The organism is Streptomyces pimonensis, assembly GCF_041380215.1.
Taxonomy (GTDB): Bacteria; Actinomycetota; Actinomycetes; order Streptomycetales; family Streptomycetaceae; genus Streptomyces; species Streptomyces pimonensis.
On record NZ_JAHWZY010000008.1, the window covers coordinates 54,520 to 110,921 of the forward strand.

General features: G+C 72.9%; 45 protein-coding genes and 8 pseudogenes (2 of these 53 only partly in view). 30 read left to right on the forward strand and 23 right to left on the reverse strand.

The window, feature by feature from the left end; translation table 11 throughout:
• On the reverse strand, nt 1-1,426 hold the 5' portion of the coding sequence (locus KYY02_RS10505; protein ID WP_371237499.1) for a protein phosphatase 2C domain-containing protein. 41 nt of this gene lie to the left of the window's left edge; only the first 1,426 of its 1,467 coding nucleotides appear in the window; the start codon lies at nt 1,424-1,426; its stop codon lies beyond the left edge, outside the window.
• 172 nt (nt 1,427-1,598) lie between these two features.
• On the opposite strand from KYY02_RS10505, the pseudogene KYY02_RS10510 reads away from it, so the two are divergent.
• Nucleotides 1,599-2,071: pseudogene (locus KYY02_RS10510) on the forward strand (DUF456 domain-containing protein); the annotation flags it as partial.
• A gap of 12 nt (nt 2,072-2,083) precedes the next feature.
• On the opposite strand, the gene KYY02_RS10515 reads toward KYY02_RS10510, so the two are convergent.
• Genes KYY02_RS10515 through rsgA form a run of 3 tightly spaced genes read right to left on the reverse strand, consistent with a single transcriptional unit; the run spans nt 2,084 to nt 5,181 of the window.
• Complete coding sequence (locus KYY02_RS10515; protein ID WP_371237500.1) at nt 2,084-2,575, reverse strand: methylated-DNA--[protein]-cysteine S-methyltransferase; 492 nt, start codon at nt 2,573-2,575, stop codon at nt 2,084-2,086.
• Nucleotides 2,575-3,966 (reverse strand): bifunctional transcriptional activator/DNA repair enzyme AdaA, encoded by a 1,392-nt coding sequence (locus KYY02_RS10520; RefSeq protein ID WP_371237504.1) that lies wholly within the window; start codon nt 3,964-3,966, stop codon nt 2,575-2,577. The genes KYY02_RS10515 and KYY02_RS10520 overlap by 1 nt, the downstream gene beginning before the upstream one ends.
• A gap of 60 nt (nt 3,967-4,026) precedes the next feature.
• Nucleotides 4,027-5,181: a ribosome small subunit-dependent GTPase A gene (rsgA, locus tag KYY02_RS10525; protein ID WP_371237505.1), complete on the reverse strand. Its 1,155-nt coding sequence runs from the start codon at nt 5,179-5,181 to the stop codon at nt 4,027-4,029.
• Nucleotides 5,182-5,527: 346 nt separating this feature from the next.
• On the opposite strand from rsgA, the pseudogene KYY02_RS33910 reads away from it, so the two are divergent.
• The 5 genes and pseudogenes from KYY02_RS33910 to KYY02_RS10545 all read left to right on the forward strand — a co-directional run.
• A pseudogene (locus tag KYY02_RS33910) lies at nt 5,528-5,763 on the forward strand (transposase); the annotation flags it as partial.
• Between the two features lie 145 nt (nt 5,764-5,908).
• A complete protein-coding gene (locus KYY02_RS10530) occupies nt 5,909-6,562 on the forward strand; it encodes a hydrolase (protein ID WP_371237506.1) in 654 nt (217 codons plus the stop codon).
• A gap of 312 nt (nt 6,563-6,874) precedes the next feature.
• The gene (locus tag KYY02_RS10535; protein WP_371237507.1) at nt 6,875-7,864 is read left to right on the forward strand and encodes an alpha/beta hydrolase; all 990 of its coding nucleotides are present in this window, start codon (nt 6,875-6,877) and stop codon (nt 7,862-7,864) included.
• Between the two features lie 103 nt (nt 7,865-7,967).
• On the forward strand, nt 7,968-8,900 hold the full coding sequence (locus KYY02_RS10540; RefSeq protein WP_371237509.1) for a zinc-binding dehydrogenase: 933 nt from the start codon (nt 7,968-7,970) through the stop codon (nt 8,898-8,900).
• A 259-nt stretch (nt 8,901-9,159) separates the two neighbouring features.
• Entirely contained in the window at nt 9,160-11,922 is a 2,763-nt protein-coding gene (locus KYY02_RS10545) for an ATP-binding protein (RefSeq protein WP_371237511.1), read from the forward strand.
• Here KYY02_RS10545 and KYY02_RS10550 read toward each other — a convergent pair.
• A pseudogene (locus KYY02_RS10550) lies at nt 11,912-12,307 on the reverse strand (cellulose-binding protein); the annotation flags it as partial. The gene KYY02_RS10545 and the pseudogene KYY02_RS10550 overlap by 11 nt on opposite strands.
• A 225-nt stretch (nt 12,308-12,532) precedes the next feature.
• The gene (locus KYY02_RS10555) at nt 12,533-13,855 is read right to left on the reverse strand and encodes a radical SAM protein (RefSeq protein ID WP_371237513.1); all 1,323 of its coding nucleotides are present in this window, start codon (nt 13,853-13,855) and stop codon (nt 12,533-12,535) included.
• Nucleotides 13,856-14,009: 154 nt separating this feature from the next.
• Between KYY02_RS10555 and KYY02_RS10560 the strand changes: the two genes are divergently transcribed.
• From KYY02_RS10560 to KYY02_RS33920, 4 genes and pseudogenes are all read left to right on the forward strand, one after another.
• A complete protein-coding gene (locus KYY02_RS10560; protein ID WP_371237514.1) occupies nt 14,010-15,263 on the forward strand; it encodes a D-arabinono-1,4-lactone oxidase in 1,254 nt (417 codons plus the stop codon).
• A gap of 491 nt (nt 15,264-15,754) precedes the next feature.
• A pseudogene (locus KYY02_RS10565) lies at nt 15,755-16,220 on the forward strand (ABC transporter permease subunit); the annotation flags it as partial.
• 25 nt (nt 16,221-16,245) lie between these two features.
• Nucleotides 16,246-16,965 (forward strand): annotated as a pseudogene (locus tag KYY02_RS33915) (sugar-binding domain-containing protein); the annotation flags it as partial.
• A 20-nt stretch (nt 16,966-16,985) separates the two neighbouring features.
• Nucleotides 16,986-17,723, forward strand: coding sequence for a beta-galactosidase small subunit (locus KYY02_RS33920; RefSeq protein WP_442538146.1), 738 nt, complete (start codon nt 16,986-16,988; stop codon nt 17,721-17,723).
• Nucleotides 17,724-17,729: 6 nt separating this feature from the next.
• Here the strand turns inward: KYY02_RS33920 and KYY02_RS10575 are convergent, their stop codons facing one another.
• The gene (locus KYY02_RS10575; RefSeq protein ID WP_371237516.1) at nt 17,730-18,239 is read right to left on the reverse strand and encodes a hypothetical protein; all 510 of its coding nucleotides are present in this window, start codon (nt 18,237-18,239) and stop codon (nt 17,730-17,732) included.
• On the reverse strand, nt 18,236-19,960 hold the full coding sequence (locus KYY02_RS10580) for a PHP domain-containing protein (RefSeq protein WP_371237518.1): 1,725 nt from the start codon (nt 19,958-19,960) through the stop codon (nt 18,236-18,238). The genes KYY02_RS10575 and KYY02_RS10580 overlap by 4 nt, the downstream gene beginning before the upstream one ends.
• A gap of 119 nt (nt 19,961-20,079) precedes the next feature.
• On the opposite strand from KYY02_RS10580, the pseudogene KYY02_RS10585 reads away from it, so the two are divergent.
• Nucleotides 20,080-20,707: pseudogene (locus KYY02_RS10585) on the forward strand (TetR/AcrR family transcriptional regulator).
• 157 nt (nt 20,708-20,864) lie between these two features.
• Here KYY02_RS10585 and KYY02_RS10590 read toward each other — a convergent pair.
• The 4 genes and pseudogenes from KYY02_RS10590 to KYY02_RS10605 form a co-directional block, all read right to left on the reverse strand.
• Nucleotides 20,865-21,929 (reverse strand): rhamnogalacturonan acetylesterase, encoded by a 1,065-nt coding sequence (locus KYY02_RS10590; protein WP_371237519.1) that lies wholly within the window; start codon nt 21,927-21,929, stop codon nt 20,865-20,867.
• A pseudogene (locus KYY02_RS10595) lies at nt 21,926-22,141 on the reverse strand (RICIN domain-containing protein); the annotation flags it as partial. The gene KYY02_RS10590 and the pseudogene KYY02_RS10595, both read right to left, overlap by 4 nt.
• Before the next feature lie 250 nt (nt 22,142-22,391).
• Nucleotides 22,392-23,480 (reverse strand): glycoside hydrolase family 43 protein, encoded by a 1,089-nt coding sequence (locus KYY02_RS10600; RefSeq protein ID WP_371237521.1) that lies wholly within the window; start codon nt 23,478-23,480, stop codon nt 22,392-22,394.
• Between the two features lie 133 nt (nt 23,481-23,613).
• The gene (locus KYY02_RS10605) at nt 23,614-24,444 is read right to left on the reverse strand and encodes a class II glutamine amidotransferase (protein ID WP_371237523.1); all 831 of its coding nucleotides are present in this window, start codon (nt 24,442-24,444) and stop codon (nt 23,614-23,616) included.
• Nucleotides 24,445-24,543: 99 nt separating this feature from the next.
• Here KYY02_RS10605 and mmuM point away from each other — a divergent pair, with 99 nt between their 5' ends.
• Nucleotides 24,544-25,455, forward strand: coding sequence for a homocysteine S-methyltransferase (mmuM, locus tag KYY02_RS10610; RefSeq protein ID WP_371237524.1), 912 nt, complete (start codon nt 24,544-24,546; stop codon nt 25,453-25,455).
• Here the strand turns inward: mmuM and KYY02_RS10615 are convergent.
• Nucleotides 25,454-25,882 (reverse strand): annotated as a pseudogene (locus tag KYY02_RS10615) (ATP-binding protein); the annotation flags it as partial. The gene mmuM and the pseudogene KYY02_RS10615 sit on opposite strands and share 2 nt — an antisense overlap.
• Nucleotides 25,883-25,967: 85 nt before the next feature.
• On the opposite strand from KYY02_RS10615, the gene KYY02_RS10620 reads away from it, so the two are divergent.
• Together KYY02_RS10620 and KYY02_RS10625 are read left to right on the forward strand one after the other, a co-directional pair.
• Nucleotides 25,968-26,786 carry a helix-turn-helix domain-containing protein gene (locus KYY02_RS10620; protein ID WP_371237718.1) on the forward strand — a complete coding sequence of 273 codons (819 nt, stop codon included), beginning with the start codon at nt 25,968-25,970 and terminating at the stop codon, nt 26,784-26,786.
• Nucleotides 26,783-26,986: a DUF397 domain-containing protein gene (locus tag KYY02_RS10625; protein ID WP_371237526.1), complete on the forward strand. Its 204-nt coding sequence runs from the start codon at nt 26,783-26,785 to the stop codon at nt 26,984-26,986. Before KYY02_RS10620 ends, KYY02_RS10625 begins: the two co-directional genes overlap by 4 nt.
• Nucleotides 26,987-27,228: 242 nt before the next feature.
• On the opposite strand, the gene vph is transcribed toward KYY02_RS10625, so the two are convergent.
• Both vph and KYY02_RS10635 read right to left on the reverse strand, forming a co-directional pair.
• The gene (vph, locus tag KYY02_RS10630) at nt 27,229-28,092 is read right to left on the reverse strand and encodes a viomycin phosphotransferase (RefSeq protein WP_371237527.1); all 864 of its coding nucleotides are present in this window, start codon (nt 28,090-28,092) and stop codon (nt 27,229-27,231) included.
• Between the two features lie 324 nt (nt 28,093-28,416).
• On the reverse strand, nt 28,417-28,986 hold the full coding sequence (locus tag KYY02_RS10635) for a GNAT family N-acetyltransferase (protein ID WP_371237529.1): 570 nt from the start codon (nt 28,984-28,986) through the stop codon (nt 28,417-28,419).
• 630 nt (nt 28,987-29,616) lie between these two features.
• Here KYY02_RS10635 and KYY02_RS10640 point away from each other — a divergent pair.
• A complete protein-coding gene (locus KYY02_RS10640) occupies nt 29,617-31,137 on the forward strand; it encodes an MFS transporter (RefSeq protein ID WP_371237530.1) in 1,521 nt (506 codons plus the stop codon).
• Nucleotides 31,124-31,702, forward strand: a complete 579-nt coding sequence (locus tag KYY02_RS10645) for a TetR/AcrR family transcriptional regulator (protein ID WP_371237532.1) — start codon at nt 31,124-31,126, stop codon at nt 31,700-31,702. The genes KYY02_RS10640 and KYY02_RS10645 overlap by 14 nt, the downstream gene beginning before the upstream one ends.
• A gap of 910 nt (nt 31,703-32,612) precedes the next feature.
• On the opposite strand, the gene KYY02_RS10650 is transcribed toward KYY02_RS10645, so the two are convergent.
• Nucleotides 32,613-34,057 (reverse strand): IS3 family transposase gene (locus KYY02_RS10650; protein ID WP_371237720.1). Its coding sequence is split into 2 segments (ribosomal slippage): nt 32,613-33,742 and nt 33,742-34,057, totalling 1,446 coding nucleotides; the frame shifts between segments, so codons are not numbered across the junction.
• Between the two features lie 109 nt (nt 34,058-34,166).
• Between KYY02_RS10650 and KYY02_RS10655 the strand changes: the two genes are divergently transcribed.
• Entirely contained in the window at nt 34,167-34,499 is a 333-nt protein-coding gene (locus KYY02_RS10655) for an abortive infection family protein (protein ID WP_371237533.1), read from the forward strand.
• Nucleotides 34,500-34,655: 156 nt separating this feature from the next.
• Here the strand turns inward: KYY02_RS10655 and KYY02_RS10660 are convergent, their stop codons facing one another.
• Together KYY02_RS10660 and KYY02_RS10665 are read right to left on the reverse strand one after the other, a co-directional pair.
• Nucleotides 34,656-35,540 carry a PaaX family transcriptional regulator C-terminal domain-containing protein gene (locus KYY02_RS10660; RefSeq protein WP_371237534.1) on the reverse strand — a complete coding sequence of 295 codons (885 nt, stop codon included), beginning with the start codon at nt 35,538-35,540 and terminating at the stop codon, nt 34,656-34,658.
• Nucleotides 35,537-36,172, reverse strand: a complete 636-nt coding sequence (locus tag KYY02_RS10665; RefSeq protein WP_371237536.1) for a GNAT family N-acetyltransferase — start codon at nt 36,170-36,172, stop codon at nt 35,537-35,539. The genes KYY02_RS10660 and KYY02_RS10665 overlap by 4 nt, the downstream gene beginning before the upstream one ends.
• A gap of 114 nt (nt 36,173-36,286) precedes the next feature.
• On the opposite strand from KYY02_RS10665, the gene KYY02_RS10670 reads away from it, so the two are divergent.
• The 3 genes from KYY02_RS10670 to KYY02_RS10680 all read left to right on the forward strand — a co-directional run bounded on the left by KYY02_RS10670 (nt 36,287) and on the right by KYY02_RS10680 (nt 39,506).
• On the forward strand, nt 36,287-37,351 hold the full coding sequence (locus KYY02_RS10670; RefSeq protein ID WP_371237537.1) for an alpha/beta hydrolase family protein: 1,065 nt from the start codon (nt 36,287-36,289) through the stop codon (nt 37,349-37,351).
• Between the two features lie 113 nt (nt 37,352-37,464).
• On the forward strand, nt 37,465-38,388 hold the full coding sequence (locus tag KYY02_RS10675) for a hypothetical protein (protein ID WP_371237538.1): 924 nt from the start codon (nt 37,465-37,467) through the stop codon (nt 38,386-38,388).
• Between the two features lie 290 nt (nt 38,389-38,678).
• The gene (locus KYY02_RS10680; RefSeq protein ID WP_371237539.1) at nt 38,679-39,506 is read left to right on the forward strand and encodes an MOSC domain-containing protein; all 828 of its coding nucleotides are present in this window, start codon (nt 38,679-38,681) and stop codon (nt 39,504-39,506) included.
• 23 nt (nt 39,507-39,529) lie between these two features.
• On the opposite strand, the gene KYY02_RS10685 is transcribed toward KYY02_RS10680, so the two are convergent.
• Nucleotides 39,530-40,498, reverse strand: coding sequence for a LysR family transcriptional regulator (locus KYY02_RS10685; protein ID WP_371237540.1), 969 nt, complete (start codon nt 40,496-40,498; stop codon nt 39,530-39,532).
• Between the two features lie 95 nt (nt 40,499-40,593).
• On the opposite strand from KYY02_RS10685, the gene KYY02_RS10690 reads away from it, so the two are divergent.
• The 4 genes from KYY02_RS10690 to KYY02_RS10705 all read left to right on the forward strand — a co-directional run bounded on the left by KYY02_RS10690 (nt 40,594) and on the right by KYY02_RS10705 (nt 45,654).
• Nucleotides 40,594-41,535, forward strand: a complete 942-nt coding sequence (locus KYY02_RS10690) for a serine hydrolase (protein ID WP_371237542.1) — start codon at nt 40,594-40,596, stop codon at nt 41,533-41,535.
• 83 nt (nt 41,536-41,618) lie between these two features.
• Nucleotides 41,619-42,656, forward strand: a complete 1,038-nt coding sequence (locus KYY02_RS10695) for an MBL fold metallo-hydrolase (RefSeq protein WP_371237544.1) — start codon at nt 41,619-41,621, stop codon at nt 42,654-42,656.
• 364 nt (nt 42,657-43,020) lie between these two features.
• Nucleotides 43,021-44,082 carry a LacI family DNA-binding transcriptional regulator gene (locus KYY02_RS10700; protein ID WP_371237545.1) on the forward strand — a complete coding sequence of 354 codons (1,062 nt, stop codon included), beginning with the start codon at nt 43,021-43,023 and terminating at the stop codon, nt 44,080-44,082.
• A 345-nt stretch (nt 44,083-44,427) separates the two neighbouring features.
• Nucleotides 44,428-45,654: an MFS transporter gene (locus KYY02_RS10705; protein ID WP_371237547.1), complete on the forward strand. Its 1,227-nt coding sequence runs from the start codon at nt 44,428-44,430 to the stop codon at nt 45,652-45,654.
• Here KYY02_RS10705 and KYY02_RS10710 read toward each other — a convergent pair.
• On the reverse strand, nt 45,629-46,336 hold the full coding sequence (locus KYY02_RS10710; RefSeq protein WP_371237548.1) for a ThuA domain-containing protein: 708 nt from the start codon (nt 46,334-46,336) through the stop codon (nt 45,629-45,631). The genes KYY02_RS10705 and KYY02_RS10710 overlap by 26 nt on opposite strands.
• A gap of 72 nt (nt 46,337-46,408) precedes the next feature.
• Here KYY02_RS10710 and KYY02_RS10715 point away from each other — a divergent pair, with 72 nt between their 5' ends.
• Together KYY02_RS10715 and KYY02_RS10720 are read left to right on the forward strand one after the other, a co-directional pair.
• Nucleotides 46,409-47,524, forward strand: a complete 1,116-nt coding sequence (locus KYY02_RS10715; protein WP_371237550.1) for an NADAR family protein — start codon at nt 46,409-46,411, stop codon at nt 47,522-47,524.
• Between the two features lie 24 nt (nt 47,525-47,548).
• Nucleotides 47,549-47,953 (forward strand): VOC family protein, encoded by a 405-nt coding sequence (locus KYY02_RS10720; protein WP_371237551.1) that lies wholly within the window; start codon nt 47,549-47,551, stop codon nt 47,951-47,953.
• On the opposite strand, the gene KYY02_RS10725 is transcribed toward KYY02_RS10720, so the two are convergent.
• The 3 genes from KYY02_RS10725 to KYY02_RS10735 form a co-directional block, all read right to left on the reverse strand.
• Nucleotides 47,933-48,622 (reverse strand): helix-turn-helix domain-containing protein, encoded by a 690-nt coding sequence (locus KYY02_RS10725; protein WP_371237553.1) that lies wholly within the window; start codon nt 48,620-48,622, stop codon nt 47,933-47,935. The two genes, KYY02_RS10720 and KYY02_RS10725, sit on opposite strands and share 21 nt — an antisense overlap.
• Nucleotides 48,623-49,096: 474 nt before the next feature.
• Nucleotides 49,097-50,041 carry an AraC family transcriptional regulator gene (locus KYY02_RS10730; protein ID WP_371237554.1) on the reverse strand — a complete coding sequence of 315 codons (945 nt, stop codon included), beginning with the start codon at nt 50,039-50,041 and terminating at the stop codon, nt 49,097-49,099.
• Nucleotides 50,042-50,372: 331 nt separating this feature from the next.
• A complete protein-coding gene (locus tag KYY02_RS10735) occupies nt 50,373-51,539 on the reverse strand; it encodes a YihY/virulence factor BrkB family protein (RefSeq protein WP_371237555.1) in 1,167 nt (388 codons plus the stop codon).
• Nucleotides 51,540-51,629: 90 nt separating this feature from the next.
• Here KYY02_RS10735 and KYY02_RS10740 point away from each other — a divergent pair, with 90 nt between their 5' ends.
• The 4 genes from KYY02_RS10740 to KYY02_RS10755 form a co-directional block, all read left to right on the forward strand.
• Nucleotides 51,630-53,264: an acyl-CoA dehydrogenase family protein gene (locus tag KYY02_RS10740; protein ID WP_371237557.1), complete on the forward strand. Its 1,635-nt coding sequence runs from the start codon at nt 51,630-51,632 to the stop codon at nt 53,262-53,264.
• A 260-nt stretch (nt 53,265-53,524) separates the two neighbouring features.
• Complete coding sequence (locus KYY02_RS10745; RefSeq protein WP_371237721.1) at nt 53,525-54,799, forward strand: helix-turn-helix domain-containing protein; 1,275 nt, start codon at nt 53,525-53,527, stop codon at nt 54,797-54,799.
• A 202-nt stretch (nt 54,800-55,001) separates the two neighbouring features.
• Complete coding sequence (locus tag KYY02_RS10750) at nt 55,002-56,273, forward strand: hypothetical protein (protein ID WP_371237558.1); 1,272 nt, start codon at nt 55,002-55,004, stop codon at nt 56,271-56,273.
• Nucleotides 56,274-56,335: 62 nt separating this feature from the next.
• Nucleotides 56,336-56,402: the start of a GNAT family N-acetyltransferase gene (locus KYY02_RS10755; RefSeq protein ID WP_371237560.1), read on the forward strand. 506 nt of this gene lie beyond the right edge of the window; the window shows 67 of its 573 coding nt (coding positions 1-67); its start codon is at nt 56,336-56,338; its stop codon lies beyond the right edge, outside the window.

Consider the following 56,402-nt stretch of genomic DNA (forward strand, 5'->3'; position numbering starts at 1 on the left):
ATCCCTTGACCCGTACCTGGGTGTCGGCGAGGAACGCGGCGAGGCCGGGCGGTTCGGGGCGGGACCACCGGTCGGCGAGGTGCGCGCGGAGCGCCCGCTCGCCGCGCAGGGGGTCCGCGAGGCCGGTGCCGCACATCAGCAGGGTGTCACCCCGGCGGGCCACGGAGGTGCGGAAGCGGAAGGGCTCGCGGGGTGGTTCGGGGGCGGGCCCGTACGGGCCCGGGGGTGCGGGGACGCCCAGGTCCACGGTGAGGCGGTCGCCCCCGGGCGTCTCGGGGGGCGGCGAGCCGAAACCGACCACGGGTTCGCCTCTGGCCTCGGTGCCCTCGGGTTCGATGTCCTGCCATGCGCCGTCCCGCAGCCGGAACAGTCCGCCGGGGCCGACGCCGAAGAAGACCCGGGTGCGGCACTCGGGGTCGGCGGGCAGCAGGAGGCAGCGCAGGGTGGCCGCGCAGGCGTCGGGTTCGAGGCCCCGGTCGGCCGCGCCGGCGCGGAGTCTGCCGAGGCTGCGGTCGGTGAGGCGGTGCAGGCCGGACTTGAGGTCGCCGCGCCGGGCGGCCCTGATGTCCTGGGCGAGACGGGCGTGGCTGCGGCCCACCGCCGCGCCGATCCACCGGCAGGCCTCGGCGGCGGCCCGGTGCGCCCCGGGCGCGGCCCGGGCGCCGGTCGCCAGCGCCACGAGGACGAGGGCATGCTCCCCCGCCCCGAAACGGGCGGTCAGCAGCGCGTCGCGGCGGGGCTCGCCCCGGTAGCGCGCGGAGTCCCCGCGCACGGAGGCCGCGCGCAGGGTGCAGGCACCGTAGCGGGCCCCGTCCAGCACGGTGTCCGGTACCAGGTCGTCCAGTTCGTCGGGGTCGGCCTGCGGGAGGGCGGTGGGCTCGGCGTCGTAGGTGGGCGGCCGGGGCCCCACGTGGGCGCGGGACGGGAGCGGGCCCGGGGGCGGCTCGAGGCGGGAGGCGCGGGGGGCGGGACCGTCCGCGGGCTCCGGGACCGGTGGGGCCGTGGGGGGCGGCGCGGGCTCGGTGGCGGGGGTCCAGGAGCCGAAAGCCGTGCCGGACGTGGGGTCGAGGGGCGGGGGTGACGGTTGCGGCCGGGGCGGGCGGCCGGTCCTCGGGGGTGGGGCCGCCGGGTCCTCGGCCACGGCGGGCGGGGGTTCCGAGGGAGCGCGGGGCGGTGGTCCGGCGGGCCGTGGCGGAAGGCCCGCCGGTGCGGCGGGACCGGCCTCGCGGGGGCCCGGGACCGTCGGGGCGGGGGGTGAGCCTGCCGGGGCGGCCCCGTCCGCATCCAGCGTGCCGGACGCCGAGGCGAAGCGGTCGTCCAGGGAATCCGGCGCCGGTGCGGGACCCGTGTCGCCGGTGGCGCCGTCGTACAGCCGCCCCCACCAGTCGTCCTCGGGACCGGTGGGCCTTCCCCCCTGCTGACTCATGCCACCGATTGTCCACCGCGCGGGCCGGACGGAAACGGGGCATCGGGAAAATCCCCGCCCCGCGGCGCGCTCCGGACGGCCGGCCGGGTGAACGGCGGGGCGGTTGTGCGAGGCGGGGCCGCCGGGACCGTCCCGCTCTGCGCCGTTCCCCGGCCTCCCGCGCCCTGGACCGATGGGAGCGTGGGACCTCCCGCTCGCCGGACCGGTGCTCCTGCTGGGACTGTGGGGAGTGCCGCCGCCGGGGTGTCCGGGTCGTGGCCGGTGCGGGCCGGGGGCCTGTGGTGGGCGCTGAAGGATCCGCGGCCCGCCGCGTGGTGGGTGTGCGTGGGGGCGATGCCGCTCCTGTCCCGGGCGGCGCGCTGGGCGCTGCCGCCCCGCCGGCTGCGGGCGGACGGCGACGACGCCCGGATGCCGGCGTACGCGGGCGGCGGCTCGTTCCTCGGTTTCGTGCTGCTGCCCGTGGTGGGCGCGGTCCCGGGCTTCCTCGCCGGGATCCACCTCTGCGAGCGGCTCCGGCCGGCCCGCCACCGCGAGGCGACGGCGGCGCTGTGGACGGCGATGCGCGCGGGCGGCCGGAGCGTGCCGACGGAGCTGTTCACCTGCCGGCTGGTCACGGCGGCGTGGCCGGGCGCGGTCCTCCGGGGCTGCCCCCTCGGCTCACGGCCGCAGCACGCCCTCGTGGGTGAGCAGCCGCACCTTCCGCTCCAGTCCGCCCGCGTATCCGGTCAGCGAGCCGTCGGCGCCGATCACCCGGTGGCAGGGGCGGACGATGAGCAGCGGGTTCGCGCCGATCGCGCCGCCGACGGCCCGCACGGCGGCGCGGGGCGCGCCGACCCGGGCCGCGATCTCCCCGTAGGAGACGGTCGCCCCGTAGGGGACGTCGTCGAGCGCGGCCCACACCTTCTGCCGGAACGGGGTGCCGACGGCGCTCACGGCCAGCCGGAACTCCTTGAGGCCGCCGCCGAAGTACGCGGTGAGCTGCCGCTCGGCCTCGCGGAACGGCCCGGGGTCCCGCCGCCAGTCGTCCGCCGGCGTGCGCCCGCCCTTCTGCCCGGGCACGGACAGCGAGGTCAGTTCGCCGGTCGGTGCGGCGGTGAGCAGCAGCGGTCCGACGGGGCTGTCCACACTCGTCCAGTACGTGGTCATCATCACTCCAACTCCCCTGCTGCGCGCAGGTGGTTCAGGGCGTACGAGCGCCAGGGGCGCCAGGTGTCGGGAACGCCGGGTCCGGGCGGGGCCACGTCCGGGTCGCCGAGCGCGCGGGTGCGGATCTCGGCGATCGTACGGGCGTCGAGGCCGGGGACGGCGGCCAGGGCGTCCCCGGCCTCGTCCCGGTCGGCGCCGGGTCCGAGGCGTACGGCGCCGTCGGCGAGGGCGGCGGTGAGCGCGCCCGCCGTGCCGTCGGGCTCGGACCCGGCCAGGACGGCGGCTTCGGGGAACAGGTGGGTGAGGGTGCCGCAGGGGGCGTCGAGCCGCTTGCCGTAGCGCCGGACCAGCTGTGCGGCCTCGTCCCGGCCCACCAGCGCCCGCACCGCCAGTTCGTCCGGGTCGGCGGCGCCCGGTGAGCGCAGTCCGGGCCGGGCGGCGACCAGTGGGGCGAGGCGGGCGTCGGCGCCGAGCCGTTCGTCGACGGCGTACGGGTCGGCGTCCAGGTCGAAAAGCCGCCGCAGGCGTTGGACGGCGGTGGTCAGGTCGCGGAGGTCGGTGAGGTGGACGCGGGCGTCGAGCCAGCCGCCGGGGTGGGCGCCCGGCCCGGTGTGCGGGCGTTCGTCCACGGCGGCGATGCCGCTGCCGTGGGGCAGGCGCAGGGTGCGTCGGTAGGTGCGGGCGCCCGGGGTGCCGCTCACGTCCTCGACTCCGGGGACCGCCTCGCGTTCCAGCAGGTCGAAGACGGGTCCCGCCTGGTAGGGGCCGCGGTGGGCGAGCCGCAGGGGGATTCCGGCGGACGGGGTGGCGGTGCGTGCCGCGGCCCGGTCCCGGCGGGGCGCGGCGGCGCGCAGCCCGCTGGGGGTGGTGGCGTACACGGCCCGCACGGTGTCGTTGAACTGCCGTACGCTGGCGAATCCGGCGGCGAAGGCGATCTCGGTGACCGGCAGCCCGGTGGTCTGCAGGAGCACGCGCGCGGTGTGCGCCCGCTGGGCGCGGGCGAGCGCGACGGGCCCGGCGCCGAGCTCGCCGGTGAGCTGGCGCTGCACCTGGCGGGCGCTGTAGCCGAGCCGTGCGGCGAGTCCGGGGACGCCCTCGCGGTCGACGACGCCGTCGGCGATCAGCCGCATGGCCCGGCCGACGACGTCGGCTCGCACGTTCCACTCCGCGGAGCCGGGCACGGCGTCCGGGCGACAGCGCCGGCAGGCGCGGAAGCCGGAGCCCTGCGCGGCGGCGGCGGTCTCGAAGAACCGCACGTTGTGCCGCTTCGGGGTGACGGCGGGGCAGCTGGGCCGGCAGTAGACGCCGGTCGTCTCCACGGCGAAGAAGAACGCCCCGTCGAACCGGGCGTCCCGGCTGCGCACCGCCTCGTACCTGCTGTCCTCGTCCCTCACACCGTCCAGTCTCCGCCGGCCGGGAAGCCCCGGCTGGCGGAAATCGGACAGGGAGGTGCGTTACCGCAGGCGGCCCCGCTTGGCCTCCATCGCCGCCTTGCCGATGGCGCCCTTGCGCTTCCATTCCTTGCGGATCTCCGCGCGGAGTCTGGCGTCGGTCTTGGCCAGGATGTACTGGTTCTCCCGGAGCAGCTTGCGGTAGCTGTCCAGGCGGCGCTGCGGCAGGGTGCCGGTCCCGATGGCGTCGAGTACCGCGCAGCCCGGCTCGCTCTCGTGGGCGCAGTCGTGGAACCGGCAGTCCCCGGCGAGCTCCTCGATCTCGGCGAACACCTGGCCGACGCCGGTGCCGGCGTCCCACAGGCCGACGCCCCGCAGGCCCGGTGTGTCGATGAGGACTCCCCCGCCGGGCAGCGCCAGCAGGTTGCGGGTGGTCGTGGTGTGACGGCCCTTGCCGTCGGCGTCCCGGACGGCCCGCACGTCCATCACGTCCCCGCCGAGGAGCGCGTTGGCCAGGGTGGACTTGCCCGCGCCGGACTGCCCGAGCAGCACCGACGTACCGCCGGACGTGATCGCGGCGAGGACGTCGAGTCCGTCCCCGTCCCTGGCGCTGACGGTGAGCACCGGCACACCGGGCGCGCCGGCCTCCACGTCCTGGACGAGGTGCGTCCGGGTCACCGCGTCCGGCACCAGGTCGGCCTTGGTGAGGACGACCACCGGCTGCGCCCCGGACTCCTGGGGGTCCGCCGCCTCACGCAGCAGCGCCTCACCCATCGAGCAGGACATGGCCAACGCCAGGAACCGCTCGATCCGCGCGTAGTCGAGCTCGACCGCGAGCGACACACAGATCACGACGTGGTCGATGTTGGTGGCCAGCACCTGGCCCTCGGACCGCTTCGAGGAGGTCGACCGCACGAACGCCGTCCGCCGCGGCAACAACGTCCGCACGTAACGGGGGTCGGAGCCCTCCGGGTCGACCGCGACCCAGTCCCCCGTGCACACGATCTTCATCGGGTCACGAGGAACGACGAACTCGGTGTCCGCACGGACCACACCGTCCGGAGTGGCCACATCGCACAGCCCCCGGTCGACCCGGACCACCCGGCCCGGCACCAGACCCTGCACGGCATACAGGGAGAACTCGGCCTCCCACCCCTCGTCCCAGCCGAAGCGGGCGAGGGAGGACGACGAAGGCGAAGGAGAAGAGGAGAGATTCAAGGGAGACCCTTCGAAGGGCAGCCCCCGGCACCACGCATCGCAGGCGCGGAAGGAGAGAGGTGTCAGCCGGAGGCCACGGAGGTGGACGGAACGAACGACTGGATGCGGGCACGGCCCATCACAGAGACAGCCATCGGTCACACCTCCCGGAAACCTCGACTCGGACGAACAGCACTCACTCACAGAGCGCTTCGCCGACACGGCACAGCCTAGAGCCGCCGACGATCGCGCGCCATCAAATTTTCCGGCCCTCTTCCGCTCGTGGATCGCAGCTCAGCAGAGCGGGCTGTCCCACCGGCACAGGGCCTGCGCCCGACGCGGTCCGCCTGCATCATCGACGTAAAGACGCAGGACCGTCCGCACCACCCACGCGATCGAGAGCATCAACGCACGGATCCGCAGGGCCGTCCGGGCCCCGGCCGCTCCCCCAGCAACCAGGCCGCCCTCACCTGCGTCCACCTGGCCGTCATGTGCCCGGGCCCGGCCGGCACCGGACGCAAACGCCGGACCGTGCGCGGAAAGGCCGCACTCCAGGCCTTCGGCATCACCCTCGACGGCCGGATCACCGCCGGACGCCGCTGAACGGAACCGACCGAGCAACCCGAAACCCTCAGTAGGTACCTGGCTTACGTAGAGATCACCGATGCGCGGGCCTGCGGCCCCGTGGGAACTTCGAGTCGACGGCAGCCAGCGGGCGCCGCGACCGACACGGACACCGGAGTTTCCCATGACGGACCACGGCATCACCTACACCGGCCTCGACGCTCTGCTCACCCCCGAGAACTCGGTCCTGCTGCTGATCGACCACCAGGGCGCCCAGTTCGCGGGAATGGGCAGCACGGACACCAACCTGGTGGTCAACAACGTGACGGCCCTGGCGAAGGGCGCCAGACTGTTCGACGTCCCGACCGTCCTGACCACCGTGGTGGAGGACCGGGGCGGTCGGATCATCCGCCAGCTGCAGGAGGTCTTCCCCGAGCAGACCCCGATCGACCGCACCACGATCAACACCTGGGAGGACCAGCGCGTCGTGGACGCCGTGGCCGCGACCGGGCGCAGGGACCTCGTCATAGCGGGCCTGTGGACGGACATCTGCCTGGCCTGGCCTGCCATTCACGCCCTCGCCGACGGCTACCGGGTCTTCGCGGTGACGGACGCCTCGGGTGCCACCACCACCGAGGCCCACGAGCGCGGCATCCAGCGCATGATCCAGGCCGGTGTCATCCCCACCTGTGCCGGCACCGTCGTTTCGGAGTGGCAGCGGGACTGGGCCCGGGAGGAGACGGTTCCTGGCATCACCGACATCATGCTGCAGCACGGCGGCAGCTTCGGTACGAGCCTCGCCTGGGAACTGCAGCTTCTCGGGCTCGACAAGGGATGACGTCCCTTGTGTCTTCGGTCCCCGGCCGGGCCCCGGCGCTCCTCAGCCCGGCCGGGACCCGGAGGCCCGGGCTCCGGTCCTCGCCCCACCGCTGAGCGGAACGGGCCGGAGGGCAGGACCGTCCGCGTGGGCGGGCGGTCCCGACGGCGATCGGACACTCCGTTCCGCCTGGCGGCCGCCGTTGCCGCAACGCCTTGCGCACCGCACCGGGCGGAACGGCGCGGCCACCGCGGTCCGCACGTCCTTTCCCGCCCCGGTTCGGCCCCGCCGGAAGCCGGGTCCTGTTCCCAGCGCCCACCCCCTGCAACAGGAGTGACCATCACCACCACCGGCCTCATCGGACCACCGCCCCCCTTCGATCCCGAACTGGCCGATGCGCTCGGCCCGTTGTCCGAACTCATACCGACGACCGTCCTGCCCGGCATGATCCCGGGCATACGCCGGACCATGCGCGCCACGCGCCCCTCCGACGAGGAACTGCGCCGGGGCGGGTCCCTCGTGGTCGAGGAGTTCCGGGTACCGGGCCCGGCCGGCGCGCCGGCGGTCCCTCTGCTGGTCTGCCGCCCGGCCGAAGTCCCGGGACCCCTGCCCGCGGTCTATTTCACCCACGGCGGCGGGATGGTCCTCGGAGACAACCGAAGTCTCCTCGCGGAGATGCTGGACTGGGTGCAGGAACTGCACCTCGTACTCGTCTCGGTCGGGTACCGGCTGGCCCCCGAGCATCCGTACCCCGCCGCTCTGGAAGACGTCCACGCGGGCCTGCGGTGGACCGCGGCCCACACCGGCGAACTCGGCATCGACCCCGGCCGCATCGTCGTCGCGGGGGCCAGCGCGGGTGGCGGCCTCACCGCCGCGCTCACGCTGCTCATGCGGGACCGGGGCGAACCGGCACCGGCGGGGCAGATACTCGTCTGCCCCATGCTGGACGACCGCGACACCACGGTCTCCGGCCGTCAGATGGCCGGGCTCGGAGTGTGGGACCGGACGTCGAACAACACCGGTTGGAGCGCGCTGCTGGGAGACCTGCGAGGCGGGCCCGACGTCTCCCCCTACGCCGCACCGGCGCGGGCGGCGGACCTGTCCGGACTGCCTCCGCTCCTCATCGACGTGGGCTCCGCCGAAACGTTCCGGGACGAGGTCGTCACCTATGCGACGCGCGTCTGGCAGGCCGGTGGAGAGGCCGAGATGCACGTCTGGCCCGGTGGTTTCCACGGATTCGACGCCTTCGTGCCCGACGCGGCCCTGTCCAGGGACGCGAGGGCGGCGCGGGTGCGCTGGCTTCGCCGGACTCTGCGCCGGTAACGGCCGGCCGGGCCTCCACGCCTGCTGTCGTCCCACGCCGCCGGCGCCCGCCCCCCGCACGGCCGTCTCATCCGCTGAACCCGTACCAAGAAGGAGACTCATCATGCGAGCCCTTGCCGCCACGGCCTACGGACCGCTGGAGGACCTGGAGTTCATCGACCTGCCCAGACCCGTGCCCGGGCCGGGACACGTGCTCGTCCGGACGGAGGCGGCCGCCCTCAACGCCGTCGACAAGGCCCTGATCACCGGAACGATGCGGCACGTGGTGCCGGTGCGGCACCCGTTCGTGCCCGGTGTCGACGTCAGTGGGGTGATCGAGGCCGTCGGCGCCGACGTCACCCGCTTCGCCGTCGGCGAGGCGATCGTGGCCTGGAACGACGTCCCCTCGGGAGCACTGGCCGAGTACGTACTGGTGAAGGCCACCGCCGCGGCCGCCGTACGGCCCGCCGGACTGACCGCGGCGCAGGGAGCCGCGCTCCCGACCGCTGCACTGACCGCAGCGGCGCTGCTCGACATCTCGGGAACGAGCCCGGGCGACACCGTGCTCGTGGTGGGCGCAGGTGGTGGCGTGGGCTCCTACCTCGTACAGCTCGCCAACCGGGCGGGCCTCGTCGTGCTCGCGACCGGCCGCACCGGCGACCAGGAGTTCCTGGACGGTCTCGGAGCACTGCACACCATCGACTACCAGCACGTGGACATCACCGAGGAGGCTCTCCGGCTCGTACCGGGCGGAGTCGACGTCGTATTCGACCTCGCGAACGCCGGCCCCGCCCTGGCGCTGACCGCCGGCGCGGCCCGCAGCGGCGGCCGCCTCGTCTCGCCCCTGGGCGGACCGAGGTCCTTCGAGCGCGGCGTCACCGCCGTGTACGGAGGAACCACCACCCCGGACGGGCGGCTTGCGGCCCTTGCCGCGCAGGCGGCCACGGGCGAACTGCGCATTGCGATCGGAGCCGAGTACGCGTTCGCCGAAGCGCGGCGCGCACTCGTCGACTTCGCCCACAGGCACATCCGCGGAAAGGTGACCATCACGTTCTGAGCCGTCGCGACGCGAGCAAGCTGTATCCGGCGGCGGCCGGTCTCCCCCGGAACAGCAGCCGTCACCGGCGTACCGCTCGTCACCGGATCTCCGTCCAGTGTTTCGTTGACGCGTCGAACGGCCATGCCATACGCTCCCGGCCGGGGGGTATGACCGCTGCTCAGAGACGGTGCCGCGTGGCTTCGACGGTCGTCCCGGGCAGGTCCGACGCCCCCGCTCCCGGTGCCGCCCACCGAGGTGTCACGGCGGCGGAGGCCCCATGCCGGCAAGCCACTTCGTTCCCCGACGTCCCGTGCTCCTCGGTCGCCGTCACGAGTCGGACGTGCTCGACCAGTTCCTCCACCGGACACAGGCAGGACGGGGTGGCGCCCTCGTCATCCGCGGGGAAGCGGGTATCGGCAAGACCGCCCTGCTGGAGTACATGAGGACGGCGCCCGGGGTACGCACCCTGAGAGTGTCCGGAGCCGAGTTCGAGAGCGAGCTCGCGTTCGCGGCGCTGCACCAACTCTGCGGGTCGATGCTGAGTGTTCTGCAGCGTCTGCCGGGTCCTCAACGGGGCGCACTGGAGGCGGCTTTCGGGCTGAGCAGCGGTACGCCCGACCGTTTTCACCTCGGCCTGGCAGTACTCAACCTCCTGTCGGAGGCGGCGGACGAACAGCCCTTGCTCTGCCTGGTCGACGATGCCCAGTGGCTCGACCGGGCCTCGGCACAGGCCCTCTCCTTCGTCGCACGGAGGCTTCACGACGAGCCGGTGGCGGTCGTTTTCGCGGTGCGGGCGCCCTTGGGCGGTGCGGAACTGGCGGACCTTCCCGAGCTGCGCCTCGAAGGTCTGGCCGACGCCGACGCCCGCGGACTGCTCGCCTCCCAGTTCCGGGCGCCGATGGACCGTCAGGTACGTGAACGGATCATCGCCGAGGCGCGGGGCAACCCGCTCGCCCTGCTGGAGCTGCCGCGGACGGCCGAACTGGCGGGCGGCTTCGCCGTTCCCGGGGCGGCGCCCGCACCGGGAAGTGTCGAGGCCAGCTTCCGTAGCCGCTTGGCAGGACTGCCCGCGGACACCCGGCTCCTGCTGCTGACGGCGGCGGCGGAGCCGATCGGGGAGCCCTCGCTCCTGCGGCGGGCAGCGGAACTCCTCGGCGTCGATCCGGCGGCCGTGACACCGGCCGAGGACGCCGGGCTGCTGACCGTCAGCGCCTGGGTCCGGTTCCGGCACCCGCTGGTGCGTTCCGCCGTCTACCGCGCCGCCTCCCCGGAGGACCGCCGCGCGGCGCACCGGGCGCTCGCCGAGGTGACGGACGCCGACACCCGACCCGACCGGAGGGCCTGGCACCGTTCCATGGCGGTCGCCGGCCCCGACGAGGGCGTCGCCGCAGCACTCGAACACTCCGCCGGACGCGCACGGGCTCGCGGCGGCATCGCGGCGGCCGCCGCTTTCCTCGAACGCGCGGCGACCCTCACGCCGGACCCCGGCCGCCGTGCCGTACGCGCGCTGGCCGCGGCCCGGGCCAAGCGCGACACAGGCGCTGCGGAAGCGGCTCTGACGCTGGTGGCGATGTCGGAGACGGACCTGGGACCGGACGACGAGCCCCGACGGGCGGAGGCGGCCGCCCTGCGCGCCCGGGTCTCCTTCGACAGGAAGCGCGACGACGAAGCGGTGGTCGGACTCCTGCGAGCCGCGAAGCTGACCACGCGCTGCGATGCCGCCGGTGCCCGGGAGCTGCTGCTCGACGCCTTCGCAGCGGCCGTGTTCGTCGGCCGGTTCGCCAAGGGGCCGCGCCTGCTCGAGGTGGCGGACGCGGCACATGCCATGCGACCCGGCGAAGCCCCCCCGCGCCTGCTGGACATCCTTCTCGGAGGGCTGGCCACCCAGGTGAGGGAGGGGTACGCCGCGGCCGTCCCGCAGCTGCGCCGCGCCGTCGACCTCCACCGTCGTGCCGACGACGGCGGCGAGTACGGCCTCGGCGAGGTGTGGATGGCCTGCAACGCCGCGATGGACCTGTGGGACGACGCCGCCTGGAGGGTCCTGGCCGACCGCCAGATCTCCCTGTGCCGACAGCACGGTGCCCTGGCGTCTCTTCCTGTGCTCCTGAGTTTCCGCGCCCTCGCTCACATCCACGCGGGGGAGTTCGGCGACGCGGCGGCGCTTGTCGACGAGACCCACTCGATCGCGGTCGACGCCGGCGCCCCGCCCGTGGTGTACGTCGATGTCTCCCTCGCCGCATGGCGGGGGGACGAGGCCACGACCGCCGCACTGGCCGATGTCGCGATGCGCGCCGCCCACGAGCGAGGAGAGGGCAGACTCGCCAATGTCACCGAGTACGCCCGCGCCGTGCTGCACAACGGTCTCGGCCGGTACGAGGAGGCTCTGCAGGCGGCCCGTCCCGCCTGCGATCTTGACGAACCGGGCTTCTACTCCTGGATCCCGGTGGAATTCGTGGAGGCGGCGGCGCGAGCCGGACGGCGGGATCTCGCCCTCCCGGTGATGGAGCGCCTCTCCGAACGCGCCGGGGCCAGCCGCACCCCCTGGGCGACGGGGGTCGAGCTGAGGTCCCGGGCGCTCCTGACGGACGGCCCGGCGGCCGACGAGCTCTACCAGGAGGCGATCGTTCAGCTCGGTCGCAGCGAAGGCACCGTCCATCTCGCGCGCGCCCGGCTCCTGCACGGTGAGTGGCTGCGGCGTGAGGGACGCCTCTCCGAGGCCCGCACCCAACTGCGTGCCGCGTACGAGCAGCTGTCGTCGATCGGCGCGGAAGCGTTCGCCGCACGCGCCGCCCGTGAACTGGCGGCCGGTGGCGAGCAGGTGCGGAAGCCGAAGGCCGAGGCACAGCACCGGCTCACGCCGCAGGAGTTCCAGATCGCGCGACTCGTCGCCACGGGCGCCACCTCCAAGGAGGTGGCCACCCAGCTGTTCCTGAGCCCACGCACGGTCGACACCCATCTGCGCAATATCTTCAAAAAGCTCGGCATCACCTCGCGCCGCCAGCTGCGCGGCCTTCCCCTGGTGGTGACGCGGACCGCGTGAGCTGCCGGCGCCGCCGCTGCCGGACGGGGGATCCAGGTGGCGGGCCGGTGTGGCGGGCGGCCTGCTCGGAGCGGAGCCACAGCCGCGGATCGGGGTCGAGCTTGTGTCCCTGTCCCGTGTCCTCCCAGGCGGCCGCCGTGCTGCGGACCGCCGTCAGCAGCACGGGTATCCGGGGCAGCCGGGAGGGACGGCGGCCGTGGCCGCGGACGGTGCCCGACTCCGCCTCGCGCAGCTCCCGTATGCCCTGCGCGAAGGCCTCGCGGGCCAGTTCCGCCGCGGCGGCGGGTCCGGCCGTGCACAGGTCGGCGTAGCAGAGCGCCGCGTCCCAGTACTCGGTGAACAGCGCCGCCTCGGTGGTGTCCTGGGCGCTCGGCAGGCCGGGCAGGAGACTCCCGCATCACGAACGAGGTCAACTCGCCGTAGTGGCGATGGAGTTGGGGGAACCTCGCGACAGTGGCAGAGTTTTTCACGTCCCCGGCACAACTGACGAGCGCTCCCCTCGCTTTCCGTGGTGGCGCCGTGACCGCCCGCGGGGACCGTACGCACGGAGAGCCGGAACGTCCCGGTTCCGGCCCTCCGTGTCCGACGGGGCGCCGGGCCCCGGGGTGTCTCAGACCGCCTCGGCGGACTCCTGCGCCGGGAGGCTGTCCATGAAGGAGCTGACCGAGAACACCGCCTGGCCGGGGCCGGGCGGACCGTAGCCGGGGGGCGAGGAGAGGCCGAAGTCCTCCATGGTCTGCCGGTACGCCTGGAGCAGCCGGATGTGGTACTCCAGCGGGGCGCCCTGCGGGTTGGCCTTGCCGAGCGGGGTGGTCGGCTCCGGGCACCAGGTGGTGAAGCGGGGCGTGATGCCGTGCGACATGAAGAAGCGCAGGCCCTCGGTGGTGGAGGCGATGGCCTCGTCGACCGTCCTGAAGCCGAAGGGCTCGGCCATCTCGACGCCGGCGACGAAGTTGGGGATGACGTTGCGGGCGCCGAAGACCTCGGCGGAGTCGAGGATGCGCCTGTGCCACTCGTCGCGGCCGACGTAACGCTCCTTGCCGGGGCAGTACATCTTGAACAGGTACTCGTCCCACACCTCGTAGTTGGGGTGGTAGATCTGCACGCCGTAGTCCTTGAAGCGCTGCACGTCGTCCCTGGGCAGCGCCTGGGCGACGACCTTGCCGATCCAGCGGCCGGGGAAGCGCTCCTCGATGGCCTTGGCGTAGTGGCCGTAGAAGTCGGCCTCGTCGCGTCCGGAGACGGTCCTGGTGATGGCGCCGCCGGTGAGGGTGTAGGCCGTGGACGTCCTCGCGGTGTCGTACCGGTCGATGATCTCGAGGGCCTCCAGGACCTCCTCGACGTCCTTCACCCCGGTGTAGGGCCGGCCGGCCGCCTTGTGCTGGCGCCAGTTGTGATTGATGTCGCAGTACTGGCACTCCTCCTTGGCGCCGAAGTACTGGCAGACCCGGAAGACGGTCAGGTAGATCAGGTAGCCCCACTGGATGGTGGGGGCGACCTCCATGACCGACTTCCCGTTGGACAGGGTGTGCCGGTAGTACTCGGGCATGGGCGGCACCCCGACGTCCGCGATCCGCTTGCCGTCGAGGTAGAGGCCGAGCACGCCGTGCTCGTCGGCGGCGACGCGGTAGGGGGAGGCCGGGTTCACGCGCACGGACACGACCGTGCGGCGCAGGTCGTACGGGCCCCCCGTGAGGATGATCTCCTCCGGCGGGCGGCGCAGCGCGGCCTCGCCCAGCTCGGGCAGGGTGCCGTGGTCGAAGGAGAAGATGAAGTACGACTTCGGTTTGACCTCGCCGCCCTCGTTGTCACTGAGCGCGGACGGATCGAAGGCCACACCGCCGCGCAGCAGGTCCTCCTTGAAGACGGCCTCGCGCGGCACGTGCGGGAACCGCTCCATCAGATCCTCGACCAGCGCGGTGCGGCTGCCCATCGAAGTGTCTCCTCCCGGTTCGGACGTACGACTCCTCACGGTATGCCCCCGCTCCGACGTCCGGGGTGGCGGGTCCCCCCACACGGCGTGCACCGCTTCCGGGATAGGTTCCGGCGGGGGCCTTTCCGGTCCCGGGCGTCAGGAGGGACGAGCGATGGCCGAGACCGTGACCAACTGGGCGGGCAACATCACGTACGCCGCCGCAGAGCTGCACCGTCCGCGCACCCTGGACGCGCTGCGCGCGCTGGTCGGGGGGAGCTCCCGGGTGCGGGCCCTCGGCAGCGGGCACTCCTTCAACGAGATCGCCGAGGCCGGTGCGGAGGGCGTCCTGCTCTCCCTGGACGCACTGCCCGCGCGCATCGGCGTGGACACGGCGGCCCGGACGGTGCGGGTCGGCGGCGGGGTGCGCTACGCGGAGCTGGCCCGGCAGGTGCACCGGCACGGGCTGGCGCTGGCGAACATGGCGTCGCTGCCGCACATCTCGGTGGCCGGTTCGGTCGCCACCGGCACGCACGGCTCCGGCGTCGGCAACGGTCCGCTCGCCTCGTCCGTGCGCGCGGTGGAACTGGTCACGGCGGACGGCTCCACGGTGACCGTGGCGCGCGGCGACGAGCGGTTCGGCGGCGCGGTCACCTCGCTGGGCGCGCTCGGTGTCGTCGTCGCGCTCACCCTGGACCTGGAGCCGGCCTTCGAGGTCGAGCAGCACGTGTTCACCGAGATGCCGCTGGAGGGGCTGGACCCCGCCACGTTCGAGAAGGTGGTGTCGGCGGCGTACAGCGTGAGCCTGTTCACCGACTGGCGGGCGCCGGGCTTCCGTCAGGTGTGGGTGAAGCGGCGCACCGACCAGCCGCCGGCGGACTTCCCCTGGGCGCCTCCGGCGACCGAGAAGATGCACCCGGTGCCGGGGATGCCGGCGGTGAACTGCACCGAACAGTTCGGCGTGGCCGGGCCCTGGCACGAGCGGCTGCCGCACTTCCGGGCGGAGTTCACCCCGAGCAGCGGGGCGGAGCTGCAGTCGGAGTACCTGTTGCCGCGGGAGTCGGCGGTCGCCGTGCTGCACGCGCTGGACGGGATCCGGGAGACGGTCGCCCCCGTGCTGCAGACCTGCGAGGTGCGCACCGTCGCCGCCGACGACCAGTGGCTCAGCCCCTCCTACGGCCGGGACACGGTGGCCGTCCACTTCACCTGGATCGAGGACACGGCGGCGGTGCTGCCCGTGGTGGCGCGGGTGGAGGAGGCGCTGGCGCCGTTCGGGGCGCGGCCGCACTGGGGGAAGGTGTTCACCACGCCGGCGGCGGAGCTGCGGGCCCGCTACCCGCGCCTGCACGACTTCCGGGCCCTCGTCCGCGACCTGGACCCGACCGGCACGTTCACCAACGCGTTCGTCCGCGGCGTCCTGGGCGACTGACGCGCGCCGGCCCCGTCCGGGCTTCGTCACGCTCCTTTCCCGGCCCCTCGTCGAGCAGCCCGCCTCCCCCATGGCCCTGCCGCGCGCCGGCGCCCGGACGGCCCGGCGGGGAGCGGGCGGCCCGGCGGGGAGCGGGCGGCCCGGCGAGGAGGGATCGGCCCGGCGAGGAGGGATCGGCCCGGCGGACCGCACGCCACGGGAGGTCCGTACGGCCAACCGCTACCGGATGCCGCGCCGGATCGTCGCCGCGTCGCCCACCTGTCGGCAGGAGCCGGCGTCCGCCACGGGCCCGGGCCTCGCCACCCCGGCCGGGGGGAGCTGCTCCACCTTCGGCATGATCACCGAGGTCGGTTTCGAGGACCCGGCCGGCGGCCGTCCCCGGGGCCCGGCGGCCGTCAGCGCGCCGGAAGCGCGCCGATCGGTGTGGATCCCGCCGGGGCCTGCGTCCGGGTCGGACTGTCCGACCTCGCGCTGGAGGTGCCGGCGCGCGGGTCACCTTCGCGCCCGGCTTCGTGCCGGCCCCCTCGCTCGGCCGGGGGACCGGCGCCGGGCCTGATCGTTCCGGGGCTCCTCGGTGGTTTCACCCGCTTCCCGTTCCGGCAGTACTTCCTGGGGTTCCCGAAAAGCTGGAGGAGGCGGCGCGGGTGGACGGACTCGGCCACCGGGGCGCGTACCGGCGGATCGTCGAGCCGAAGTCGCCGGACTCCTCCGCCGCCGTCGCCTCGACCGCCTTCATCGGCGGCTGGAACCCCTTCCTGCGACCGCTGGTCACCGGCCAGGACCCGCGCGCCCGGACGGTCCAGGCGGACCTCTCCTCCTGCGCGACCGGCCGGACCGCCGCCTTCCGTCCGGTCCTCGTGACCACGGCCGTATCCGTCCTCTCCCCCCCTGGTCCGCGTGTTCCTGTTCCTCCGGCGCCGGCTGGTGCAGGGTGTCGCGCGGACCGGGATCAGGGGCCGAGCCATACCGATCTGGGAGACCCATGTCCTTGCGCACCCAGGCGACCGGCTACGTCGAGGACGTCTCACCCGGCCGCGGGACCCTGCCCCCGCGTGCCTGGTACGCGTCCTCCGACGCGGTGTCCCTGTCCCTGAACGGCGGCTGGCGCCTGCGGGTGTCCGCCGCCGCGGACGCCGAGGACGACTCGTTCGCCGCACCCTGGTACGACGCCGGAAGCTGGGCGGAGGTGACCGTGCCCGGCCACTGGGTGCTCCAGGGCCACGGCGCGCCGATCTACACCAACCACCTCTATCCCTTCCCCGTCGATCCGCCGCACGTCCCCGCCGAGAACCCGACCGGCGACCATCTGCGCGTCTTCGACCTCCCCGGAAACTGGCCGGGCGGGGGCGGGGCGGTGCTCCGCTTCGACGGGGTGGAATCCTGCGCCCGGGTCTGGCTGAACGGCACGGAGATCGGGGAGTTCAAGGGATCGAGGCTGCCGCACGAGTTCGCGGTCGGGCACCTGCTGGAGCCGGCCGGGAACGTCCTCGCGGTCCGGGTCCACCAGTGGTCGGCGGGGTCGTACCTGGAGGACCAGGACCAGTGGTGGCTACCCGGCATCTTCCGCGACGTGACCCTGCTGCACCGCCCGGCGGGCGGCGTGGGCGACTTCTTCGTGCACGCCTCCTACGACCACGTCACCGGCGCGGGCACCCTGTGCGTCGACTCCGACGTCGAAGGACGCGTGCTCGTCGAGGAGCTGGCTCCCTTTTCGGTGTGCCGGTGAGCGATCTGCGCCTGGACGTGTGGCGGGCGACGACCGACAACGACGACGGGGCGACCTGGCAGACGGACACCCGGTACGGGCCGCTCTGGCGTGAGCTGGGCCTGCACCGCATGCGGCACCGGCTGGACGCGGTCGAGACGGACGGTGACGCGTTGACCGTGAGGACCCGGGTGGCGCCCGCCGGCCGGGAGACGGGCCTGCGGGCGGCGTACCGCTGGACGTCCGACGGCACGCACGTGCGGCTGACCGTCTCGGTCGTGCCGGAGGGCGACTGGCGGGTTCCGCTGCCCCGGCTCGGCATCCGTCTCGGCGTCCCCGGGGCCGCCCCCGAGGACGCCGTCTTCTGGTTCGGCGGCGGGAACGAGTCGTACCCGGACACCCGGGCCGCGTCCAAGGACCTGTTGTGGGACGCAAGCGTCGGGGAGCTCCAGACGCCCTACGTCCGCCCGCAGGAGAACGGCGCCCACGCGAACGTGCGCTGGGTGGAGATCGGCGGTCTGCGGGCCGACGGCGACCCGGAGTTCTGGTTCACGGCCCGGCCCTGGACCACCGAGCACCTGGACGCCGCCCGGCACCGCACCGACCTCGTCCCCGGGGACACGGTCTGGGTCCACCTGGACCACCGCCTGCACGGCATCGGCTCCCAGTCCTGCGGCCCGGGCCCACTCCCCCAGTACTACCTGTGGCCCGAGCCCGCGGAGTTCTCCTTCGTCTTCTCGGAGCCGCGCGACTGACGGGGCTCAGTGGTCCGCGCAGCAGGGCGTGGGGTCCGGGGCCTCGAACGGCACGAGCGTGCCGCCCAGGGCCGGAGTGGCGGCGAGGACGAGTTCGTCCCGCTGCCACTGCGGCCGCACGTGGTCACGGGTCACCATGCGCGTCTGCGGGCCCGGTGGCTCCGGTGTGCCCAGGACCGTCACGCGGGCGATCGCGGAGCGTTCGACGAGCTCCCCGACCGTCAGCGTGCCGGTGAGGGCGAGGACGCCCGGGTAGAGCACCGCGCGTCCCACCTCGTCGGGCAGGCCCGGGGAGACGGCGCCGTACCCCGCGAGCCGCTCCCGCAGCGTGTCCGGGAGCGGTCGCGAGGGCGGGGACAGGGACACGACGACGCGCGGACGGTCGTCGCGCACGAGGTGGGTGCAGCCGAACGTGTCCTCCGGGAGGTCGAGTTCGGCCGCCATCCGGTGCAGCAGGCGGTCGGCGTCGAGCAGGTCCCCGATGCCCGCGTCCACGGTGAGGGCGTACGGGGTCACGACGGCAGGACCCACACCGGGTTGGAGTAGAACCACAGGTCGCGCCACGGGTCGGCGTCGCCGACGACGTCGATGGCGGGGCCCGCCGGGTCGACCTCGGCACCCATCACGCCGACGGCGGACCGGTTGCCGTCGGTGCCGCGCAGCCGGACGTACACCGGGCGGTCGACGCGGCCGAGGTCGAAGGTGACGCGGACGGTGCCGGCCGACTTGTCGATCTCGTACGACCGGGCGACCTTCGCCGTGGGCGCGGTGAACGTGTCCTTGTCGGCGACCGGGCCGGTCACATCGCCCTGGATGACGTCGACGCGGGCGAGTTCGGGGGTGAACCCGGCCCAGTTGGGGCCGCCGGCGAGGGCGATGTCGGCGGTCAGCGTGACCCTGGTGCCCTTGCGCACGTGCAGGGCGCCGCCGAGGGTGGCCCAGCGGCCGCCGCCGGAGACGCGGACGTCGAGGCCGCTGATGAGCTGGCCGTGGTCGACCCAGATGCGGCCGGCGCGGATGCCGTCCATGACGGCGGCGTAGGAGAAGCCGTCGGCGCCGACGTGGGTGCGGCTGTACTGGCCGGGCCAGTAGTCGCCCTGGGTGGTGTCGATCCGACCCGCGTAGACGGGGTCGGGGTACCGGCCGTCGGTGGCGAAGTCGCCGCCCGTGCCGCGTGCGGCGGTGTCGGCGTACACCTGGTGGGAGTCGGAGTTGGCGGTGATCCACCAGGGGCGGCCCTCGGCGAGGAGGCTGTCCCAGAGCCCGCCGACGGTGGCGGTCATCCAGTCGAAGCCGCCCCAGGTGCGGTAGCTCTCCAGCGGGTAGCCGGGGAAGGAGTTGGCGCCGGGGCTGCCGTCGTAGATGCCGCGGGCGCGGCCCATGCCGAGCGGCTTCGGCAGGCCGGCGGCCTGGTGGCCGGGGGCGCCCTCGAAGCCGACGGCGATCTGCCGGTCGCCGGTGCCGGTCGCGTCGCGCCAGGCGCGGATCTCGTGCGGGGAGTCGATTCCCTTGCGCGCCGGGTGGTTGGCGAGCATCAGGGCGTCCTTGACCTTGCGCCGTCTGACCTGGTCGGCGAGGAAGTTGAGACCGGCGACGGCGAGTGCCTCGTTGGCCGGGGTGGAGGAGGTGGCGCCCTTGACGCCGCCGTCGTAGTCGGTCTCGAACTGCTTGAGGACGGACACCTCGTTGCGGCCGGGGTGGACGAAGACGGTGCCGTGCTCGGCGGCCGGGATGTTCCACTCCAGGCCCTGGAAGACGAGGGTGTCCTCGTAGGCGGCGCGGGCCTCCTTGATGTCCGGGTTGACCTTCTCGACGCCGATCTTGGCGTGGGTGGTGCTGCCGTGATCGGTGATGACCAGCCAGTCCATGCCGTGCCGGGCGCCCTGGCGGACCTGGTCGACGACCCGGTACTTGCCGTCGCTGCTGTACTGGGTGTGGATGTGGTGGTCACCGGCCAGCCACAGGAAGCCCTTGCTCCTTCCCTTGCCGCGGCCGCTGTCACCCGCCGCGTGCGCGGGCGTGGCCGCACCGGCGCCGGCGGAGAGCACGGTGCCGGCCGCGAGGCCCGCACCGAGCAGCCCGGCCCGGCGCAGCAGCGTACGGCGGGACCTCTGCTCGGGGTTCAGCGCCTCGTCGGGCACGGAGGTGTCGAAGGCGGCGGGCAGGGGAGCCGTCGTCTCGTGCTGGTGGTCGTGCCCGTGATGGTGGTGGTGTCCGTGTGCGTGCCCGTGACCCATGAAGTGCCTCCTCGATACCGCGGCGCGACGACGCCGCGAGTGGAGGATCAAGGAAGCGTATGAACGTTGAACAACGCACAGATGAGCGGTACACGCCCCTGGCGCGGCGGCTCGCTCACATCTGCTCGGTAGGCTGTGCGCTTCCTGTCGGGTTTGCTTCGGAGGTCTCCGTTCCCCGCGCCGGACTCACCGCCGGCCGTCTCGTCGCGGCCGCCGACCTCGCCGACGAGGCGGGCTACGAGAACGTCACCCTGTCCGCGCCGGCCCGGCGCTTCGGCGTGAAGGAGGCGAGCCTGTACGCGCACGTGCGCGGACTGCGGGACCTGCGCATCCGGATGGCCCTGCTCGCGGGCGGGGAGACGGCCGACCGGATCGCGGCGGCGGTCGCCGGGCGGACCGGCAGGGAGGCGCCGGCCGCCTTCGCGAACGCCTGCCGGGAGTACGCCCTGACCCACCCGGGCCGTCACGCGGCCGCACAGCTCCCCCTGGACCGGTTCCCGGCGACCGGCTCCCCCCGCCCTGCGCCGCGCCGCCGGGATCGCCCGCGGTCTGCTCGGGGCGTACGGCCTGCGGGAACCCGACCTCACCGACGCCGTACGCCTGCTGCGCAGCACCTTCCACGGCTACTGCGCCCTGGAGTCCGCCGGCGCCTTCGGCGACCCCCGGGACGTCCGGGCCTCCTGGGACGCGGCGGTCGGGGCCCTGCACATCGCCCTGGTGAACTGGCCGCCCGTCTCATCGAGTTGAGACCGTCGGGAGCGCATGCCGGGTTCATCCGGGGGAAGCCGTGCCGTCATGCGGCAACGTCAGGAGCGGGACGCTTCGGCGCCGGCCGGACCGTCCCGGCGCGCGGGGGTGGTGGGCCTGGGACGCCCCGGTTCCGGTCGGGGCGCCCCAGGGGTCCTCATCCCTCCCTGACCTTGCCCCGGGGCACCAGGCGCAGGTTCAGCAGTTCCTCGCGGACCAGGTCCGCGTACACGGTGGCGCCGTGCACGGAGGTGTGCGTGTTGTCCCGTTTCTCGTTGGAGAGGTACAGCGCCTTGGAGCCCTCCGTGCCGAGGGACTCCACCAGCGCCTTGGTCCGCGCCGTGAGGTCGATCAGCGGGACGTCCCGGTCGGCGGCGACGGAGCGGATGACGGCCGGGTGGTCGACGCCGAGCCCGTTGACCAGCAGGGCGGTGTTGTTGTCCAGGGTGCCGTCGGCGTTGAACCAGCGCCGCACGACCGGGGTCACGAGGGCCGGCTCGCCGCCCCGCTCCCGCACGCCCGCCACCAGCGCCTCGAGATTGGCCCGGTAGGTCGCCCCGTCGGTGGTCTTGTCGTTGTGGGCGAGCTGGATCAGGACGAGGTCGCCGCGCCGGATCAGTGGCCGGACGGTGCCCCACAGGAGCGGGTTCCCGAGATAGCTGACCGTACTCTCCCCGGAGTCCGCGTAGTTGGCCACGGACAGGCCCTTGCGCAGGTACCGGGGCAGTTGCTGGCCCCAGCCGGAGTACGGGGCGCCGGGCTGGTCGCAGACCGTGGAGTCGCCGACCAGGAGGATCTGCCGGGCGTGCCGGGCCGGGGTGACCCGGATGCCGGCGAGCGCGGGCGCGGTTCCGCCGACGGTGAGGCCGAGTCCGGGTGTGCCCTCGGCGCCGAGCGGCTCGCCCTCGGGTGTGCGGACGTTCACGGTGAAGCTCCGCACGACGCGTTCCCCGGCCGCCGCGGCGGTCTCCGGGAGCAGGGCGCGCCGGGTCTCGCCGCCGATGGCGGTGCTGGACTCCCGGTCGCCGCCGAGGGTGACCCGTACGTCGTACGTTCCGGGCGGCAGGTCGAAGTGGCAGGCGGTGGCCGTGCAGTTCTCGATGCCGGGGGCGGACGGACGCCCCTGGTGCTGCTGTGCCTGGACCGGTGCGGCCGACAGGCCGATGCCCAGCGCCACGGCCGTCGTCACGGCGGACCGGCCGAGCGCGCGGCCCCGTCTCATGTCCCGCGTGTCCACTGCTGGTTGGTCCCTCCGTTGCAGGTGTACGTGATGATCGCCGCCGAGTCGGCGGTGGAGCCGCCGTTCACGTCCGGGCACTCGCCGGTGGCGCGGGACGCGACGGTGACGCAGGAGCCCGTGGTGGTGACGGACCACTGCCGGCCGGCCGCGGAGGCGCTGCGGTTCTCCTGCGAGACGGTGCTCGCGTTCTCCTGCCGGTTCTTCGGGTCGGTGGAGCGGTGGGCGTCCACGGAGCGGAAGGTGTTGTCGGCGTCGCGGTGCTCGCCGCACCAGTGGTAGTACGCGCCGGCCTTGAGGACACCGCCGCCGTGGGCGTGTCCGGGGCGGCCCGGACGGTCGGTGGAATGCGTGCCGTTGGCGACGGTCTGCGGGGCGGCCCGGACGGGCCCGGCGGTGGCCGGGGCGCCGGCGAGGGCGAGCAGTACGGCGTGGGCACGTCTCATGTCACGCCCCTCTCCCCGCCGCGCCGTCGGCCACGGGGACGCCGAAGTCGGGGGTGCCGTCCGGCTTCCAGCCGAGCTTCTGGATCCTGGTGTGGCGGTTGGGGTCGTCCAGCGGATCGCCGGTGATCTCCTTGTACTGGCGGGCGTGGTAGACGAGCACGTCGGTACGGCCGTCCTCGGCGACGGTGAAGCAGTTGTGGCCGGGGCCGTACTGCCGGGTGGTGTCGTTGCTGGTGAAGACGGGGACGGGTGACTTGGCCCAGCTCGCCGGGTCCATGAGGTCGCTGTCCTCGTCGGCGGTCAGCAGCCCCACGCAGTAGTGGTGGTCGGTGGCGCTGGCCGAGTAGGTCATGAACAGCCGGCCGTTGCGGTGCAGCACGTAGGGCCCCTCGTTGACGGCGAAGCCGATGCGCTCCCAGTCGTACTCGGGGGTGGTCAACCGCACCTGGGGGCCGGTCAGGGTCCAGGGGTTCGCCATCTCGGAGAGCCAGACGGCGGTGTTGTTGTCCATGCCGGGTTCGTGCTGGGCCCAGGCGAGGTAGCGGGTGCCGCGGTGGGCGAAGGTGGTGGCGTCCAGGGAGAAGGTCTCCCACGCGGTCCTGATCTGCCCCTTCTCGGTCCACGTGCCCTTGAAGGGGTCGGGGTGGGCGTTCTCCAGCACCCAGATGCGGATGGCCCACACGTCCTCGGCGGGCGCGGCGGCGAAGTAGACGTACCACTTGCCGGCGACGCGGTGCATCTCCGGCGCCCAGATGTGGGCGCCCATGTCCCCGGTGGGGTGCGCCCGCCAGATCACGGACTCGGCGGCCCGGCCGAGCCCGCCCAGGGTGCGGGAGCGGCGCAGGACGATCCGGTCGTACTCGGGGGCGGTGGCGGTGAAGTAGTAGAAGCCGTCGGTGTGCCGGGTGATGTGCGGGTCGGCGCGGTGGGGGACGAGCGGGTTCACGTACGGGGCTGCCTTCGGGTGTGCGGCGTCGGCCACGGCGGGTGTCGCGGCGGCCAGGGCGCCCGCGGCGAGGGCGCCCTTCAGCAGGAGTCTGCGGGCGGGGGGCGGGGGCGGGGCGGGCAGGTCGTCGGCGGCGCGGCTCATGCGGTCTGCCTCTCGTGGGGGAGGACGATATCGTTCGTGGTTTCGAACGACATCTGACATGACGAACGCCGCCAAGGTAAGGGTGTGTCAGGGGGAGGTCAACGGTTCCGGCGCGACGCGGGGATGCCCGTCCTCACGCGGCGGGCGCGAAGGGGTGCATCTCGTCCCCCTCGGGCCGCACCACGCCGTACGTCCCCTCGGGGACGGCGTTCCAGGCGCCGGGCAGGTCGCCCAGGGGCTCGGAGACGATGAGGCGGGCGTCGCCGGAGACCTCGCGCAGGAAGGCCAGGTCCGGGTGGAGGGAGCGCAGGGTGTCCACGCGGGTGCTGTAGAAGAGCGAGCGCGACTCCTTCTGACTGGAGTAGCGGAACGCCCACAGGCGCACGCCGTCGGTCACCGCGACCGTCATCTGCATCGGGAACTCCACGCCGTGCTCGTGGCCGACGCGTTCCACCAGGCCGGTCATCCGGGCGACGGCACCGGGCGGGTCCTCCTCCATGCCGAGGGTCAGCGAGAGGTAGAACATCATCTCCGAGTCCGTGGACCCCTCGACGTACGGGAAGAGCTCCGGCGCGACGGCCAGCGCGAGGTCGCGCCTGACCAGGTGGAACTCGGCGATCGCCCCGTTGTGCATCCACATCCAGCGGCCGTGCCGGAACGGGTGGCAGTTGGTCTGCTGCACCGCCGTGCCGGTCGAGGCCCGGATGTGGGCGAAGAAGAGCGGCGAGACGACGTGCCCGGCGATCTCCCGCAGGTTGCGGTCGCTCCAGGCCGGTCCGATGTCCCGGACGACCGCGGGGCTGTCCTTGTGCGCCGCGTACCAACCCACGCCGAACCCGTCGCCGTTGGTCGTCTCGACGCCCATCTTGGCGTGCAGGCTCTGGTCGATCAGCGAGTGGGCCGGCTTGTAGAGGATGCTGTCGAGCAGGATGGGAGTACCCGAATAGGCGAGCCAACGGCACATGCCCACCGCCTTCCCGGCTGCGGCCTTGTCCTCTCCAGCATCCCAGCACCGAGGCCGGGGGGCGCGCTGCGGGAGGAGGGCTCGGCTAGCGTCGTCGGTATGAGTACCACTCCCGCCCTCGCCGAGGCACTCGCGCACGGCACGGTCGTCCTCGACGGCGGCATGTCCAACCAGCTCGCGACGGCCGGTCACGACCTGAGCGACGAACTGTGGTCGGCCCGGCTGCTCGCCGAGGACCCCGAGGCGGTGACGGCGGCCCACCTCGCGTACTTCGAGGCGGGCGCGGACGTGGCGATCACTGCGAGCTACCAAGCGACGTTCGAGGGCTTCGCGCGGCGCGGGATCGGCCGGCAGGAGGCGGGCCGGCTGCTGGCCCTGAGCGTGGAGTGCGCCCGTGAGGCGGCCCGGCAGGCCCGGGTGTCCCGCCCCCTCCGGGTGGCGGCCTCGGTCGGCCCGTACGGCGCGATGCTCGCGGACGGCTCGGAGTACCGGGGCCGGTACGGGCTGAGCGCGGCGGAACTGGAACGCTTCCACCGCCCGCGCATGGAGGTCCTGGCGGGGGCCGCCCCGGACGTGCTCGCCCTGGAGACGATCCCCGACACGGACGAGGCCCAGGCCCTGCTGCGTGCGCTGCGCGGCCTGGGCGTACCGGCCTGGCTGTCGTACTCGGCGTCCGGCGACCGCACCCGCGCCGGCCAGCCGCTGGAGGAGGCCTTCGCGCTGGCGACGCGGGCGGACGAGGTGATCGCGGTCGGCGTGAACTGCTGCACGCCACAGGACGCCGACCGCGCGGTGGCCCTCGCGGCCCGCGTCACCGGCAAGCCGGTCGTGGTCTACCCCAACAGCGGCGAGACGTGGGACGCCGGGGCGCGGACGTGGACCGGCCGGCCGACGTTCAGTGCCGGGCGGGTGAGGGGCTGGCGTGGGTCGGGGGCCCGGCTGATCGGAGGGTGCTGCCGGGTGGGACCGGAGACGATCGCCTCGATGGCGTCCGTGCTGCGGGCGCCGTAGCGAACTCGCACCACACGACCTTCCCGGGCGCCCGCTCCCCCACGCCCCACGTGTCCGCCAGCCCGGCCACGAGCAGCAGCCCGCGCCCGCCCTCGTCGGGCTCCCCCTTCGGTACGGCGGGCACCCCGCCCCCGCTGTCGTGCACCTCGACACGGACTCCGTCGGCGTACGGCAGGAGGCGCAGGAGGAATCCGCGGCCGGGCGGCACGCCGTGCAGCAGGGCGTTGGTCGCCAGTTCACTGACGCACAGCAGGACGTCGTCCGTGCGAGCACGTACGCCCCAGTCCTCGAGGACCTGACGCGCGAACGCCCGTGCCCCCGGCACGGACCGGCGCTCACGGTGGAAGAAACGCTCACGGGGGAAGGGGTTTCGGGGCAGGGGTGAAGTTTCCTGATTCACGGGACGAGAGTCACGCTCCGTACCCATCATGGAACAGTCCGCGCATCCGTACGTCTCGGCTGTACGCCTGCGCGACGGCGAACGTACGGGCACGGACGGGGAGTACGGCCTCATGGGCACCACGACACGGAGGAACGCCTCGGCGATGAGGATGGTGGGCGCCCTGCTCGCCCTCTACCGCCAGGCCGCCGGCCACACCCAGAGGTCGCTGGGCGAGCGGTTCGTCGTCAGCGAACAGCAGATCGCGTCGATCGAACAGGGCAGACGCCCGCTGAAGCCGGACCTCGCCGAGCAGCTCGACGAATTGCTGTGCACCAAGGGCGCGTTGTCGGTCGCGCTGAGCAGGATGCCGGAGGTGGACCTGGTTCCGTTGTGGGCGGAGGAGTTCCTGGACCGGGAGCGGGAGGCGATCGCGATCTCGTCGTACGAGAACCAGGTCCTACCCGGGTTGCTTCAGACGGAGGCGTACGCGAGGGCGGTGTTCCGAAGTCGCGTACCGGTGTACGACGGGGACACGATCACCCGACTGACAGCAGCACGCATCCAGCGCCAGAAAATCTTGCACGCCAAAGAAGCGCCCATCACCTGTTTCGTGGTCTGGGAACCGGTGGTGCGGGCACCCATCGGCGGTAACGAAGTCTGGGCCGAGCAGCTCCAACACCTGCGCGAGTGTTCCGAGCTACCGGGCCTCATGCTCCAGGTGCTGCCCCTGAGCCGAGCCAGTCACGCTTCGCTCGACGGCCCGTTCGTGCTGCTGGAGACACCCGAACATCAGCGGCTCGCCTACACGGAGAACCAACGCGGCAGCCAACTGATCGCCGATCCCGACGAGGTGGCGATCCTCACGCAGAAATGTGCGATGCTGCGGTCACAGGCCCTCACCCCTGAGGACACGAGGGAATTGCTGGACCGTCTCCTGGGAGAGCAATGAGCAGCACCGCGCTTCGGTGGTTCAAGTCGAGCTACAGCGGCAGCGAAGGCGGCAACTGCCTTGAAGTCGCCCCCCGCCCCACCGCCATCCACATCCGCGACTCCAAGACCCCGGACGCCCCCCACCTCATCATGTCCCCGGAGGCCTGGGCCGCCTTCCTGTCCGTACCGTCGGAGGACACCGGCCCGGCGTCGGCGTAGAGCGCTCCGTAAGCCGTCCTCGCCGTCCGCGGACGGATCAAACGCTGACCGCCCTGCCCGGGCCCGGCGGATTCCCGTGAACGGTTGGACCGAACCGTTCGGCTGCGTGCCTTGCTTGCCTGCGCCGTCGATCAGGCTCCTGAACTGCACAGCGACCCTTCGACCCTAGTGCTGTGACCGCATGGGTCCGCCGGGTCGCTGTTGATGTGAAGTGCTCGGTGAAGCGGATGTGCCGGTGTGCCTCAGCGGTAGCCGGCCAGGCCGTCCGTGAGTTGTTCTTCGTCGCCGTCGCGGATTGCGTAGAAGGCTTGCTGCAGGGCGAACGTGCCGCGGATCGCGGCGATGCGGGCAAGGAGTCCGTGGTTTGACCAGCCGCCCAGGGTGAGTACCCGCTCCAGGAGCTCACGGCCGTAGCCGGCTCCGATGGCTGCGAGGTCCTCGGCCGGGTCGCTGAGTGAGACATCGTCCCAGTCGAGCACTCCGGAGAGGTGCGGCAGGCCGTGCGTCCACTCCCACAGGACGTTCTCGGCGCCGAGATCGCCGTGCACCACTGCTCGGGTGACGTGGGGAAGGCTGTCGAGGGCTGCGAGTTCCCGTTCGGCCCGGAGGCGCCCGGTGTCGGACATGAGCGGGAACAGCTCCGCGCGCACGTTCTCAGCGAACCGCCGCCACCGGTCCTCCGGTGCCTGAGGGAGAGCTGCTCGTACCGTCTCGTCGGTGCCGACACGGGCCAGACCGGACAGCAGCGTGGCGTACTGCGCCGCCACGGTGTCGGCCACTGGGGCGTCGTTGAGTGCGTCGGTCCCCAGCGGTTGCCCGGGAATGCGGCTGAGTACCAGGAACGGCTCCTCGTCGGTGCCGTGGGCGCCGCCCTGGAGCAGCGGCTCAGGTGTGCGGAAGCCGAGGTCGAGTCCGGCGAGTACGTGGAGTGCGGCCGCCCGCTGGGGCAACCGGGCGGCCGCTGCCCGGGTACGAGGCAGGCACACGACGCGGTCCGAGCCGATGACCACGATGTGGAATTGCCCCTGACGCACGGCGAGGTCGTCCGTTTTGTCATCGGGCAGCAGACGGCTCAGCAGAGCGCGATGCGTCGTACGGATGCTCACGAGTGTCCTCTGAATCCTTCGAAGGGTCGGAGGCGGTGCGCACGAAGCGCTGTCAGGCCGCGTCGGCGAGCGGGCGCCCGCCCCGGCGAGTGCCCTTCTCGGCGCGAATGCGGGCCCGTTGCCGCGGCGCGGGTTCCCTTGAGTCGCCTGACCAGGCACCGCATCTGCGCCCCGGCCGACCTGGTGTCGACGGTCATGGAATCCCCCACCCGAAGCGGGTTCGGCATCAGATCATTCCCCACCCTCACGGTCACGTTTCCCCAGGGGGATGACGGTCGCGCCGGGCGACGTACGGGCCTTCGCCGTCAGCCGCCGGCAGGCTGCTCAAGGGCAGGGCATGCTCATGTAGAGGGCGTGTTCGCCCGATGAGGGTGTGCCGTCGTAGAGCGTCGTGTCCAGGCCGCAGAAGGTGAATCCCATCCGCTGGTAGGCACGGATCGCAGGGGCGTTGATGTTGGTGACTTCCAGCCAGAGGTGCCCGGCACCGGACTCCCTGGCGAACTTGGCGGCGTGGCCGATCAGGGCGCGGCCGAGGCCCCGTCCTCGATGTGCCGGAGCGATTTCGATGTCCTCGATGGCCAGCCGTCTGTTCCACGAAGCGTAGGAGACAGTGGCGAAGCCTGCCAGACTGCCGTCGGTGCCGACGGCGACGAAGGTGCGGCTGTTCGGATCCCCCTCGGCCACGGGGGCATCGGCGTCGTCGGTGTTCTCGGCTGGGAAGACCTTGTGGATGGGCGGGTCCACCGGGATTTCCTGGAGGACGAACCCGTTCCCGGTGACGGCCACCTGGAAGATGGTGCGGGTGGTGAAGGACCCGTCGAGTGCCTCGATGGCCCCGGTGTCCTCAGGCCGGGCGGTGCGGAACTCGTAGCCCATGTCGTCAACGGTCGTCATGGCATGAACTTACGACCGGTCCGGCCGTCATGGATCGAGTTCCGGACGGCTTGCGACCCGGGCTGCCGGGCAGGCCGCAGCGGCCAGCGCACCTGAGACAGACCAGTGCGCCGGCCTTGCCGAGGGTCAGTCTCTTCACCACCTTGGGGTGGTTTGAGGGTTATGCGATTCCATACCCGAATCGCTCCGCCTGGCCTCGGGTGGCGCGGAGTCCGGGATCGAGGAGCCCGGCCGTCACGGAGCCGCTCATGTTCCTTCACGATCCGCACGCTGCCGGCCTGCGCGGTACGGAGGGCCGGGCGCTTCGGCCGGGGCGCCGGATCGGGCCCGGCGGGGCTGGTGCCGGCGCCGGTCACGAGGGGGCGGTTCTCCTGCCGTGCCCTCTCACGTCGACCCGACGAAGCGGGATGTCTCACCCAAGACCGACGGAGAGGGCTTGAGGTGCGGCTCTCCATGCGCCACCCGCAGCGCCTCCGACGGATCGGCCGCCTTCCGGCGACCCGTGGTCCGGCGCGTGGGCCGGGCCTTCGTCCTGCAGTGGGGGCTCATGCGCCGCGAAGGAGCCCCCAGTTCACGCAACAGACCGAGCGGCCCGCTCAGCCGTCCATATGGTCTGTTAAGTTGTTCGGTATGACCGATCTGAAACTTGCGCCGCGCCTTGCCGGCCCCCGCGAATGGGCCGCGCTCGTCGTGCTCGTGCTCGTCGTCATGCTGCTGGCGATCGACGGCACGGTGCTGTACCTCGCCGTTCCGTCGCTGACCGCGGACTTGTCCCCCACGTCCACCGAGGTGCTGTGGATCGGTGACATCTACGCCTTCGTGCTGGCCGGGCTGCTGATCACGATGGGCAACGTGGCCGACCGGATCGGCCGCAAGCGCCTGCTGCTGATGGGAAGCGCGGCGTTCGGCGCGGCCTCCGTGCTCGCGGCGTTCGCGCCGAACGCGGAGGCCCTGATCGCCGCCCGCGCCCTGCTCGGCGTGGCCGGGGCCACGCTGATGCCCTCGACCCTGTCGATCGTGCGTTCCCTGTTCGTCGACCCCGTGCAGCGCACCCGCGCGATCGCCCTCTGGTCGGTCGGCGCCACCGCGGGAGCCGCCCTGGGGCCGCTGGTGGGCGGCATGCTCCTGGAGAACTTCTGGTGGGGGTCGGTCTTCCTGATCAACGTGCCGATCATGATGCTGGCGCTGGTCGGCGGGTGGTTCCTGCTGCCCGAGTCCCGCGGCACCGCCGGCCAACGGATCGACCTGGCCTCCTCGGCGCTCTCGATCCTGGCGATCGTGCCCCTGGTCTATGCCGTCAAGCGCTGGATCGGCAACGGGGCCGACCTGCTCGTGCTGCTGGCCGCCGTCGTGGGGCTGCTGGCCGGATGGGCCTTCCTGCGCAGGCAGAAGCGCCTGAGCGTTCCGCTGCTGGACGTCTCGCTGTTCCGGATCCCGGCCTTCGCCGGCGCCGTCGGTGCCAACGCCCTGGCCATCTTCGCCTTCCTCGGCCTGCTCTTCTTCTTCTCCCAGTACCTGCAGATGGTGCGCGGCTTCGGCCCCCTGCACGCCGGGCTCGCCGAACTGCCCGCCACTCTCGCCTCCATCGCGGTCATCGCCGTGATCGGCTTCCTGGTGGTCCGGCTGGGCGCCGGGCGCTCCATCGGTGCCGGCCTCGGCCTGGGAGCGCTCGGCCTGGCCGGGATCGGCGCGACCGCGCCCTTCGCCTCCTACTGGGGACTGGGAGTCTCGCTGGCGGTCCTGGGCCTCGGCATCGGGATCGCCATGACACTGACGACCGACGCGGTGGTCAGTACGGTGCCCAAGGAGCGTTCCGGCGCCGCGGCTGCCATCGCCGAGACCGGGTACGAACTCGGCGGCGCCCTCGGCATCGCGGTCCTGGGCTCGTTGCAGGCGGCCATGTACCGCTCCCACCTGGAGCTGCCGCAGGACCTGGGGGAGGGCGAGCGCGCCGCCGTCAACGAGTCGCTGGCCTCTGCGCTGGCCACGGTCGAGGACGACGGGGTCCTCACGGCCGCGCGGGACGCGTTCGCCTCGGCCATGCAGCTGACGTCGTTCATCGCCACCGCACTCCTGCTGGTGGCGGCCGTGATCGCCTGGCGGGTCATCCCGTCGGCTCCCATGGAGAAGGTGCAGCATGACGCCGCCTGAGCGAGAGCTGGTCCGCGACCGGGAGCGCACCCGCCGCGCTGTCCTGGAAGCGGCGGAGCTGGCGTTCGAACAAAAGGGGGCCAAGGCCAGCCTCGCGGAGATCGCGGCGCTCGCGGGAGTCTCCAAGAGCGGGCTGATGCACCACTTCCGGACCCGGGAGGAACTGATCGCCCAGGTCATCAAGCACTCCGTGAGCCGAGCCTGGGAAGAGGTCCGCGCCCACGTCGACCTCGCCGAGAACCGCCCCGGCAAGTTCACCCGCGGCTACGTACGCGCCTTCACCGGAGGCAGCGAGTACCTGACCCGCGTCTTCAGCCCCAGCGGCCTGCTCACCGCCCTGGGCACCCTGGGGGCCGCGGAGCCCTCCGAAGTGCTCCAGCAGGCCGACGCCCGCGCCTGGAACGAGGCGTTCGACGCCGACGGCCTGCCCCCGGGACGGGCACTGGTCATCCGTTACGCCGCGGAAGGGCTGATCGCCGCGATGAACTCCCCGTACCTGACCCCCGAGCAACTCGCCCGGGCCCGGGAGGAACTCCTGGCGCTCACCGAAGTGGAACAGCTGTGAAGTCCCCGGTTCGCGCCCCGGCCCGCGAAGATCACGCACGGCCGACGGCGGGAACGCCCGGCACCGGCCGGGGGCCTGCCGAGGCGAAGCGGGAACCGGTCACCAGCACTTCGCACAGCACGGCCTCCACCGCGGCCCGGCTGAAGATCCTCCGGTCCTTCACCCGCCCCCTGCCCGCACGTCCTGGCGTTCGGGCTGGTGCCGGCCCCGGCGGTGTCCGCCAGGGCTCTGGCCACCCCGCTCGTCACCCAGTGGGTGCTCGACAGCCTCGCCGCGGGCGGCTCGCGGCGCGAGCCGGTACCGGTACTCGTGGGGCTGCTGGTCATCGGGGCCGTGGTCGGCGGTACCAGTGGCTCATGCCGGGCAAGCTCGCCGAGAACGTCGTCCACGACGCCCGCCGCCGGATGATCACGCGCTGCCTCGGCGCCCGTCCCTTCGGAGTCCGCGACCGCCGCGGCGAACTCCTCCTCGTCCGCCTAGAGCAGCTCCCGCACGCGCGCCAGCGGGACCCCGGCCTCGGCGAGGGTCCGGATCCTGACCGACTCGACCACGGCGCCGGCGCCGTGCCCCCGATGCGAGCGCGGCGAGCGCGGCGAGCGCGAAGGCAACGACGACAGCGAACGAACGCGTCGAACGACGGACGGAAGTCCCCACCTGATCAATTCAAGAGTGCGGAAACCGTAGGCATGTCCCAGGCGGAACCGCAGGAGGATCGCAACTCCTCTTGATCACAGGGCGATGATCCCCGACCTTTAGCGACCACCAGTTCCGCGATCATGTCGCTCGTTAAGACGCACTTCGGGCGCGTCGCGTAGGCCTTTAGCTAACGGTTTGGTTCTGTTCGTCCGATTCGGGATGAACGGAAAGAGGGCCCGGAACCTGTCAAAGCGATCAAGGCAGGTAGATCGTTCTAACGTTGCGCTGGGATCAGTGGGCCGTCTGGTGCCGGCTTGTTGATCCAGGCCGCTGCGGGGAGTGTCGGCGGCTCGGGCGGCTTGCGGACGAAGCGTTCGGGGTGCTTCGTGTAGACCGCCTGGAGGACGCCGGCACGCATCTCGCGGAGCTGCTCAGCGAGGCCGAAGTGGATGTCGTAGGGCGTGTGCAGGCCGATTCCGGAGTGCCGGTGCTCCTCGTTGTACCAGGTGAAGAAGCGGGTGCACCACGCCCGGGCGTCCTCGAGGGATCCGAAACGGCCGGGAAAGTCGTGCCGGTACTTCAGGGTCTTGTACTGGCTCTCGCTGTACGGGTTGTCGTTCGACGTCTTCGGCCTCGAATGCGACTTGGTGACGCCGAGGCCGGCCATCATCTGGGCGACGTTCTGTGCGGCCATCGGGGACCCGCGGTCCGAGTGGATCGTCAACTGGCCTGGCTCGATGCCGTACTTGGCGATCGTCTCGGACAGGAACCGCTCGGCGAGGTCCTTGTTCTCGTGCGCGGCGATCATCCAGCCGGCCGTGTAGCGGCTGAAGATGTCGATGATCGTGCAGAGGCAGTAGTAGACGCCCTTGACCGGTCCCTTCAGCTTCGTGATGTCCCAGCTCCAGACCTGGTTCGGGCCCTCGGCGAACAGCTCGGGAACGGTCCGGGGCGGGTGGACGGCCTGCCGACGGCGTTCACGGACCTCACCGTGCCGTCGCAGGAGCCGGTACATCGTCGACTCCGAGCACAGGTAGACACCCCGGTCCAGGAGGATGGCGTAGATCTCGGCGGGCGCCATGTCGGCGAACTCCGGGGAATGGAGCACGTCGAGGACCCGTATCTCCTCCTGTGGGGTGAGCGCGCGGGGATGCCGGCGTCGTTCTTGCCGCGGCCTGGCCGGGGCAGGGCTGCGACGGTGGTGGCGGTAGTAGGTGGCCCGGCTCACGCCCAGCGCGGCACATGCCTGGACGCGTCCGACCAGAGGGGTGAGCTCTTCGAGGGCCTGGTCGCGGACAGTGTCGAACACGGCCGCGGGGGTGGCCCCGGTCATTTGGTGTTCTCGCCGTTCCGGTCCGGGGCGCTGTCCGTGGCGAACTGGTCGAGCAGCGCGGAGAGCTTTCCCTGGACCTCGATGACGGTGCGGGCCTTGGCGAGATCGGCTTCCAGGCGGGCCTTTTCCGCCTTCAGCTTCGCGATCTCCCTGTCCCTCGGGTCCGCCCTCGGCCGTCCGGCCGGCGCGGCGAGCGCCGCCTGGCCGCCCTTGTCCCGCCGCTGCCGCCACGTCGTGATCAACGACGAGTACAGGCCCTCCCGCCGCAGCAGGGCACCCTTGCCCTTCTTGTCCAACGTCTCGTACTCCGCGAGGACCCTCGCCTTGTACTCCGCGGTATACCGGCGCGGACCGGCCGAACGGGCTTCCACCTGCGGATCAGGCATCCCGTGGTCATTCGTGCTGGCCACCCGGGCACTACTCCTTCTCCGCCCTCGACTCAATGAATCATCCAGTATGCCTGACTCGACCTACTTTGACAGAGAGGGGGCGGCGATGAAGGGAGCGATCCACTACGCCGACCCAGCAGCCATAGGCTTCGAGAAGGACGAGATGCCGCAGCTCTGGAAGCGTCTGCGAACCCTGATCCAGGAGGACCACGCCGCAGATCGTGCCCTCGGAGGCAAGGACATCGGCGTCGCCAAGACGCTCTCGGGCATGATCAACCTCATCACCGGCATCGCTGAAATGCGCAACAAGGTTGGCTCCGGACACGGCACCCCCACTGCCCCAAAGGGCATCCAGGAGAGCCACGTCCTTCTCGTCATCGACTCCGCCCACACCATCAGCCGGTTCGTCACGAGCAGGCTGAACGAACTCTTCGCGTGATCGCCCAACGCACCGATCTCTTGGCCGCAGCCCTCTAGGCCGTGTCTGGCATGAGACGATCGCCTGGTTTTTGGACGAACACCGGACCTCATGTCGGCGTACACCCGAACATGCACCGGTCGGTACGCATCAAAGTGCACGTCCTCTGCCCCGTCTTCAGCGCGCGGTCCGATCTGCAGCTTCTCGGGTGATGTCGGCGTAGATGCGGAAGAGGGCTGGGCGGGCTTCGCCGCCTCCTCGTTCGTGCAGGACCGCCCAGCAGCGGGCGATGAGCTCCCGAGCCTGGGTGCCGGGCCAGGGCTGGGGCAGGAGCTGAGGAGGCAACAGCGGGTCGGGCTCCATGGCGCGGGTGAGCTCGGCGGCAAGTTCGACCGCGATGGTGAGGAGTTCGGACGGGGAGAGTGCGGCAGGGCCGGTGAGCCGGGCGAGGCGGGGCTGGGCGATGCGGCTGAGGCGGTGGTAGCGGTCGGCGATCTCCTGCAGGGACCACAGGCGGCGGGCGAGTTCGACAGGCTCGTGGATGTCGCCCTTGCGCAGGTCGGTCGTGGTGAGAAGGGTGAGCGCACCATGGGCGCCGAGGCGATGGGCCGCTTCTTCGACGTACGGTTCCCAGGCGTTGGCGCAGACATACAGCCCGCCCTGGAGCGGTGCGCCGCCGAGGTGGACGAGCGTCTCGCGCAGGGCGTCCCGGGCCGTGCGCGCCGATTCGGGCACCGCGAAGGCGGTCAGGTGCCAGACACCGTCCCAGGGAGCGAGCCCGGCGTCTTGCTGGAAGGCGTGCCGGAGGAAGTCCGTGTTGGGAGCCAGGGCACGCGTGGTGTCCGCGGTCGCGTGCAGCTGCGCCTTGCGGCCGCGGCCCTCCTGGGTGAAGCGGCCCTCGGCGACGAGGCGTTTGACGCACAGCCGTACCTGCTGGTCGCTCATGCCCAGGGTGTTGGCGACGGTGTAGAGCTCGTCCGCGCCGACGGTGCCGTCCTCGCGGATCAGCGCGTGGACGAGCATGCGGGTGGGGACCTCGATGTGGTCCGCCTCGGTGCTCATAGTTCTTTCGCCCCTCTCGTTCCGACGGCGCGACGCATGGCGGTCACCGCGCCGAACCCCAGCAGCCCGCGCAGGTAGGGCGTGCGCTCGGTCCGCACGGCCGTGAAACCGCGCCGCTCGTACAGGGCCCTGGCGCGCGGATTGGTGTCGATCACGTCCAGTCTGATCTCCCGGCAGTGCTGCTCTGCCGCGACGGCGGCCACCTCCTCGATGAGCAGGCTTCCGACGCCACGCCCGCGTATGCCCGGGGCCACGGCGATGCCGTCCATGACGAGCTGTCCGGGGGCCGGGTGGCGTTCGAACAGGGCGAGGAGCAGGAGTCTGTGCAGTCCTCGCAGATGTCCATACGCGCGCAGCACGGCGGAGGCAGGTCCCCCGGTGAGGGCGCGGCCGCCGAGTTGGTAGCCGGCGAGGCCGACGAGCTGACCGTCGAGGAGCGCGCACACCGCGCGATCGGCGTTCAGGTGGGCGGCGATGAAGGGCACCGCCTTTTCCGGCGGGTTCAGGGCGGGGCCGAGTTTGCGGCCGAAGGCGTCCCAGTACAGCTCGGCCGCCCGCCGCTCGGCGCCGGCCGGAAGGCCCCGCCGGACCGTCACCGGTCCAGTGCCGGTGTCCGTCGTGTCCCGTCCCATGCCGTGGCCTCTTTTCTCACTGCACTCCGAAACTCGGAACTATCATTCTCGCGACGATCGTGCTTGTACTGATAGTTTTAGGCTCGCTCACCCGAACAGAGGCGGTCAGATCCCATGCATCCCAAGATCCAGCCCCGGCGGCGCGGGCTCCGCATAGCCGTGTGGTCACTCGTCGCGGCCCTGGTCGTGGCCGCCGGTCTCGTCGGCGTGGTGCTGTGGCAGCACTCCTACGCCATGGACGAGCAGCGGGTATCGATCCGCCACGGCGGCCACACCCTCACCGGAGTACTGGCCACTCCCCAGGACGGCCGCAAACACCACGGCCTGGTCGTGTACGTCCACGGCGACGGCCCCGTCGACGCCACCCACGACGACGGATACAGGCCCATGTGGGAAGCGAACGCCGAGGCCGGCTACGCCTCCCTGTCATGGGACAAGCCCGGCGTCGCGGGCGCGCCCGGGAACTGGCTCGGCCAGTCCATGGACGACCGCGCCGACGAGGCAGCCGCCGCCATCGCCTGGGCGCGCAACCGCCCGGACATCGACGGCGACCGGATCGGGCTCTGGGGCGTCAGCCAGGCGGGCTGGGTCCTGCCGAAGGTCGCCGCCAAGACGCCCGTGAGCTTCGTCATCGCCGTCTCGCCCGCGATCAACTGGCTCCAGCAGGGTCGCTACAACCTCCTAGCCGAGCTGCGCGCCGACGACGCGTCAGCAGGCCGTACCAACGCGGCGATCGCCAAGAGTGACACCACCCGACGGCTCCTGGAACGCCACGCAACTTTCGAGGAGTACGTCAAAGCCATGGGCGGCGACGCAGACGGCATGACCGCCGATCGCTGGGGCTTCATCTCCAAGAACTACACCGCGGACGCCACGCAAGACCTTCGCGCCCTGCGCGGCGTACCGGTGCTGCTGGCCCTCGCGGGCCATGACATCAACGTAGACACCGCCGACACCGAGCGTGTCTACCGCGAGGTGCTGGGCGCAGGCGGTGCATTGACGGCCAAGCGCTACCCGGACGCGACGCATTCCCTTGTCAAGCGGTCCATCGAGCAGTCGGACCTCAAGATCACGCTCACTGCGCTCTTCTCGCCCCGCTCACTCTTCGCGGACGGATTCCTGGACGGCCAACGAGAGTTCCTCAAAGATGTCGACCAAGGCGGCGACGCCACTCCATGACGGTCCGGCAAGATCGGCCATGGCGCGTGGTGCACGTTCGCGTGTACCGCCCGGTGCACTTTGAATCGTACGCCGACACCTCATGTTTCACCGGGCCGCTAGCCTCACGTCCTATGGCAACAGACCTAATCAGCGGCACCACCCGCGCCCACATGCGGGAGATCAGCGCTCAACTTGGTCCTTCCCGCTTGCGACCCTGCTGGGACGGCAGCGGCTTCACCCCCGGGCCGGCGAAGGACACCTCTGGGGGCGGGGGCAAGAATCTCTTTTCCTCCTATGCGGACCACATCAGCTGGAGCGACCCCGACCAGGTCTCTCGTGCCTTAGGTGTGTTCGAAAGCATGCTTCGGGCCTACCGCACCGTGGTGGAGTCGTCCTACGGCACCGAGGGTGAGACGCCCCAGCAGCGGTGGGCGAAGAAACTTGAAGCTGCCCGGCGCGAGTTTGAATACGACGGCTACCAGATCACCGACAGGCTCCGCATCTTCGGATCCGCAGAGAGTCGGCCCGACCACGAGATGGCCGATGCTCAGCTCTACGCCGAGGCTCTCCGTGTGCTGCGGCATGCCCGCAACCAGATGGAACGCCTCCCCTCCACCACCCGAGGAAAGCCCGAGCCAGAGATCCGCGACGTCCTCTTGGTCGCGCTCGGCGCCGCGTTTGCGGGTCGCTGCACTGCGGAGAGCCAGAACGGAGCGGGCAAGACCGATCTTCTCCTGCGGATCGGGGACCGCAACGTCCTGGTGGGCGAGTGCAAGATCTGGGGCGGTTCCAGCGACTTCCGCGAGGAGGACATTCCCCAGCTCTTGGGCTACCTCACCCGCTATGACCGCCACGCAGTGATCCCGCTGTTCATTCGCAAGGCCCGGCCGGAAGAGATCGTGGACAAGGCTGTGAAGGAGCTGGCCGAGCACCCGCGCTGTGTCTCTGCCGCCCTTCCCGACCATGAAGGTCGCCAGTACACCTTCGTGTTTAGGTCGCTTTCGGCGACCCCGTGGGATGTGGAGGTGGCCCTGATTCCCTTTGTGATCGAGTAGCAGGCTCCCAACGTCTGTATCGCTGGGAAGTGCACAGTGCCCTTCGGCAGGGGCTGAAGGGGCTGAAGGGGCTGAAAGCGAAGCAATCGCGAAGTGACACGTCCCGGACACCTACGCGACGTGTCACCGCAGGTCAGCGCCCAAACTGACGGTTCCGCACTCGCTAACACGGCCGATGTTCTCGACAAATGATCACCGGCACGGTGGGAGAGGGACCGGCACGCTGCAAGACTCATCGGACCGGGCACCAGTGCGGTCGCCGACCAGCAGAACAGGACGGAAACGCCACCATGGCCAGCGTTGTCGAGCTGACGTACTACCCCATCAAAGGCTGCGCCGGGACATCGGCGGGCGAGGCGCCGCTGACGCCCGCCGGGCTCGCGCACGACCGCAGTTTCATGGTCGTCGACGAGGAGGGAGTGGGGCGGACCCAGCGCCGGGACCCCAGGCTGGTCCTGGTCCGGCCCACGGTCGGCGACGGCGGTGCCCGGCTCGTGCTGCACGCGCCGGGCGTCGAGGCGCTGGACCTGCGCGTGGACACGGCCGGCGACCGGCGGAAGGTGGAGATGCTCGGGAAGGCCTACCAGGGCATCGACCAGGGCGACACGGCCGCCGACTGGTTCACGGAGGTGCTCGGCGCGCCGAGCCGGCTCGTGCGCGTGCCGCCGGAGCACGACCGGGTGACCGACGGCAGGACCCCCGGCACCTCCGCCTACGCCGACAGCTGCGCCCTGCACGTCGTCTCGCGCGCCACGCTCGGCCTGCTCAACCGCAAACTGGCCGGACGCGGCCTCCCGCCGCTGCCGATGAACCGCTTCCGCCCCAACATCGTGATCGACGGCTGGGACGAACCGCACACCGAGGACCGCGCCCACCGCATCCGCATCGGCGACACCGAACTGGGCTACGCCAAGCTCGCCGTCCGCTGCGCGGTCACCCTGGTCGACCAGGGCACGGGGGCGAAGGCGGGCCCCGAACCGCTCCGCACCCTCGCCGGCTACCGCCGCGCGAGCGAGGGCGGCGTCGCCTACGGCACGAAGTACGCCGTGCTGCGCACCGGCGCCCTGTCCGTCGGCGACGCCGTGACCGTGACCTCGTGGGGGGAGTCCGAACTGTAGGACAGCGGCCGGTGTGCGGGGGTTCAGCCGTACACCACCGACCACGGACGCGGGGTGTCGTCGGGCGGGCGGGCGGCGCCCTCGCGCCGGGAAGCGGCGGTGTGGCGGCGGGCCAGGACCTCGGCGGCGAGTTCGGCGAACCGGCGGGCGGCCGGGTGGGCTCCGCGGCCGGCGGGCCAGGCGCCGCCGATGCGCAGGGTGAGGGGGCGGCCCGCCAGGGGGGACCAGGCCACGCGGGGTTCCCTGCGGGCCGCCGGTCCCTGGTCGAAGGCGACTCCGTGCCCCGCCGTCACGAGGGCGAGCAGGAACTCGGGGTTGGAGGCGTGGCGGAGGCGGCCGGGGACGAAGCCTTCGGCGCGGCACACGTCGAGGATGCGGTCGTGCCAGCCGGGCGCGTGCGCGCGGGGGAAGAGCACCAGATCGTGGCCGGAGAGGTCGCCGAGCGACACCTCCGGCAACCGGGCCAGGGGCGAGGTGCGAGGGAGGACGACACCCAGGTCCAGTGAGACCTCGGGTCCGAGCCGCAGTTCGGTGGCGTCGACGGGGTGGTGCACCAGTCCGACGTCCAGTCCGCCGGAGGCCAGCAGCCGCAGCTGCTCCACGGTGGTGACCTCCTGCAGGTCGACGGAGAGCTCCGGGGCGTGTTCCGCGCAGGCGGAGAGCAGCGCGGACAGGACGGCGGCCGTGGTGTCGGGCGGCACGCCCGCGCGCAGGGTACCGAGGCCGCCGTCGGCGGCGCGGCGGGCCAGGGTGCGCAGCCTCCTCTCCCGGGCGAGGAGTTCGTGGGCCTCTTCCAGCAGCGCCGCTCCGGCGGCGCTGAGCAGGACACCGCGCTGCGAACGGTCGAACAGTTCGGCTCCGAGCTCCTTCTCCAGCCGGCGGATCGCCTGGCTGAGCGGCGGCTGGGCCATGCCCAGCCGCTCGGCGGCCCGGCTGAAGTGCAGCTCGTCGGCTACGGTGACGAAGAGACGCAGGTGGCGCAAGAGATCCACGGTCAAGGATCCTATGCGGAAGCCGCCTTGAGGGGACGGACCGGCCGGCCGACGGCCGGCCGGTGACGGGGAACGCCGATGTCGGGGGACGAGCAGTGACGAGCACGCGAACGGCGACCGAGGACCGGATCCGGCAGGTCTTCGCCGAGGCGGGCGCGAGGGGGCAGGTGCACGCCGTTCCCGTCCGTGCGCGCACGCCGGCCGCCGGGGGGACCGACGGCGAACGGGACGTCCGGGAGGTCGCCGTGGGCGCCGACGACGACGTGGTCATCGCTTCGATCTTCAAGGTGCTGCTGGTGCTGGAGTTCGCCCGGCAGGTCGTGGCCGGCCAGCTCGATCCGAGGGAGCGGGTGCGGGTGACCTCGGCCGACCGGCTCGGCGGCTGGGGCACCGCCGGCTGTCTGGACGACGTCGAGCTGTCGTTGCGCGACCTGGCCTACTTCGCGATGTCGGTCAGCGACAACTCGGCCGCCGACCTGCTGCTGGACCGGGTCGGCCTGGACACCGTGCGACTGCTCGCGAAGGAACTCGGCCTGGAGCGGACGCGCGTCGTGGGCGGCCCGCGGGACCTGCTGGAGTCGATGCTCGCGGAGGTCGGGGCACGCGACGAGAGGGAGTTCGCCGTGCGCTACCCGGCCCTGCCGGACGAGCGGAAGAGACGGCTGGCGGTACTGGACCCCCGTCACACCACGGCCGGCACGCCCCGCGAGATCACCCGGCTGCTCCGGCTCGTCTGGACCGATGCCGCCGGGCCGCCGGAAGCCTGTGCGCTCGTGCGCGACCTGATGGGCAGACAGGTCTTCCGCCACCGGCTGGTGTCGGGTTTCCCGGACGACGTCGCGGTCGCGGCCAAGACCGGCACCCTGCCCGGACTGCACATGGAGGCGGGCGTCGCCCGCTACCCGGACGGCGCGTGCTACGCGATCGCCGTGTTCGCGCGCACCCACGATCTGACCGTCTCCCGTGCCACGGTGGACGCGGCGATCGGCCGGGCCGCCGGAATCGCGGCCGCTTTCCTCCACGGCGACGGCCGCTGACCGGGGCACATATGCGTTCGCGTATCAGAAGTGTCCGACTCCGGTCTTGGACAGGGGACTTCCTCCCTTGATCTGCTGACGCCATGACCCAGGACATACACGCCCCGGACGGACCGGGCGTCCCCTCCCGCCACAGCCTCGGCCGCCGTACGGTGCTGCGGGGCGCCGCGCTCGGTGCGGCGGCCCCGCTGATCCCGGCCGCGGCGGCCACCGCGGCCACCACGTCCGCGACCGCCGGCCGCGACCGGAGCGGTGACCCGGCCGCGCGTTCCGTGTCGTTCCGCTGGCTCGGCACCACGGGCTGGCGCATCGACGTGGGGGGCCGCACCGTGCTCTTCGACCCCTACCTCACCCGTTTCCCCACCGGCCTGTTCGGCGACGGCCTCGATCCGCGGACCGAGCTGAGGACGGACCCCGCCGTCGTGGACGCGCACATCGGCCGTCCCGAACTGGTGCTGGTGAGCCACTCCCACTGGGACCACCTCGGTGACGTGCCGTACATCGCCAGGACCACCGGCGCCCGCGTCATCGGCACCGAGACCACGTACCACCTGCTCACCGCCCTCGGAGTCGACCCGAAGCAGATCTCCGTGGTGAAGGGCGGCGAGGTGCTGGACACCGGCACGGTCACCGTCGAGGTCGTGCCCGGTCTGCACAGCCGCAACAAGAACTGCGCGTACTTCGCCCCGGGCACGCTGAACGCCCCGCCGGCGAAGGTTCCCCGCACCATCGCGGACCTGCCCGAGGGCGACACCCTGGCCTTCCAGGTCACGGCGGGAGAGCACGGTCCGTCGGCCTTCCTCATGGGGGCCAGCGACTTCTCCGAGCGGGCGGTGCGGGGCCTGCGCCCCGACCTCGCGATGATCGCCGTGCCCACCGCCACCGGCACCACCCACCGCTACGTGCCCCGGCTGCTGGACGCCCTGGACGCCCCCGGTGTCGTCGTCCCCGTCCACTGGGACAACTTCGAACTGCCGCTGACCGGTTCCCCGGTCCGCGACCCGGCGATGGACCTCGACGCCTTCCTCGCCCAGGTCGGGGAGGCGTCTCCGGCCTCCCGGATCGTCGTCCCGGACTACCGCACCGTGTACGACGGCGCCATGCGGCCCGCGCGCCGGTAGACGCGGCCCGCCGGTCCGGGCCGGCGGGCCGGACCCGTGGCCCCGCGGACCGGGGCCCGACCCGGCCGTCAGAAGCACCCGCCCGGCCGCACGCCCGGTCAGTCGCGGCGAAGTGCGCCGGTGCGGCGCACGCGGCGTACGGCCGGGCGGAGTTCGGGGGGTGCGGGCTCGGGGTTCTCCCGGTCCGCCGTCATGTGCCCACCAGCCCCTCACCGCGCCGCGCCGCGCACCGGACGGACCCGCCGATGAGACGGGAGCGCCACGGCGCTCCTCGGTATTCCCGCGTCCGTGCGGGAGTTCTTCCCGCTCCGGCGTGCCGGATCTACAGTAGGAAGCGCTTTCTATTCGGAGGGGTGGATGCTCGATGGTCCGTGCGGGGAGTGCCAACGTGACGGCCGGGCCGACACTGGCGGTGGTGGCCCGCGAGGCGGGGGTGTCCGTGCCGACCGCGTCCAAGGTGGTCAACGGCCGCGAGGACGTGGCCCCCGAGACCCGCCGCCGCGTCACCGAGGCACTGGACCGGCTGGGGTACGTCAGAAGACCCCGGTTCGACGGCGGGAGGGCGCCGCACCTGGTGGACCTCGTGGTGCACTCGCTGGAGACCTCCGGGTCGGGCGCGGTGCTGCACGGCGCGGAGGAGGCGGCGCACGACGCGGGGCTCGAGCTCGTCGTCTCGGCGGCCCTGACGCGCAGCCGTGCGGAGCGGCCGGAGCGGGGCTGGCTGGACAGATTCTTCCTGCGGGGTTCGTCGGGGGTGCTGTTCCACCTGGCCGAGCTGAGCGAGCCGCAGTACGCGTGGCTGGAACAGCACCGCATCCCGTTCGTGATGATCGACCCGGTGCTCGAACCGCCGGCGGGCGTGGTCTCGGTGGGCGCGGCGAACTGGCGGGGCGGGGTGAGCGCGACCGAGCACCTGCTGGCCCTGGGGCACGAGCGCATCGCGGTCGTCGCCGGACACCGGCACACCCTGTGCGCCGACGCGCGGATCGCCGGTTACCGCTCGGCCCTCGCCGCGGCGGGCGTGCGGCACCGCCCCGAGTACGTCCGGCACGCCGGCTCCGGGCAGGACGCGGCCGGCCGCCGCCTGCGCGAACTCCTCGATCTGCCCGAGCCGCCCACGGCCGTCTTCGTCTGCTCGGACCGGATGGCGCTGGGCGTCTACGAGGCCCTGGCCGAGCGTGGTCTGCGCGTACCGGACGACATGAGCGTGGTCGGCTACGACGACCTGCCCGAGGCCCGCTGGCTCGCCCCGGCCCTGACGACGGTCCGCCAGCCGCTGTCCGAGATGGCGGCGACGGCCCTGCGGCTGCTGCTGCGCATGATGGACGGCCGCCGTCCGGAGAGCACCCGCACGGAACTGTCGACCCGGCTGGTGGAACGCGCGAGCACGGCGCCCCCCGGGTCCCGTACGGGCGGTCACGGCTGACGGCCGGCGCCCGTGCTCCGGCACGGCCGCGCCCCGGCGTCCGCCGGCGGCGGAACCCGGCTCCCGGAAGGCGGCCGGGCGGGGCAGGAGGCCGAAGGGCGGCGCCCCCGCCCGCCGCGGCGTGACCGTGACACAGCTCACGGCGATACGCGGCCCGATCTTGGAATGCGCGGCCCGCCGTCCTTGCTCCCCTCCTTATGGGCCTGCCCTGCCCAAGGGCCTGCCCTCTCCCGGAGTGCGCCGTGCAATGGTGCCCAGCGCGACCGGCCACGAGAGCCGGGGACGACCTCGGTCCTTCCCCCTCCCCTGATCCGGCCCGCTGTCCCCGAAAGGTCCCCCTGCACCATGCCCCTGGCTCTGCTGGCCCTGGCCGTCGTCGCGTTCGGTCTCGGCACGACCGAGTTCGCCACCATGGGGCTGCTGCCCCAGATCGCCGACGGGGTCGGCGTCTCCGTGCCGGACGCCGGCAACCTCGTCTCCGCCTACGCGCTCGGCGTCGTCGTCGGCGCCCCCGTGCTGACGGGCATCGGTGCGCGCCTGCCTCACAAGCGGCTGCTGCTGCTCCTGACCGGACTGTTCGTGGTCGGCAACGTCGCGTCCGCGCTCGCCCCCACCTACGGCACGCTCTTCGGCGCGCGCTTCCTGACGGGGCTGCCGCACGGGGCGCTGTTCGGCGTGGGCGCCGTCGTGGCCTCCCGGCTGGTCGCCCCCGACCGGGCCGCGCGCGCCGTCTCGAAGATGTTCCTCGGACTCACCGTCGCGAACATCGTCGGCGTCCCGGCCGGCACGGCCCTCGGCCAGCAGCTGGGCTGGCGGTCCGCCTTCCTCGCGATCGCCGTCATCGGTCTCGCCGCCCTCGCCGCGCTGGCCCTGTTCGTCCCCCACCAGCCCCGCGGCGGGCAGACCGGCATCCGGCACGAGCTGCGGGCGATGGGCAACCGGCAGGTCGCGATCGGCCTGGCCGTCGCGGTGGTGGGATTCGGCGGCTTCTTCGCCGTCTACAGCTACCTGGTGCCCATCCTGACGAACGTGACGGGCGTCTCCGAGTCCTCGACCACCCTGGTGCTCGCGCTCTACGGTGTCGGCATGACGCTCGGCACGCTGATCGCGGGCCCGCTCACGGACCGCGCACTGCGCCCGACGCTGTACGCGGGGCTCGCCCTGCTCGCCGCGGCGCTGGTGACGTTCTCCTTCACGGTCCACAGCGTCTGGCCCGCCCTGGTGACGATCACCTTCATCGGCGCGCTGGGCTCCCTCATCACCACGCCCGTCCAGATGCTGCTCATGGCCAAGGCGAAGGACGCCCCGACGATGGCGGCGGCCTCCAACCACTCCGCCTTCAACCTGGCCAACGCGGGCGGCGCCTGGCTCGGCGGTCTGGCCCTCTCGGCGGGCTGGGGCTGGACCTCCCCCGCCCTGGTCGGCGCCGTCCTCGCCGTGGCCGGCCTCGGCCTCGCCCTCGTCGGCGGCCTCCTGAACCGGGACGGCCGCCGCTCCGAGGTGATCACCTCCTCCTCCCCCGGGGCCCCGGCGGAGGAGGGCCGGGTCACGTCGGCCCCCCGCCCGGACTGACCCGCTCGCCCGCCCCGGCCCCCGTCGAAACGGGGCGCGGGGCGGCCGCCCAGCGGATCCCGCCGCGCAGGTGGGCGCGGAAGGCGGGGTCGTCGTAGGCCTCGGCAGCATGCCCGAGCGCGGTGTAGAAGACCCGCCCGCCGCCCTGCTCGCGGCACCAGGCCAGCGGGTGGTCCTCACCCATGCCGCCGCCGTCGTACGACGACTCGTCGGCCGAGAGCAGGACCCGGACCGATCCACGGGGACTGGTGCGGAAGTCGTACCACTCGTCGGTGAACTCCCAGACGGCGGGCAGGTGCCGGGTCGCCGGGTGGTCGTGGTCCTCGGTCACGACGCGGCCCGGCTGGAGGGCCGGGTGCCGGTCGAAGCGGGCGCCGAGCAGTTCGCCGTAGTACGGCCAGTCGTCCTCCGTGCAGGCGGCCGCGTGCACGCCGACGAAGCCGCCGCCCGCCTCGACGTATACGGCGAGCCGCTGCCGCCCGGCCGGGGTGAGCACCTCGCCGCTGGTGGAGAGGAAGACGACGGCGGCGTAGCGGTCGAGCGGTCCCTCGAAGGCGGCCGGGTCCTCGGTGGCGTCGACGGTGAAGTCGCCGAAGGTGCGCAGGGCGGCGACACCGGCGGGGATGGAGTCGTGCCGGTAGTCGGTGGTGCGGGTGTACACGAGGAGTGCGGGGGCGGCCATGGGCGGGAGCCTATGCGGCGGACGCCGGAAACCCGATGCCGGGCGAGCGTCGCGGTCCTCCAGAATGTGCCGATGATCGGCAACCGGATCACCTACCGCATGGCGGACGGCGTACGCGTCCCCGGAACCTGGCGGCACGCCTTCATCCGCAACTTCAACTACCACCTGACCGACCTGTTCGTCTACGCGGACGGGCTCATCGACTGCTGGGGGCTGGTCACCCTGGAGGAATTCGAGGAGAAGCTGCGCAGCGGATGGGTCGCGACCGAACTCCCCGAGGGCGCGGAGGCGTCCGCCTTCGACCTGGCCCGGTGGAAGTTCGCCGAGCCGCAGACCTGGCTCACGCCCGAGGTCCTGGTCGCCGAGGTACGGGACACGATCGACCAGCTCAACAGGCGCCCGGACTCGACGGGCCGCTGTCTGGCGGCGGTCGACGCGTTCCTGGCCGACCGGACCGAGGAGAAGCGGGAGGCGGCACGCGACGCGTACTTCGCCATACCCCAGACGCAGCGGCACTACGCGCTGGGCGACATGGACCGCAAGGACTGGCCGTTGCAGGTGCTGGTGGCCGGCCCCGGCGGGACCATCGACCGCCGGCCCGACGAGGCGGTCACGCAGGACCAGTACGACTGGGCGCTCTCCTACTTCGAGGAGCGGGCCGAGTGGACGGCGAAGGCGCGTTCGCGCGTTCCGGCCGACGGTCCCTCGACCGCCGTCGCCCCCGCGGTCCACCTGTACGAGAGCTACCCGCTCAAGCCGTCCGACGACCCGGGCACGAAGGCGCTGCGCAACGAGTACCCGGCGCCCGTCGAGGTCGACGGCGTCACCTACCCCACCGTCACCCACGCCTACTGGGCCCTCTCCGTCGCCGACCCCGCTCTGCGGGAGGCGGTCGCCGCCGCGGACAGCACCTTCGGCGCCCGCAACCTGGCCGCCGACGCCGAGCGGAGCGAGGGCTGGGAGCGGCGACGGATTGCCGTCATGACGGCGCTGCTGCGTGCCAAGTTCACCCGGCATCCGGAACTGGCCCGTGCCCTGCTGGCCACAGAGGACGCGACGATCGTCTACGGCGACTCCGACTCCGCCTTCTGGGGCGACGACCGCGGCAGGGGCCGCAACTGGACCGGCCGTCTCCTCGAACTCGTCCGGTCCGAACTCGCGTGTCCGATTCCTTCAAGACCGTCGTAGGGGCGCGGCCCTACGGTGGGCCGCATGAGTGCACGATTCGATGCCATCGGGATGGTCGTCTCCGACATGGCCGCCTCCGTCGCCTTCTACCGGCGGCTCGGGTTCGCCTTCCCGGAGGGGGCCGAGGAGCAGGGACACGTAGAGGCCGGACTGCCGGGCGGGCTGCGGCTGTTGCTGGACACGGAGGAGGTGGCCCGGTCCTTCCGCACGGAATGGGAGCCGCCGTCGGGCGGGGGCAGGTCCTCCCTGGCGCTGCGGTGCGACAGCCCCGCGGAGGTCGACACGCTCTTCGCGGAGACGGTCGACGCCGGGAGCCGTTTCGAGCTCAAGCCGTGGGACGCGGTGTGGGGGCAGCGGTACGCCGTCCTCCTCGACCCGGACGGGAACGGGGTGGACCTGTTCGCGCCGCTAGCCGTGAGCGGCCAGTAGCCCGCCCGGCGGCAGGCCCGTCAGGTCCCGTACCTCACGGGAGAGGTGGGCCTGGTCCGCGTAACCGGTCCGGGCTGCCGTCTCCGTGAGGGGGACGCCCGCCCGGGCCAGGGCGAGGGCGCGGCGCATCCGGAGGATGCGGGCCAGGGTCTTCGGGCCGTAGCCGAACGCGGCCAGCGAGCGGCGGTGCAACCGCCGGACGCCCAGGCCCAGTTCGTCGGCGGTCGCGGCGACCGGGCGGCCCGCGTCGAGGGCTGCCACGAGAAGGCCGAGCAGTGGGTCGGGCGGGGGCGTCTCCGCCGCCCGGCGCAGGGCCAGGTCCTCCAGGCCGTGTGCCGGATCGTCCGCCGCGTTGACGCGGGCGGTCATGCGGCGCACGTCGGCCGCCGGCCACAGGTCGGACAGGGCGACGCGGCGGTCGCGCAGTTCGTGGGCGGGCATGCCCAGCAGCGCGGGCGCGGTGCCGGGGCGGAAGCGGACACCCGCCCAGGTGCCCGGCCGGTCTCCGGTGAGGTGCGCGTGGGTGTCGGGGCCCGCGACCAGCAGGCGCCCCTCGTGCCAGAGCAGGTCCATGCAGCCGTCGGGGAGCACCCGGCCCTCCCCGCCGGTGGACGGGCTGTTGGTCCACACGACCGCGCCCGTCAGCCGTGACGCCCGCTCCCGGTACACGCCCTCAGGCTAACGTGTTTCGTCTGGGATCCGTGGTGACGCGTCATTCGTCGGTGTGACGCCGTGCGCGAGTTCGTGGATCGAATGCGTGACCTTCTCGGGGCGGTGTCGTTGGTCGGATGACAGCGCGGAGGGCGGGAAAGGAGGAGCGTCGGTGAGCCGGAAGCTGCCGCTCGGCCCCACCCGGCGCCGCACTCCACGCCCTACGCCCCGGCGACGCAGGGCGCCCTCCCTCACCGGCCCCACGGGTCCGGCGGGCCGGCGTCCGGAGGGACACGCACCCACGAGCCCGGGACGGCTGCCCCGCGCAGCCCGCCGGCACCAGGGCGTGACGACGATCAGCACACCCACCACCCGCCGGCACCGGCCCCGAGGGGCAGCACCGGGCGCGGAATTCCGCCTGCACGCCCACGCTCCCCCAGGCGGGCAGAACCCATGCCGCACCCTGCAGTTCGCATAGGTTCGCTCAACTGATCAGGGACGCCACGCCGCCCGGTTGCGCCACTCCTGCGGGCTGACCCCGTAGGCCCGTTTGAAGGCGGTGGACAGGGCGAAGGCGCTGCCGTAGCCGACCTGGCGGGCGATCGCGCCGATGGTGTCGTCGGTGTCGCGCAGGCGGTCCGCGGCGAGGGCGAGGCGCCGGCCGGTGAGGTAGGTCATCGGGGGTTCGCCGACCAGCCGGGTGAAGCGGCGGGCCAGGGCGGCGCGGGAGACGCCGGCCTTCGCGGCGAGTTCGGCGACCGTCCACGGGCGGGCGGGGTCGTCCTCGAGCAGGCGTACGGCCGGGCCGACGACCGGGTCGGCCTGCGCCCGGTACCAGGCGGGCGGCTGCGCCTCCGGGCGGGCGAACCAGGCGCGCAGCGCGGCGATGACCAGCAGGTCGAGCAGCCGGTCCAGGACGACCTCCTGGCCGGGGGCGTCGCGCACGGTCTCGTCCATGAGGAAGGGGGTGAGCGGGCGGTCCCACACGTCGGCGGTGAGGGCGAGCAGCGGCGGCAGCGCGTCGAGGAGCCGGCCGCCGGTCTCGCCCCGCATCCGGTAGGTGCCGATCAGCATCACCGTCCCGCCCTCCGGCCGGTCGCCCCAGGTGCGGACGCCGAGGTCCATGACGCCGTTCAGGGGTCGCCCGTCGGGGTGGTGGCACGCGCCGCCTGGCAGGATCAGCGCCTGCGGCGCCGTGGCCGGGTCGTCGGCGCAGGTGTACGGGTCGGGGCCGCGCGCGACGGCGAGGTCGCCGGGGCGCAGCCGGAGGCGCTCTCCCCCGTCCGGCACGATCCACGCCTCGCCGCGGACGAGCACCATCACCGTCAGGGGGGCACGGTCCTCCACCCGGATCGCCCACGGCGGGTCGAAGCACGCCCGGATCATGAACGCGCCCCGCGCGCGGAGGCCCTCGAGCAGACCGGTGAGTGCGTCCATGGGAGCAGCGTAGACGCGGGCTCACGGCAACGAGCCGCTCGGCGACGGTTCCCCGCGGCGCACGCGGGAGGAGGCCGCGTTCCTCACGGAGGTGTTCGGGACCCTGCTCGACGGGCGCGACGCGTGGCTGGAGGACGGGGTGCGGCAGACGCTGGGGCGAGCCGCGGAACTTCGCCGGCTTCGTGGCCGAGGCGGCGGCCGGTGTCTGGAAGGCGTGAGCCCGTGTGCCGTCGCCCCCGCCGCCCGGTCCCGGACCGGGGCCCCGCCCCGGACCCGCTCCCCGAACGCCGGAGGGGCTGACGCACCAGCCCGTCCGGGGGCGGGAGACGGCTCAGTTCCCGTCGTGCGCCGGCCCCTCGTCGTTCCTCGGGTGGGTGGACTTCGCGTGGGCGCTCGGGTGGGTGGACTTCGCGTGGGCGCGCAGCCGGGCCGTGACGTCCTCCGGGGGCAGGAAGCGGGACCAGCGTTCGGGGAACTCGGAGGGCATGTCGGGGTCGGCCTCGCCGGCCGCGGCGGTGCGGGCGACGTACTCGGCGACCTGCGCCTGCCGCAGCCGCTCGTTGGTCTCGCGGGCCGCGGCCGTCGCGGCGGCCGGCCAGACCCGGTCGATGGCCGCGTTGACCGCGGCGCCGACGAGCACGGCGAAGGCGGACACGCCGATCCACAGCAGCACGGCGACGGGGGCGGCGAGGGAGCCGTAGATGGTGGGGCCCTCGACGGTGTTCGTCAGGTAGAGGCGCAGCAGGAAGCTGCCGAGCACCCACATGGCGAGGGCGACCAGCGCGCCGGGCACGTCCTCGACCCACGGGGAGCGCACGGGCACGGAGACGTGGTAGAGCGTGGTCAGGAAGGCGACGGAGAGCAGGATCACGACCGGCCAGTAGAGGATCTGCACGAGCGTCGCCGACCAGGGCACCACCCGGACGACCGCGTCCGGTCCCGCCACCATCAGCGGCAGCGCGACGGAGCCGATCAGCAGGGCCACGATGAACAGCAGGAAGGCCAGCAGCCGGGTCTTGACGATGCCCCGCACGCCGTCGAGGCCGTACATGACGGTGATGGTCTCGATGAAGACGTTCACCGCGCGGGAGCCCGACCACACGGCGATCAGGAAGCCGAGGGAGATCACGTCGGGCCGGCCGCCCTTGGTGACGTCCCGCAGGATCGGCTCCGCGATCTCCGTCACGCCCCGGTCGGAGAGCACGGTCCGGGAGGCGTCCAGGAGGCTGCGCTGCACGCTCTGGATGGTGTCGGCGCCGGTCCAGGCGTCGACGTAGCCGAGCAGGCCGACCATGCTGAGCAGCAGCGGGGGCACCGACAGCAGCGTGAAGAACGCCGCCTCGGCCGCCAGGCCCAGGATGCGGTACTCCATGCACGAGTTGACGGTGTCCTTCAGCAGCAGCCAGGCGGTCCTGCGTTTGGAGACGTTCTGGTAGAGGGCCTTGGCCCGGTGGAGGCGGCCGGAGGGCGCGTTGGGGGATTCACTTGCTGGCTGCACGCCCTAAAGGTATCCGTCGTACCAGGTCGCACTCACCCGCAGGCCGGATCGGCGGGTGAGGCCGGCTTGCCACGGGGTACGTTCGTGGGCATGGCAGGCACCACGCACACCGTGACCAATCAGGCTCCCCCGCTGGTGCAGTACGACGTGTTCGGCGCCGACCGGGCGCTGGTGGAGGCGGTCGAACGGCATCTGGATCCCGACGTGCGGGACGAGGGCCTCTCCGAACTGTCGGGGTTCGGACGGACCGCCGGGTCCGCGCAGGTGCAGGAGTGGGGGGCCCTGGCGAACGAGAACCCGCCGCGGCTGCGCACCCACGACCGCTACGGTCACCGGATCGACGAGGTCGACTTCCACCCGTCCTGGCACCGGCTGCTCGGCAAGGGCGTCTCGGCGGGGCTGACGGCGGCCTGGGGGCGGCCGGGCGGGCATGTGCGGCGGGCGGCGGCGTTCCTGGTGTGGACGCAGGTGGAAGCCGGCAACGGCTGCCCGCTGTCGATGACCCACGCGGCGGTCCCCGCGCTGCGCACGGACCCGGCGCTGGCGACGGAGTGGGAGCCGCGGCTGACGTCGGCGGTCTACGACCGTGCCCTGCGGCCCGCGGGGCAGAAGCCCGGCGCCCTGTTCGGGATGGGCATCACGGAGAAGCAGGGCGGCAGCGACGTACGAACGAACACGACGGCGGCCCGGCCGCTGACCGAGGACGGCGCGTACGAGCTGACCGGGCACAAGTGGTTCTGCTCGGCCCCGATGTCGGACGCCTTCCTGGTGCTGGCGCAGGCGCCCGGGGGGCTCACGTGCTTTCTGGTGCCGCGGGTGCTGGAGGACGGCACACGCAACGTGTTCCTCATCCAGCGGCTCAAGGAGAAGCTGGGCAACCGGTCCAACGCGTCCGCCGAGGTGGAGTTCGACGGGACGTGGGCGCGCCGGGTCGGGGACGAGGGGGCCGGGCTGCGCACCGTCATGGGGATGGTGGCGGCGACCCGGCTGGACTGCGTGCTGGGTTCGGCGGGGCTGATGCGGCAGGCGGTGGCGCAGGCGGTGCACCACTGCGCACACCGGGAGGCGTTCGGCGGGAAGCTCGCCGACAAGCCGCTGATGCGCAATGTGCTGGCCGACCTGGCGCTGGAGTCGGAGGCGGCCACCGCGCTGGCGCTGCGGCTGGCGGCGGCGTACGACGACGACGGCGAGCAGGAGCGGGCGCTGCTGCGGATCGCGGTGCCGGCGGCGAAGTACTGGGTGACCAAGCGGTGCGCGCCGCTCGCGGTGGAGGCGGCGGAGTGCCTGGGCGGGAACGGGTACGTCGAGGAGTCGGGGATGCCGCGGCTGGTGCGGGAGTCGCCGCTGAACTCGATCTGGGAGGGCGCGGGCAACATCCAGGCGCTGGACGTGCTGCGGGCGCTGCGCCGGGAGCCGGCGGCGCTGGACGCGTACCTGCGGGAGGTGGGACGGGCGCGCGGGGTGGATCACCGGCTGGACGCCGCGATCAAGGACCTGCTGACCGAACTGGCGGACCTGGAGGGCGTCGAAGGGCGGGCGCGGCGGCTGACGGAGCGGCTGGCGCTGGTGCTGCAGGGGTCGTTGCTGGTGCGGTACGCGCCGCCGCAGGTGGCGGACGCGTTCTGCGCGGCACGGCTGGGCGGGGACGGGGGAGCGGCGTTCGGGACGCTGCCGCACACGCTGGACCTGGCGTCGGTGGTGGAGCGGGCCCGGCCGGTGGGCTGAGTGAGCGGCGGCCGGCGCGACACGGGGGTGGTGCTGCGCCGACACGGCACCACCCCCGCCGCACGGGCCCTCGCGGGCCGTGGACACCGCTCGGGACGGCGTCGCCCAAGTCTCGGTCGGCCGGGGGCCCTCCACCAGGGTTGCAGAGGGTTGCAACGTGTCGTCCCCGTGGCCGCGGCAGGCGCGTCCGTGCCGGGTGCGGACGGCAGTATGGGACCGACAGCTTTTCTTCCGGGAGGGGACCGGTGGCGCTCTCGCCCATGGACGTGACGCAGCTGGCCGCCGTCGACACGGCGCGGGCGGCGCGGGTGCTCGACAAGGTCCGCTCCGCCGCGCTCTCCGGGCAGCGTACGCCCGTGGCTCCCCGTCCGGTGATCGGGCAGTCCTGGGAGCGGATGCTGCGCAGCGGCGTGGACCCGGACCACGGCCTCCACAGCGGTCTGCTGTCCCGGGAGGAGGTGCAGCGGCGGCGGGAGACCTCGGCGCTGCGGCAGGTGCTGCCGGTGCTGCGGGAAGGGCTGCTGTCGGTCGCGGACTCCGCCCGCCACATCATGGTGGTGGCCGACGAGGAGGGCCGGGTGCTGTGGCGGGAGGGCAGCGCGCCGGTGCTGCGCAAGGCCGACGGGCTGGGCTTCGAGATCGGCGCGGACTGGCGCGAGGAGGTCGTCGGCACCAACGGGGTGGGGACGTCGGCGGTGACGCGGCGTCCGGTGCAGGTGTTCGCCGCCGAGCACTTCGTGCGCTCGCACGCCACCTGGGCGTGTGCCGGGGCGCCGATCACGGACCCCCGTGACGGGCGGCTGATCGGCGTGGTGGACGTGAGCGGGCCGCTGGAGACGATGCACCCGGCCACGCTGGCGTGGGTCGACTCGGTGGCCAAGCTCGCCGAGGCGCGGCTGCGGGAGGCGCACCTGCGGTCGCTGGAGCGGCTGCGCGCGGCGGCGGCGCCGGTGCTGGCCCGGATCGACGGGCGTGCGCTGGTCGTGGACCGGCAGGGGTGGACGGCGGCGGCGACGGGGATGCGGCACCCGGAGCGGCTGGTGCTGCCCGCGTCGGTGTCGGCGGGCATGCGATGGCTGCCGGCGCTGGGCCGCTGCTCGCTGGAGCCGCTGGCCGGGGGCTGGCTGGTGCGGGCGGCGGACGAACCGGTGGCGCGCGGTGCGTTCCGGATCGTGCTGGACCTGAGGGAGCCGCGCCGCCGGTCGGTGGAGGTGTCCGGCGGGTCGGGCTCCTGGACCCGGGAACTGAGCCCCCGGCACGCCGAGTTGCTGTACCTGCTGGCCGTGCACCGCACCGGGCGCAGCGCGGCTGACCTCGCCCGGGACGTGTTCGGCGACCCGGACCGCACGGTGACGGTGCGCGCGGAGATGTCCCGGATCCGGCGCTACCTGGGGCCCCTTCTGGACCACCGCCCCTACCGCTTCACGGAGAGCGCGGAGGTGGAGCTCGTCCTCCCGGACGGCCCCCACGACCTGTTCCCCCGTTCGACGGCCCCGGCCCCGGGCCGTCCACGGCGACCGGTGCGGGACGCCTGACGCCCCTTCCGCCCGTCAAGACCGCGCGGGGTCGTACAGGCGTGCCCGCCGACGCCTCGGAAGGTCGCTGTTTCGCATACTTGCAGGGTCTCCCCCGCCCGAACCGCCCGGCTGCCGTAGCATCCCGGTACGGGCCACCCCAGCTGCTCCACGGTCAACCCTCACACCACCGGAAGCAGTTGGATCGTCTCGGGAGGACGTCATGAAGCATCGCGGCAGACACCGTCGGCGCAGGCGGAGCAGGGCGCTGCGGGCGGCGCTGGCCGGGACCGCCCTCGCGCTGACCGCGGCCGCCACCATGATCAGCGCCTCCCAGGCCACCGACGCCGGCGACCCCGGGGCGCTGAAGCCGCTCACCGCGTCCACCGGGACCGCTCCGCTGCGGCTGACCGAGCACCAGGTGCCGCGCGAGGCACTGGAGCGGCTCTCGGACGACATGGGCCGGCCGGTCGGTGTCGGTGCCGTGCTCGCCGACCCCGACGGCGCCCTGGGCGGCGCGGAGGACTGTACGGACGACGACCGGCGGGCCCTGCCGGTCGAGCCCGCCGCGACCCGCGCGTACTGCTGGCCGGGCGCCGACACCGACGGCTGGCGGTCCGGCGCGGTCACCACCTCCGGGGACGCGGACGACGACGGCCGCTGGGGCGAGCACCGGGTGATCCTCTCCGGGTGGAGCCGCAGCACCGGCGCCCCGGCCGAGGACGGTCTCGCCCGCGTCGCCTTCGTGGACGCCGACGACCCGGAGGACCTCCGCTACACCTGGGCCCTGCTGGCCGTTCCGGTGGACGGCGGCCGCGACTACCGCGGGCTCGGCTCCGCCGTGTCCGGCATGGTCTGGTACCAGGACAAATTGCTGGTCACCGCGGGCCCGGCGGACGACAGCGCGCTGTACGTGTACGACGTCGAACGGGTCCAGCGGGCCACCGTGGAGGACACGTCGGTCGGGCGGGTGCCCGGTGGCTGGTCGGCGGCGGGAGCGCGGTACGTGCTGCCGGCCGTCGCCTCCTACCGGACGGACGGGGCCGGCGCGCCCCGGCCGGGCGGCATCTCGCTGGACCGCAGCACCGCACCCGACAGCGTGGTCGCGCACGAGGCGACGCCCGCGGACGAGGACGGGCCGACCCGGCTGTGGCGGTACGCGTTCAGCACCGGGCCGGAGCGTGCGGGACTGCTCGACACCGACCCGGTGGGGGTGTACGAGACGGAGCTGACCGGTGTGCGCGGCGTGCTGTCGTACCGGTCGGGCTGGTACCTGGGCCGGACGGCCGGGACGCCGGACGGGCGCGGCACGCTGTGGCGGCAGGACACGGACGGGGCCCGCCCCACCCGGTGCGGCGCGGACGGGACGCACCGCTGCTGGAGCGGCCCGGTGGCGTCCCTGTCCTACTGGGGGGAGACCGGCGAGGTGTGGTCCCAGTCCGGCCGGGCGCTGTTCGCCCTGCCGCTGACCTCGGTCGACCGATCCCTGGACTAGGATCGTCCGCTTCCTGGTCAGGCGTTCGACAGGAGCTCGTGCCGGATGGTTCCCTTTCGGGCATGACGACCATCTCCGTGACCACCTGGTCCCTGGAGCAGACCGCGCCCACCGACCTCCTTCCGGCCG

Coding starts and splice junctions, on each gene's coding strand:
- mmuM (WP_371237524.1), top strand. CDS start 24,544: ATGAGTACCACTCCCGCCCTCGCCGAGGCACTCGCGCACGGCACGGTC.
- KYY02_RS10680 (WP_371237539.1), top strand. CDS start 38,679: ATGGCCAGCGTTGTCGAGCTGACGTACTACCCCATCAAAGGCTGCGCC.
- KYY02_RS10540 (WP_371237509.1), top strand. CDS start 7,968: ATGCGAGCCCTTGCCGCCACGGCCTACGGACCGCTGGAGGACCTGGAG.
- KYY02_RS10660 (WP_371237534.1), bottom strand. CDS start 35,540: ATGAGCACCGAGGCGGACCACATCGAGGTCCCCACCCGCATGCTCGTC.
- KYY02_RS10715 (WP_371237550.1), top strand. CDS start 46,409: ATGATCGGCAACCGGATCACCTACCGCATGGCGGACGGCGTACGCGTC.
- KYY02_RS10745 (WP_371237721.1), top strand. CDS start 53,525: ATGGACGTGACGCAGCTGGCCGCCGTCGACACGGCGCGGGCGGCGCGG.
- KYY02_RS10730 (WP_371237554.1), bottom strand. CDS start 50,041: ATGGACGCACTCACCGGTCTGCTCGAGGGCCTCCGCGCGCGGGGCGCG.
- KYY02_RS10580 (WP_371237518.1), bottom strand. CDS start 19,960: ATGGGTCACGGGCACGCACACGGACACCACCACCATCACGGGCACGAC.
- KYY02_RS10635 (WP_371237529.1), bottom strand. CDS start 28,986: ATGACGACCGTTGACGACATGGGCTACGAGTTCCGCACCGCCCGGCCT.
- KYY02_RS10555 (WP_371237513.1), bottom strand. CDS start 13,855: ATGGGCAGCCGCACCGCGCTGGTCGAGGATCTGATGGAGCGGTTCCCG.
- KYY02_RS10675 (WP_371237538.1), top strand. CDS start 37,465: ATGGCAACAGACCTAATCAGCGGCACCACCCGCGCCCACATGCGGGAG.
- KYY02_RS10695 (WP_371237544.1), top strand. CDS start 41,619: ATGACCCAGGACATACACGCCCCGGACGGACCGGGCGTCCCCTCCCGC.
- KYY02_RS10530 (WP_371237506.1), top strand. CDS start 5,909: ATGACGGACCACGGCATCACCTACACCGGCCTCGACGCTCTGCTCACC.
- KYY02_RS10710 (WP_371237548.1), bottom strand. CDS start 46,336: ATGGCCGCCCCCGCACTCCTCGTGTACACCCGCACCACCGACTACCGG.
- KYY02_RS10740 (WP_371237557.1), top strand. CDS start 51,630: ATGGCAGGCACCACGCACACCGTGACCAATCAGGCTCCCCCGCTGGTG.
- KYY02_RS10545 (WP_371237511.1), top strand. CDS start 9,160: ATGCCGGCAAGCCACTTCGTTCCCCGACGTCCCGTGCTCCTCGGTCGC.
- KYY02_RS10645 (WP_371237532.1), top strand. CDS start 31,124: ATGACGCCGCCTGAGCGAGAGCTGGTCCGCGACCGGGAGCGCACCCGC.
- KYY02_RS10665 (WP_371237536.1), bottom strand. CDS start 36,172: ATGGGACGGGACACGACGGACACCGGCACTGGACCGGTGACGGTCCGG.
- KYY02_RS10670 (WP_371237537.1), top strand. CDS start 36,287: ATGCATCCCAAGATCCAGCCCCGGCGGCGCGGGCTCCGCATAGCCGTG.
- KYY02_RS10515 (WP_371237500.1), bottom strand. CDS start 2,575: ATGATGACCACGTACTGGACGAGTGTGGACAGCCCCGTCGGACCGCTG.
- KYY02_RS10640 (WP_371237530.1), top strand. CDS start 29,617: ATGACCGATCTGAAACTTGCGCCGCGCCTTGCCGGCCCCCGCGAATGG.
- KYY02_RS10560 (WP_371237514.1), top strand. CDS start 14,010: ATGGCCGAGACCGTGACCAACTGGGCGGGCAACATCACGTACGCCGCC.
- KYY02_RS10600 (WP_371237521.1), bottom strand. CDS start 23,480: ATGAGCCGCGCCGCCGACGACCTGCCCGCCCCGCCCCCGCCCCCCGCC.
- KYY02_RS10620 (WP_371237718.1), top strand. CDS start 25,968: ATGGGCACCACGACACGGAGGAACGCCTCGGCGATGAGGATGGTGGGC.
- KYY02_RS10750 (WP_371237558.1), top strand. CDS start 55,002: ATGAAGCATCGCGGCAGACACCGTCGGCGCAGGCGGAGCAGGGCGCTG.
- KYY02_RS10655 (WP_371237533.1), top strand. CDS start 34,167: ATGAAGGGAGCGATCCACTACGCCGACCCAGCAGCCATAGGCTTCGAG.
- KYY02_RS10590 (WP_371237519.1), bottom strand. CDS start 21,929: ATGAGACGGGGCCGCGCGCTCGGCCGGTCCGCCGTGACGACGGCCGTG.
- KYY02_RS10705 (WP_371237547.1), top strand. CDS start 44,428: ATGCCCCTGGCTCTGCTGGCCCTGGCCGTCGTCGCGTTCGGTCTCGGC.
- KYY02_RS10720 (WP_371237551.1), top strand. CDS start 47,549: ATGAGTGCACGATTCGATGCCATCGGGATGGTCGTCTCCGACATGGCC.
- KYY02_RS10605 (WP_371237523.1), bottom strand. CDS start 24,444: ATGTGCCGTTGGCTCGCCTATTCGGGTACTCCCATCCTGCTCGACAGC.
- KYY02_RS10700 (WP_371237545.1), top strand. CDS start 43,021: ATGGTCCGTGCGGGGAGTGCCAACGTGACGGCCGGGCCGACACTGGCG.
- KYY02_RS10625 (WP_371237526.1), top strand. CDS start 26,783: ATGAGCAGCACCGCGCTTCGGTGGTTCAAGTCGAGCTACAGCGGCAGC.